Here is a 56,941-nt window from a genome sequence, read left to right as displayed (position 1 = left end):
ACTGCTATTGTAGTAGGAATTAGCACTACTGCTGTGGCTCTGACCTTTGTCATGCTTATATACCGTGAATACGGAACCATAGAGGAAGATCAAATACTGGAGTTGAACAAGCATAATGATTAAACATTTGCCCGCTCTGTTGATAGTGATACCTCTGCTAGCTGCGATTATTACACCTATCATTGGTCGCATACACTGGGTATTAAGTTGGTATACGGTAACAATAACAACGTTCATAAGTTTTGTTATCTCTCTTTCCCTGTTACAAACTGTTTTGCTGCAGGGGGATATCAGCTATTGGATGGGTGGCTGGCAACCACCCTGGGGTATTGAGTACGCAATTGACAATTTAAATGTTTTTGTGATGATTATTGTTTCCTTTATGGCTTTTGCCGGGGCTATATACTCTAAAAACAGTATTAACGACGAAATTGACGAAGCTAGAAAACCCTTTTTCTATAGTGTTTATCTGTTGTTTGTAACTGGTCTTATGGGTATGGTTGTTACTGGAGATATCTTTAACATCTATGTCTTTTTGGAAATAACGGCACTTGCCGGTTATGCCCTGATAGCTATAGGCAAAAAGCGCCAAGCCCTGCTAGGTGCGTACAATTACCTAGTAATGGGCACTATCGGTGCTACATTTTTCCTGCTAGGCATCGGCTACCTGTATTTAATGACAGGTACACTGAATATTGCTGACATGGCAGCTAGGCTGCCTGAATTTTACCAGACCAAAGCGATTTTCACCGCCTTCACGTTTCTCGTGATAGGGCTTTGTATCAAGTTGGCTTTGTTTCCGATGCACTTTTGGATGCCTAATGTGTATACCCATGCTCCTTCTGCAGTTAGTGCTGTTATGGCGGCAACTGGCGCCAAGGTAGCAGCCTATGCCATAATTCGCGTCATGTTTACGGTATTTGAACCAGAGTTTTATACTCTCGCGCCCTTTAACATTCAGCCTATTCTACTGATCCTTGCGGTGGCGGCTATCCTGGCTGGGTCTATTATGGCTTTAGCGCAAACCGATATCAAGAAGATGTTAGCCTATTCGAGTGTTGGGCAAGTTGGTTATATCGTGCTGGGCATTTCATTAATGAGTGTCAACGGTATGATTGGATCCTTGATACATTTGTTAAACCATGCCATGATGAAGGGGGCTTTATTCTTTGTCGTGGGAGCCGTGGTATATAGAACAGGCCTCACCAGCATAGAAAACTTCCGGGGTTTGGGTAAGAAAATGCCCTTAAGCATGGCTGCCTTTACTATTGCTGCACTTTCCATGACTGGCGTTCCTCTGACGGTTGGTTTTGTTAGCAAATGGTACCTTGCTGTTGCTTCAATCGAGATTGGGATGTGGTGGCTTGTTCCAGTAATTCTATTAAGCTCTCTTTTAACTGCGATTTATTTTTGGAGAATTATAGATGCCGTATGGTTTAAGCCTGCCCTGGGAGAAGAAAGTCATGGGCACGAACATGATGATCACCAGAAGCCCAAGTCTAACGATGCGCCCGCATCTATGCTGATTCCTACACTTACAGTTGCTATGCTGTGCCTAGTTTTCGGTGTCTTTGCCTATGCACCAGTATCTTTGGCAGAAAAAGCGGCCGTGATTCTTTTGAAATAAGAGGTGATGAACTTGGAAATAATTGAATCAGCAAGGCCGGTATATGCAATTCTGGTTTCACTGCTGGCAGTAGTATTTATAGGTATTTCTGGCAAATACCCAAACCTAAGAGAAATGTGGACAATGTTAGCCGCTGTACTAAAATTCGGCCTGGTGGTTTCAATGCTGCCGACAATTCTTGCAGGTAAGGTTATTGAGTATCATGTGACAACAGTTCTGCCAGGACTTGACATTGCTTTCAGAGTGGATTCACTTGGCATGACCCTTGCTTTAACAGCGTCATTTTTGTGGATTATAACATCTGTTTATGCAATAGGCTATATGCGCTCATTGGATGAACATGCCCAGACCAGGTTTTTTATGTGTTTTGCTCTAGCTCTGTCTGCAGTTATGGGCGCCGCTTTTTCAGCAAACGTATTTACCCTGTTTGTCTTCTACGAGATTATTACTGTAACGACCTTTGGCCTGGTTGCCCATGAAGAAACATCTGAAGCCATTAAAGGAGCAAGGAGATACCTTACCTACTTAATGGGTACCTCGATTTTCTTCTTCCTTCCAGCCATGTTTTTAACCTACAATTACGCAGGAACTCTAGATTTTGCCAGTCAGGGAATTTTGGCGGGCAAAGCCTCTTATACAATAATCAGTATAATTTTTGTTCTCTATATTGCGGGCATAGCAAAGGCAGGTATGATGCCCTTTCATGCCTGGTTACCATCTGCTATGGTTGCACCCACTCCTGTGAGTGCCCTACTGCACGCTGTTGCAGTAGTAAAGGTCGGTGTTTTCACGGTTGTTAGGATTTTGCTTTTTGTGTTTGGTATCGACTTGCTAAGTGAAATTGGGCTCGGAACCTATTTAGCTTATTTTGCCTCTTTCACTATCATTACGGCCTCTATTCTGGCCTTGAAACAGGATAATTTAAAACTTCGGTTAGCCTATTCCACAGTGAGTCAGCTTTCCTATATTGTTCTGGCGGTTGCTCTATTGACACCAAGTGGCATTACTAGCAGTATTATTCACATTACTATTCATGCCTTTGGTAAGATTACACTCTTCTTTGTAGCTGGTGCGATTTTTGTGGCTACAGGAAAGAAATATATCAGCCAGATGGACGGGATCGGTAGGAGGATGCCCTTCACCATGGCTGCCTTTACCGTAGGAGCTTTTTCGATGATTGCTATACCGCCCTTTGGAGGGTTTGTCAGTAAGTGGTACTTGATTTTGGGAACTGTGGAAGCTCACATGTTGCCAATTATGGTGGTACTTGTGGCAAGTACACTATTAAATGCTGCTTACTTTTTGCCGATTATTTACTCGGCGTTTTTTAAAGAGCTGCCGACTGATGAAGTGGAGGGTTTACGGGAAGCTCCTCCAATGGTTGTTGTTCCCCTGGTTATCACGGCCCTTGGGACACTAACTCTCTTTTTCTGGCCTTCGCTGCTGCTTGATCTTGCCAGAATGGTAGTGTCTCTCGTAATGTAAATAACAGAACGATACGTACCCAAAATGGGAAGACAGGGGGGTAACTGGAACGAATATGAATAAGATCATAGAGTACTTTGAAAGACCTAATGTAGGTACAGCAGTTCGTTATTTGTTTTATGCAAGCTTGGTATTGCTCCTGATTTTAGAATTCTTGGTTGAAAAGCATCCTTATTTCCCTTGGGCTGGCTTTCCCGCCTTTAACGCAGTCTACGGATTTTTATCTTGTGCTATAATCATTGCCGTCTCCAAGCTTTTAGGTAAGTTTTGGCTGCAAAAAGGAGAGGACTATTATGACTAGCTTTCTACCGCCTGCCTTTATTTTTATTGCAGGGGCGGCCCTTATTCCTTTTCTTAGAGGAAGACTCAAGCAGGTTTATATGATTCTGCTTCCAGCGCTAGCCTTTTTGAATCTGCTTAATATGCCAGAAGGTAGTAGTTGGGTACTCAATTTATGGGATTATCAACTGATATTTGCTCGTGTTGATAAATTGAGTATGGTTTTTGCTTATATCTTTGTAATCATGGCTTTTGCTGGAGCCATATATGCAGCTCATGAAGAAGACAATTTGCAGTTGACAGCCGCCTTTTTGTATGCCGGTAGTTCACTGGGAGTTGTGTTTGCTGGTGATTTGCTATCCCTATTTATCTTCTGGGAGATTATGGCCTTAGCTTCAACTTGCTTAGTTTTTGCTAGAAGGACCCAGGCCTCCATCAAAGCAGCTTTTAGGTACATCATGGTGCACCTTTTCGGCGGGTTAATGCTCATGATTGGTATTTTGATGCATGTTGCCGAAACTGGATCCCTAGAGTTTAATCTGATTGGGTTGAGCGGGTTAGCCTCAGGGTTTATCCTGCTGGGCTTTGCTGTGAACGCCGCAATATTTCCTCTCTCGGCTTGGCTTCCAGATGCTTATCCCGAGAGTACCGTAGTGGGGACTGTATTTTTAAGCGCCTTTACTACTAAAACCGCTGTTTACACTCTAGCTAGGGGCTTTGCTGGTACCGAGATATTGATGTGGCTCGGAATTACGATGATTATTTACGGTATTGTCTTTGCTATCCTCGAAAACGATATGCGACGGGTATTGTCCTACAGTGTTATTAACCAGGTGGGCTTTATGGTAGTTGGTATAGGGATTGGTACTGAATTGGCCATTAACGGGGCTGCATCTCACGCCTTTGCCCATATCTTATATAAAGCCTTGCTGATGATGTCCGCCGGTGCCGTGTTGTATTTAACCGGCCGCACTAAAACTAGCGAACTGGGCGGGTTATATAAGACTATGCCTTGGACCCTGGTCTTTTGCTTAGTCGGCGCTGCATCTATTTCAGGCTTCCCGCTAACGGGAGGTTTTACGACAAAATCTATGATTGCCTCAGCAGCAGGATATGAACAAATTACCATTATATGGATGTTGCTTACAGTGGCTTCAGCAGGTGTGTTCTTGCACGCGGGTATTAAGTTCCCCTACTTTGTGTTCTTTGCTAAAGATTCAGGCCTTAGGCCTAATGAAAAGAAACTTCCGCGAAACATGCTGGTAGCTATGGGCTTCCTCGCTTTCATGTGTATCCTGGTTGGAGTATATCCCCAAATGTTATACCGTCTACTACCTTACCCGGTAAGTTATGTACCCTATACTGGTGATCACGTTGTTGGCCAGCTCCAACTCCTGATGTTCTCGGCTTTGGCCTTCTTTATGCTTCTGAAATACCTCAAGAGAACCGAAACCCTTACCATGGATACTGACTGGATATACAGAAGAGGGGCGCATATTCTTGTTTCGTTTCTTTCTGTTCCGGTGGCATGGACCTATAACAAACTTGGGTATGTTTTACTGGAGAAGATCCCAAATGTTGCAATTTGGTTTAGCAAAAACCCTTTGGGGGCAATGAAAATAGGGGCATCGAATGTAGTTGTATCTATGGCTGGCGATAAGGAAGCCAAAAAAGCCTTGCAAAAAGTGAAATCTGCCTATCCCGGCACTCTCAAGGAGTGGTCCATTAGTACAGCTGTAAGTATTGCCCTTGTTATATTTGTTGTGTGTATGATACTCTTCTTTTCGTAATATACTCAACTACGCGACCATTCCTTACATGATACCAAAAGCTAATAAGAGCACAGGTCATTTATAATGCCTGTGCTTTTTTGTATTAACAAATAAGAACCAACTGGAAAATATATTAAATAAGAAATTTGGATAAAAGGTCAATGCAAATCAGATACTATGTATTGAAATGAGTATAACTTCTCATTTACGCAATAAAAGGGAGGATTGATTATAATTGTTTAAACATATTAAAGATATGGAATATACGGTGCATGTCGATCAACCGGATCCCCGATTTGCCGTTCTCTTACTTGAACAATTTGGTGGTGGTAATGGTGAGCTTAAAGCAGCACTACAATATTTTTCACAGAGTTTAGGATGTAATGATCCAAAGATTAGGGATTTGTTGCAGGATATCGCTGCCGAAGAATTAAGCCATTTAGAAATGGTCGGTGAATGTCTGGGTATGCTGATTGGGCCCGTCGATAGCATTCCCAAAGATTTCGATGCTAATCATATGGCCTTGCTCGGAGGTGGACCACTTCTGATTAACTCCGGTGGGGTACCTTGGACAGCCGCGTACATTAATTCAACAGGAGATCTATACACGGATCTTACATCGAATGCGGGGGCAGAACTTCGGGCGAAGCTTATTTATGAGCGACTTCTCCAACAAACGGATGATGCTGGAGTTAAAGACATGATTCGTTTCCTACTGAGTCGTGAGGAATCACATAACTTCTCCTTTATGCAAGCGATTAGTACAATCCAAGGCAGTGGAGTAAAGAAAGATTTCCGTGATTCGGATTTCTCCAAGAAATACATGAATATGTCAACAGGTACGGGGGATAGCAGAGGTCCTTGGAACCAAGGAAATGAAATTTCTTACGAAGAAAATCCTAACGAAAAATATGGTGGCCCAGCTCAGTATGGCAAAGATCCTCAACCAGCAGGAGGTAGAGAAGTTCAACCAGGGTATAATGATCATACAAGAAACAATCCACAATATTCTCAGCCTAAACCTACTCAACCAACCCCTGGTTCGGCTCCTAACCAACACTAAGTAATAGCAAAAAGTTTATATATAGAGATAGAGGATAATGTGTTAATAAAACCACATCAGCCTCTATCTTTTTGCAGGGGTTTAACAAGATATTTGATTAGCATTGGCATAAAGGTCAAGAAGGAATCTAATCGTTATGGCTGTGCAGATGCTTGGTGTGTCTATGGGTATGATTATGGTCATAACGGGTGTGATTATCTTCAAGTGGAGTATGGTCGTGATCATGGTTGTGGTTATGGTCGTGATCGTGATCATGGTTATGAGGAAGCCCGAGGACGTGGGCCATTGTATGTTTACTCTCGGGAAGTGAGTCTAACCAGCCATTATTAGCATCCACCTTGCTGTCGAGGAAATGCATATAGGGCTTGATGTCAAGTAGGGGAGTCCCATTATAGGCATCAATTCCTGAAATAATAAGTTCATTGCCTTGTATTGCTTTAATCTGAACAATACTTAGACCAATGGGATTGGGTCTTTTTGGAGAACGGCTGGCAAAGAGTCCGATTTCAGTTTCAGGAGCCCAGGGAGATCTTGTAAGAAGCTCTATCGGCTGTGTAACGTCATTTAAATGATAGAGTACATAAATATAGCTGAAGGTGTCTAGTGTTTCTAGGGCACTAGCATACTCGGGATTTAATGTGATCCAGAAATCACCAGGTGCATTAGGTATCGGCTGATGAGGAGTATTTAAGTCAAAATAGGGCGTGTGGATTGTTCCGATTGATTGAAACGTAATGGACATATAATAGCCCCTTTCGTACAGTTACTAATCAATTTTTTCCAATACAATACGGTGGTTCAGAAGAGTCATGTCTTTGATCTTAGCTTGAATAAATTTTTGCATTCCAAAAATATCAATGAGCTTTAGGCCGTTTTCATAAGGCTCAATGATATCAACTGACTCCATGAACATTTCTTCAGTTTCTCCATCTCGTAGATAGGCATTTGCTTCACACATATAATTGCTCCTTCTTTTTTTGTACTAGACAATTTGTCGTTACATACTTTCTAAAGGTCCCGTCGGGTCGTGGCTACAGGGACACCTGGCCATTCATGGCAGGCGGTCCCTTCTGGCGTTCCTTCCGTGGCTCAGGGACACTTGGCCCTGTAGCCACGGAAGGCGCCGGAGGATTGGTGCTAGCTGAATCTTTTTGAAGACTAAAAAAGACCATAGAGATACCCTTAATTATTGGGTAGACCTCCATGGTCTTTTTTGTGCACTATTATTATAGGAAAATCTAATTAATAACTTATTCGACAGTCAAAAATAATTTCCTGCTAATTCAAAAAAACATTCGCAATATTATGTCTAGTAGGATGGATTTTTACACATCTTCACCATCAGTGGATGGCTCTTTAAAGTTTTTACAATCATGGCAATAACCATAGATCTCAAGTTTATGTCCCGTAATATCAAAGTCTATTTTTCGTTTAAGCATTTGCTGTAATTCGCCAATGGGACAATCTTCGATGGATATCAACTTGTGGCAGCCTACGCATAAAAGATGGTGTTTATGCTCGTGGTGGTTCAATTCATAAAGAGCTTTACCATCATCTACTCGATTCGATTTAATGACTAAGTTCTTAGAGGTAAAGGTATCAAGAGTCCTATATACAGTAGACATATCTATTGAAGCGGTCTTATCTTTTAAGGATATAAATAATTGTTCTGCCGTTTTTGGTGAGTCAGACTCTTCGAGGATTTCGAGGATAGCGGTCCTGTGCTTGGTGTTTTTTATACCTTCTCTTTTAAGCAGTTCTCTATAGTTTGAATATTGTTCCAAAAAGATCATTCCTTAATCCTTAATATCCTATTACTATGTTCATTTTAAACCATTTTAATATTTTAGCAAATATTTAGCCCATATATTTGTCGAGCATTCCCTAATATAGATTTCTTAAGTAGGATATTTCCAATGTTTGAGCGATTAAGAAGTTAAATAATGGTTTACAATTAGTAATAATAGAGTATAATTTACATAAGATGCAAATGCAAGGCAGTTGCAATTAGAAAAAAGGGGATAGTTCTATGCGTTCAAATTTAATAAAAATCCTTTGTCTTATGATATTTAGTTTGTTGATGTTAACTGGGTGCGGAGCAAACAATGAGTCTAAGGCTACTGTTAGTCAAACCGCAGATTCCAAGACTGAACGGGCCGTAAAGATAGCCACTTCATTTTACCCGATGTATATTTTCACCTTAAATATTGCAAAAGATATCCCTAACGTTAATGTTGTAAGTTTGACAAAGCCAACGACGGGATGCCTGCATGACTATGCGCCTACGCCTGATGATATGAAAAACTTGGAGGGCGCACAAATCCTGGTCATTAATGGAGCAGGAATGGAATCGTTTATGGATAAAGTTACTAGTCAAATGCCTGATCTAAAAATCATCGAGTCCAGCAAAGGAATAACGTTAATTCCTGGAGAAGGGGATGAAGGAGATAACCCCCATGTTTGGTTAAGTATAACGGACGCCATTACTCAAGTACAGACAATTGGAGATCAGCTCGCTGCCCTCGATCCAGATAACTCCAAAAAATATCGAGAAAATACCCAAACCTATATTAAAAAACTCGAGGTCTTAAGGACGAAAATGCATCAAACTTTAGATGACATACAACAGCGTAACGTTGTTACTTTCCATGAGGCCTTCCCTTATTTTGCAAAGGAATTTAACTTGAACATTGCAGGAGTTATTGAACGTGAACCGGGTTCTGCACCCAATGCTAAAGAATTAGGTGAAACTATTGAGAAGATTAAGAACCTGAAAATCACTGCGCTCTTTGCTGAACCTCAATATCCTGTTAAAGCAGCAGATACTATTGCCAACGAGACGGGGGCAATAGTGTATACCCTTGATCCAATCGTAACGGGGCCGATGGAGGCTGACGCGTATATTAATCTCATGGAAAGCAATCTCCTAACTTTACAAGAGGCATTAAAATGAAAAAACATCATAAATGCGCTAATACTAAATGTAAAACCTGCGAATGCGGTTTATGTTGTACAAAAATCAATAACTTCGGGGTTAAACGTAGTGGTATAGATATATTAAGGAATGTCAATCTCCACATCCACTGTGGAGATTTGACCGCGATTATCGGACCTAATGGAGCGGGGAAAAGTACGCTTCTTAAGGCTATTTTGGGAGAAGTTTCCCATACGGGTGAACTCCAATTTCTTGATGCCCAGAAAAATGGGACAAGAAGACCCTCCATTGGATATGTTCCCCAAAAGCTCGATTTGGATTCCAGCTCCCCTACGACTGTCCTGGATTTATTTGCTGCAGCACATACTAATATTCCAATTTGGTTTACATACCCTAAAAAGATGCGCGAACGTGTCCGTGAAAGCTTAGCAAGGACTCGAGGGGAGCATCTAATCAATAAACGGCTAGGAGAATTATCTGGTGGCGAGTTACAGAGAGTATTATTAGCACTTGCCCTAGATCCAATTCCACATCTGTTGTTACTGGATGAACCCGTATCGGGTATTGATCAGAAAGGTTTGGAATTATTCTATGAAACAGTTTCGACTCTTCGAGATAATTATGATTTGTCAATTATTCTGGTTTCACATGATCTCAGTTTGGTTGCGGAGTATGCAGATCGCATAGCTTTTGTTAATAATAAAACGATTGAATGTTGTGGGACTCCGCAAGAAGTCTTTACCAATACCCAAGTGATTCAAGCATTCGGTTTAGATTGGTCTAATCGTTTTCAGAGGGATGAAAAGGATAGGGTGGATAATGCACTTATGGTATAGCTTAGTGGATAGTTTGCTTCCTTTCGGATGGTTACAGCACGGCTTTATGAAGAATGCCCTGTTGGGCGTTTTACTGGTAACCCCAATTTTCGGTTTGCTGGGCACCATGATCGTAAATAACAAAATGGCCTTCTTTTCGGACTCATTAGGTCATTCCGCTCTAACAGGGATCGCAATTGGGGTTATATTGGGTATCAAAAATCCTGTTTGGTCGATACTATTCTTCGCGGTGTTGATTACCATCGCCATTTTGGTGGTGAAAGAGGCCAATACAGCCTCGACAGATACGATCATTGGGGTATTTTCTTCGACGGCAGTTGCGCTAGGCCTTGTCATACTCTCACGAAATGGTGGTTTCAACAAATATTCAGGGTATCTTATTGGAGATTTGTTAAGTATCAGTCCAACGGATTTGTTGACACTGGGAATTGTCTTTGTAATGGTTATCCTTTTATGGGTTATTATTTTTAATAAGCTTCTTCTATCAAGTATGAATCCATCATTAGCTCGAAGTAGAGGGATTAGGGTTAGGGGATACGAGTATCTATTTACAATAATGATGGCAGTTATCGTAACAATTTCTATACAATGGGTAGGGATATTGATTATCAGTTCGCTGCTGATTATACCTGCAGCTGCTTCGCGTAATATTGCTAAAAATATGAGGCAATATCACGTTTACTCTGTTATGATAGCCCTTATCTCGGGACTATCGGGCTTAATCATATCATATTTTTGGGGAACAGCTACCGGGGCAACGATTGTGCTAGTCACATCTGCATTTTTTGCACTTACGTTTATCATGAAATTAAGACTCTGATAAGATAAGACTTTGATACGTTAACGATAGGTGTCTTATTAAAGCAACCATTGGGAATTTTTTAGATTGACAATATGTGAGATGCCAACAAGCTGAGTATTGACATAAAGATCATGTGGTTTGGTATATTTTACATAAAAAGTTAGAATGGTAAAACTTATTCTGTTTTATAAGAAAGGTGAAAATAGTGTCAAACGATTCAATTGTGTTAACTTCTGCTTTAGAGGATTACCTAGAAGTAATCCTGGAGTTAGGTGAAACCGAAAAAGAAATTAGGGTAACTGATGTTGCAGAAAAGTTGAATATTGCTAAATCGACTGTTACTATAACACTTAATAAATTGAAGAATTTAGGGTTGGTTACTCAGGAGAGCTATGGGCCTATTATATTGACTCGTATGGGTGAGGTATATGCTGTAGACGTAAAAAAACGTCACCGAGTACTGAGGAAATTCTTAGTAGAAATACTTGGGGTTGATTATCAGACGGCCGAGAAAGACGCATGTTTAATGGAACATGTCATAAGTCCAGTTACCATTAAAAAGATGGAAGAATCTATTGTTAAGAATCATGAGGAAATTGCCAAAAAGTGACTCGAAAAATTGCTCAACTTCGATGTTAAATCTTATTGACATTCATTATCAATTAAGCTAAAATTAGAGTAAGTCAAGGAAGTGGTATTGATGTTTGAAACAGGGGGTAATTTGCAAAGAATAACTGATAATGATTATTATAATCGGACAGGTTTCTTATTTGGACATAAGCTAATTCCAGTTTTATTGAGCATCAGAAACAATTCGTAATATAACATAAGGAGGTCAAACATGATGGCATTATCAAAAGCGATGTTAAATACGACTTATACTGTGAATTGTGTTAATACGGATTATGAAGATATTCGTGAATTTCTATTTACCCTTGGTTGTTATCCTGGGGAAAAAATAACTATCATATCAAAATTGGCCTCTAACTATATAATTAACATCAAAGATGCAAGGTACAGTATAGACGAAGATTTAGCAGATGCAATTATGGTATAAACTATCTAATCAAGTTAGGACTCCTACTTCAAAAACTGGGAGTGGGAGTTCATAAAAACCATGTCTACTGGAACTACTACAAGAGAAACATTAATCAAAAAGTTAGATCGAGCTAACTTTTTACAAGGAGGAACATATGAAAATTGCTTTAGCTGGAAACCCCAATAGTGGAAAAACAACATTGTTTAATGCTATTACGGGTAAAATCGAGCATGTTGGAAATTGGTCTGGGGTTACCGTGGAGAAAAAGGAAGGGGATGTTAAGCAGAGCCTTAACCCAAAGAATGAAGACTTGGTTGTGGTGGACTTACCCGGCGCATACTCCATGTCGCCATACACGAGTGAAGAGTCGATAACCAGAGACTTTGTGCAAAACGAAAACCCTGATGTCATCATTAATATAGTCGACTCAACAAATTTAAGCAGAAGTTTGTTCTTTACTACACAATTACTGGAGCTGGGTATACCCGTTATTATTGCCCTAAATAAGAGTGATTTGATAGATAAAAAGGGAAACACTATTGATGTTCCGGCATTGAGTGATGCACTTAAGTGCCCTGTTATTCTGACTTCAGCGACTAAATCATCAGATAACGGTATGCCTAAGCTTATAGATGCTGTAATAACCCTTGGCAAGTCAAACAAAAAACAAATTCCTCCGAATATTAATGGTGTAAAAAAAGCCTCGACCAAGGAAGAATTTGAAAAAGCGGATAAAAAACGATATGCCTTTGTAAATAATGTAGTTACGGAAGTCGAGAGAAGAAAGGTAAGTTCGGAAAAGCAAACCCTACAAGACCAGGTTGATAGGGTAATTGCTCACAAATGGCTGGGGATTCCGATTTTTGCAGCAATAATTTGGCTGGTGTTTTCGATCTCTCAGTCATGGGTTGGACCACTGCTGGCAGATACTTTTGTTGGATGGATCGACATGTTGTACGAAGGTATAGCCTCTCTGCTCGGCGAAGACGTAAACCCCGTAGTTGCTGCTTTGCTTCTTGATGGTATCATTGGCGGTGTTGGTGCTGTGGTTGGATTTTTACCACTGATTATGGTGTTGTTTTTCTGCTTAGCACTATTGGAGGATAGTGGATACATGGCAAGGGTAGCGATCGTTTTAGATAGATTCTTTAAAAAAGTTGGATTATCCGGTAGATCGATCATACCTATGATTATTGGTACCGGTTGTGGTATCCCTGGAGTTATGGCGACAAGAACCATCAAAAACGAACGACAGAGGCGCACCACAGCGATGTTAACCCCATTTATGCCTTGCGGCGCTAAACTCCCAATCATAGCACTTTTTGCCGGTGTATTTTTTGGGGATAACAGCTGGGTTGGAACCTCAATGTACTTCCTGGGAATTATTGTTATAATTATAAGCGCGTTAATCATCAGAAAAATTACTGGGGATTATTCTAAGTCCTACTTCATTATGGAACTTCCAGAATATAGATTACCAAGTCTGAAGAGAGCAGCAATATCTGTGTTAATGAGAGCAAAAGCCTTCATTATCAAAGCAGGGACAATTATTCTAGTCTGCAACGCTGTAGTTCAAATCTTACAATCATTTAACTGGCAATTACAAGTTGTTGCGGAGAATGCGCCGGAGACAAGTATATTAGCCAGCATTGCTTCACCCTTAGCGGTATTATTTATCCCACTTGGCTTTGGGCTGTGGCAGTTTGCAGCAGCAGCAGTAACAGGATTTATTGCAAAGGAAAACGTAGTCGGAACCTTAGCTGTTTGCTTTAGTATAACGAATTTTATCGATGTTGAAGAATTAGCACTTGTTGGGGGAAGTACAGAAGTAAGCACGATCTTTGGAATTAGTGCAGTAGCCGGACTTGCTTATCTGGTATTCAACCTCTTTACCCCACCTTGCTTTGCGGCCATAGGTGCCATGAACTCTGAAATGGAATCCCGCAAGTGGCTTTTGGGTGCTGTAGGTTTTCAACTAGGTATGGGTTATACATTGGCTTTCTTTGTATACCAGATAGGTACTTTAATAACGACTGGAACAGTAGGCTCTGGATTTATTGGAGGACTAATCGCGGTAGCTCTTATAGCAGCTTATGTTGGTTACCTAATGAGAAAAGGCAGTAAAGGTAATGAAATATCTGCCGGAATGAGGTCGGTGAAGGTATGAGCATGGTAGATTTTATAGTCATTGGTGTAGTAGCTGGACTCGTTGCACTTGCTATATATAAAATAGTCAGGGATAAAAAAAGGGGTGTAAAGTGTTCCGGATGCGGCGGATGCAGTGGATGCCCCGATAAGAACCTGCAATAATAGCAAAAAACCTTCTCCAATACGAGGTATTTGGAGAAGGTTTTTTATAGTAACTGAACAAGATCATCATCAAAGACTTAAGAGTGTTGATCCCATCTCTTCGTTTTCACAAATAAATGTATTGACTAACTAGAACAAAATGTGTTATATATGTTTTATAGATATCTTTGTAGAATATTTAAAAAATTAAACTTGTAGGGCAAGGCTATGAAAGCGTTTGCAAAAACCATGGAGGTTTGAACCCAGTAGGGTCAACTTTGTGGTTTTTTGTTTTTTTGTGTAATAGAAAGGAAGGGGGAATAATGCATTAGATAAACCTTTAATAGAATTTATAAAAATCAACCGTTTGAATAAAAGTGAAAAATAAGATACGATATGGACTCAAAAAAGTTTGGAGGAATCCTTATGCATATGGCAGATGCTTTGATTTCACCTGTTGTAGGTGGAGCCATGTGGGTTGCTACTGCGGGTGTTGCGGCCTATTCGATTAAGAAAATTCAAACTGAGATGGATGAGAAGAAGGTTCCATTAATGGGAGTGATGGGAGCATTTATCTTTGCGTCCCAGATGATCAATTTTACGATACCAGGGACTGGCTCCAGCGGTCATATTGGAGGAGGCTTGATTCTTGCTATTTTACTTGGACCCTATGCAGGTTTCCTCACTATGGCATCAGTTCTCACGATCCAAGCTCTTTTTTTCGCAGATGGAGGTTTGCTTGCTTTAGGGAGTAATATCTTTAATATGGGCTTTTTCACCTGTTTCGTTGCCTATCCGTTAATTTATAAAGCCTTTATGGGAAAGGGGTATTCTAAGAAGAGGATTGTCTTTGCCTCGGTACTTACGGCGATGATCGGTCTTCAGATGGGGGCTTTCGGGGTTGTTTTACAGACGCTCTTTTCTGGTAAGACTGAGTTGCCTTTTGGGACATTTGTATTATTAATGCAACCCATTCATTTGGCGATTGGTGCTGTAGAAGGGCTTGTCACAGCCGCTGTAGTAACATATATTTGGAACTCACGGCCGGAAATTATTGAAAGGGCAGCCTCTGGAGAAGCTATTGGAAATGTCTCCATAAAGAAGGTTGTTGCAGGAATGGTTGTGATAGCAATGGTCACTGGGGCGGGGTTATCCTGGTTTGCCTCTTCCAACCCAGACGGCTTGGAATGGGCCATGATTAAGACCGCAGGAACAGCCGAATTGGAGGCAACAGGTACTCTACATCAGCAGTTGTCTGATCTGCAGACTAAAACATCCTTCTTACCCGATTATTCCTTTAAGGCATCTGAAAGTGAAATGGAACAAGTCGTTGGAGAAGGCGAAGAAGTATGGCCTGCTGTAAGTGGAGGGACGAGTACTGCTGGGTTAGTTGGCGGTGGAATGACGCTTGCTTTGGCTGTGCTTATGGGATTAGGTGTTTCTATGTTAAAGAAACGTAAAAATAGGTTTAGTGCATAACAATTCGTTGTTAGAATTTCTCTTCTTGAAATGTCTTGGAAACTACTAATAGTTTTAGTAATAATACAAAAATTTGATGGGATTGTTGTTATGTCAAACATCATGGATTCATTATATAACATGCGGCTTCTTGATGATCTGGCTCGACAGGATACTGTGATCCATAAACTACATCCACTTGTAAAATTATTAGCCACAGTTAGTTATTTAACTGTGGTTGTCTCCTTTGGTCGATATGATATTGGTGGAATACTGCCCTTAGTAATATATCCGGTGATGGTCTTTACCTTGGCAGAACTTCCTGTGAAACCAATAGTTTTAAGGATCTTACTTGTCTCACCCTTCATTATTGGAATAGGTATCTTGAATCCTTTTTTTGACAAGCAGATTTTTGTGCTGGGTGATCGGGAAATCTCAAGAGGTTGGGTTACCTTTTTATCGATATTGTTAAAAAGCGGATTAACTGTCACCGCAGCCTTACTGCTTATTGCGACCACTGGAATGGACCGGTTAGGATCCGCTTTAAGGATGCTTAAAATACCTCGTATCTTTGTGCTCCAATTGCTCTTAACCTACCGTTATATCTCTGTATTGATGGAGGAGGTAGCTCGGACGTTAAGGGCTTATTCTCTTAGAGCACCTAAACAAAAAGGTGTCCACCGAAGCGCATGGGGGTCACTGGCAGGACAACTATTACTCCGGACCTTTGATAGAGCCCAGCGAATATATGAAGCAATGTGTTTAAGAGGTTTTGCAGGGGAGTATAATACAGGGAGCTTTGGGAAACTCAGAATTGGGGATTGGGTTTATCTAGCAGTATGGTTTTTGTTCTTTATTACCGTAAGATTTTATAATATTCCAATGTTAATTGGGTCATTGATAACGGGAGTGATAAGATGAGTCACCATAAACTAGAGGTTAAGGATCTGCATTATAATTACCCGGATGGACACGAAGCGGTTAAAGGAATGTCCTTTTGCATCCATCATGGAGAGTCAGTAGGGATAATTGGAGCGAACGGAGCAGGAAAATCTACTTTACTAATGCTGCTAATGGGGGTTCTGTTTCCAAGCGAAGGAGAAGTCTCTGTAGGAGATGTTCATGTTACTAAAAAGACACTTCCAATGATCCGTCAAAGGTTAGGTATGGTTTTCCAAGATCCGGATGATCAGCTTTTCATGAATACTGTGTATGATGATGTAGCCTTTGGACCTCGTAATTATAAACTTGATGAAAACGAAGTCGAAAAGCGTGTCCTCCAGGCTTTAGAGTTGGTTGGAATCCTTCATCTGAAAGATCGGGCCCCTTTTAAGTTATCAGGTGGAGAAAAGCGAGCTGCCGCTATTGCCTCGGTACTTTCGATGCAGCCAGACATATTGGTGATGGATGAACCCACTGCCGCCCTTGATCCAAAATCCAGACGCAGAGTTATGGATCTCTTAGGGAGCTTTAAGCATACTAAAATTGTCACCAGTCATGATATAGACATGATTTACGGGATGTGTGATCGGACGATCGTTATCAAAAAAGGGGAAATTGCAGCGGATGGGGCTACATCTGAAATTCTAGTGAATGCAGAATTGATGGAAGCCTGTGGTCTTGAAGTACCATTGGCCTTGCAGAACTGTCCTGTCTGTGGCACCCAAAAATAAGGATATTTATTGAAGAATAGGTAAAATAAACAGGCTTGTTTAGTTGCTTAAGATTACATGTTTTTTATCCCAAAGGGGAATTTTAATATAAGAGTTTTACAATACAGTGGAGGTGCTTTGTAAATGCCAATGATTAACTTTGATGGGCCTGTCCTAACAATTGATCAAAAGAGAAGTCTTATCCATGGAATGAGTCAAGCTGCTTCCCAGGCTTTAGGAATTCCTATGGCTGCGTTCACGGTTACGTTAGATGAACATGAATATAGTAACATGGGCATTGGCGGGGAAGTACTAACAGAAACAGCTTACTGGGAGAAGTATAAAGAAAGAGATTAAACATAGTTTAAAGTTGATATCTTGCTTTTCGTTATTTTTTAAAGAGCGACCTTTCGGGGTCGCTTTTTATATTACAAATCCTATTGAATTGTGATAATATTATTATTAATAAGGAAAAATTAAAAACAGAGAGGGTGATCCAATGCCTACGAAAAGAGATGTGCAACGGGTATTAGAGAAACGGGATTGGATGCAACTGGGTGTTTGGGCAAAGGAAAAACAACATAGAAACGTCTATCGACAATTTATGACAAGAATATACGTTAAGGATGGGCTTGAATTCTGGCGTGCAGTAGAGGCCTTAGGGTTTATCGCTCGAAAAATTGAGCTTGAAGATGAGAATTTCGCCGTAAATCTCGTGCGCCGCTATTTTTGGATGCTTAACGATGAATCCGGGGGAACCGCTTGGAATGCTTCAGAGGCTATAGGGAGTCTATTAACTCATTGTCCCAAAACCTGTGGGCATTTCAATTGGATGCTTTCCGGGCTGTTGGTCGATGAAAGCTTAAGTGATGGTGCTTTGTGGGGACTAGCACAACTAGCCCAGAACGCTCCCCAATTAGTAGATCCTCTTGAAGAGAGGATCAGGCCTTTCCTAGAATCTGAGCAGCCATTTGCACGTGGTTTAGCGGCGCTAATCTATGCATTGATGCGGACTCCTGACAATGGGTTCCCTCTCTATAAAGAAGATGGTCCTAAGTGGAGCGTACCTGTCGACCTTGATCAGCGTTTAAAAAGTGATTCAAGTATAATCGAAATCTATCAATCTGGTGAACTTATCAAGTATTCTATTCAGGAACTATGGACAGCCCAACCCCTTACTTTTTGGACTGAGCTTGTTATGATCAAAGACTTAGAGGTTATGGTAACGGTAGCATCGACCACAGTGGGATTATGTTGGTTAGGACTTGGACAGTCGGTTGAGGAAGAGCAGTCCTTTCGAACCTGGACGTCCCGCCAATTTCCCGAACGTTTCTTAATGCGCAAGCGAGGACCAAATATTGAGTCTATTCAACAGCTACAGGAATATTTTACGGGGAAACGCCAGGACTTTACCATTCCTCTCCATCAACTTGGTACACCTTTTCAGCTTAAAGTATGGGAAGAGCTTTTGCGAATTCCCTACGGAGAGACACGCAGCTATAGTGATATTGCCGAAAAGGTGGGTAATCCTAAGGGGCAGAGAGCAGTGGGGATGGCTAATAATCGAAATCCCATCGGGGTTGTAGTGCCTTGCCATCGAGTGATTGGTAAGAGCGGAAGTTTGACAGGGTATGCCGGAGGGGTAGAGATTAAGCAAAGACTATTAGAGTTAGAAGCCTTACAAAAAAACTAGGGGAAAAGCGGTATTCAAATTGGAGGATAAAAAAATGTTGTATATCTGTGCTTAGGCATAGGGCAGGTATATGGATATTTAGGGCATATTCGTATAATCATATTGAGAAAGAATGAGAAAAAGACAAGGAGAAGGCAGGGATAGAGATGGAAACCAACACCCTATTTACAGGAGTTGAGCACATAGGAATTAAAGCCTTGGAAATGGAAAGGGCAATTCAGTTTTACATAGAGGTCCTTGGTTTTAAATTTTTACACCGAATTAAACCGGGAGAGGTAGAATTAGCCTTTCTGGAATTAGGGGGTACGATTATAGAACTGGTGGAAGTCGTCGATGGTCGCCAGTTCGAAGACGGGGTTGTCAATCACCTGGCGATCAGAGTACCGGATATTATTAAAGCCATTGAACACTTAAGAGACCATCAGGTAGAATTGACGACTTCTGAGCCCATGTCATTGGGGGAAGGTCGGTATAATTTCTTCTTCAGGGGTCCGAGCGGGGAAAAACTCGAGCTTTATCAGGCGTGACCTAGAAGTTCCGTATAGTAGTGCTGATCAAAGATAGCTGGCCCACCTCCGGTATGCCAGAAGACGATGGACTCAGGGAATTCTCGGTTTTTGTATTGCATTAAGTGTTTAACTGCGGCAACCCCTTTGGAAGTATAGACAGGATCAAATAGGATACCGTCTGTTCTAAAGCACTCTATGATGACCTTAGAAGACTCGGGAGTAGCGGAGCCATAACCCGACCCAATAAAATCAGTCGTAATTTCGAAGGGCGGGAGAGAACGAGGAATGTGTAAGAGTTCTAAAACCTCTGTAGCTAGTTGCTCAACTTGCCTATGCAGTTGATCCGAACTTTGGACCACATTTACTCCTAATAAGCGAAGGGGTTGAGGGAGAAGGGCGTTTGCGGCGACTAATCCGGCTAGAGTTCCTGCACTCCCAACTGAACAGACAAGTAAATTAGGAGTCCATCCTTGCTCTTCTGCCTGGGTAAGAAGTTCAAAGAAAGCTAGAAAATATCCAAGGGATCCTAGAGTATTGGACCCACCTAGAGGGATGGTATAGGGATAGTATCCTTTAGACCTTTTTTCAGAGGATATGCGTTTTACAGCCTGCTCAAGAGGTTCTTCACCACAGGCTATGATTTCTGCCCCGGCTAAGCGGTCTAAAATCAGGTTGCCACCCCATTCTGTGGGGGGAGTTCCTGGAATAACAAGCACGGATGGAAGCTTTAACATTGCAGAAACAACGGCTGTGAGTCGAGCGTGGTTCGACTGAGGCGCTCCCGAAGTGATTATGAGGTCCGCTTTCTGATTAAGTGCTTCAGCCATCAAAAATTCCAGTTTGCGTAGTTTGTTTCCCCCTAGGCCATAAAGGGTCAGGTCGTCTCGTTTCCAATATAGTGCATCTTCTCCCCATGAGAGGCGACTTTTTTGCAGGGGCGTAGGTCCACTCATTAAGGGGACGCGAGGGGGGAAGGGCAAGCTTTTCAGTAATGAACTATACATTATGACACCTCCTTAGATGGTCATTCTATCAGTTGTTGGAAAACTCCTTCTTCGAACTGGTCGGGAAGTGACTCAACCTTGCAATACCCACTCTATATGGTAATATTATCTCTGTAACTACAAAGAATGGATGCAAATTATGCAAAAGAAACGATATCATACATTTAATGAACACCTGCGTTACCGATTTGGAGAGAAAGTCTTTAAGGTCTCCTTAGATGCTGGATTTACTTGCCCGAATCGTGATGGAAGGTTGGGCTGGAGCGGGTGCGTCTATTGCAGCGAGCGGGGATCGGGGGACTTTGCCGGGGATCAGAGGTTATCCCTGCATGATCAATTTAATCAAGTAGCCGAACGGATGAAGAAAAAATGGCCTAGTGCTAAATATCTAGCTTATTTTCAAGCTTATACCAATACCTATGCCTCGGTACATAGGTTACGTGAGGTTTATGAAAAGGCATTGACTGAGGAGAACGTGATTGGGTTATCCATATCAACAAGGCCGGACTGCTTGCCTGAGGATGTGCTGGATTACCTAGAAGAACTAAATCAGCGGACCTATTTATGGGTAGAGCTAGGCTTGCAAAGTAAACATGATCGAACCATGGATTGGATCAAAAGAGGGCATAATTATTCTCAGTTCCTCGAGGGACTTGATCAATTACGGTCCAGAGGAATACGGGTTTGTGCTCATATAATTCTGGGGTTACCAGGCGAATCAAAAGCAGAGATGTTGGAAACAGCACAGGCAGTGGCCAGTCTACCGATTCAGGGAATTAAACTTCATTTGTTGCATGTGCTACGAGGAACCCCCTTAGCAAAAATGTATGAGCAGAAGCCTTTTGAACTCATGACGAAGGAAGACTATGTCTCCTTAGTCGTTGATATTCTGGAAATCCTACCACCAGAGATGGTGATTCATCGGTTGACAGGAGATGGTCCTCCAGAGGATCTTATTGGGCCCCTTTGGAGCAGAAAAAAGTGGGAGGTCCTTAATGCCATTGATGCAGAGTTAGAACGACGGGACACATGGCAAGGAAAATGGGCAAAAAAATAGCGATCCTAAGGATCGCTAAATAGAGAAGGAGAAGAAGTCATGGCCTAAGGATAGGCCGTGGAGACATTGTTTGAGACATGGGTATACTATAATAGTCGTTTTTAGTGTTAGGTTGGGTCGGCAGAGGTTTGAAGCCCGGTGCTAAATTCAAGTAACGCTTGATATCTGAATTTGTTTGAATAATCCGTTGTGCAATTTGGTCATTATTAAGACGTTCCTTCATATCGCACTCTCCTCCTAGATAACGTTTGAATCATCCTGATTTACGGTGTTTCGTACTGGACAAGCTTTCCTTCCCAAGTACGCAAAACTGCTTTGTTTTCATTAAGGTCCATAAGGTATTGGGGTAATATGGGTGTCTTGCCTCCGCCCTTAGGGGCATTAATAATATAGGTTGGCACAGCAAGTCCAGAAGTATACCCTCGCAATTGATCCATTACGGCAAGTCCATCTTGAATGCGAGGAACAAAATGACGTGTACCCTTAACATTTTTAGCATGAAATATATAGTAAGGACGAACCCTGATTTTAAGGAGCTCCTGATTAAGCTTCTTCATAACCTCTGGTTGATGATTTATTCCTTTGAGTAAAACTGCTTGATTCCCTAAAACCACTCCGGCTGAAATTAGTCTGTCAGCCGCTTTTTTGGCGTCTTCAGTGACTTCTTTGGGGTGATTGAATTGTGTATTAATATAGAGCGGCGGATATTTTGCAAGTATTGAGCATAATTCATCCGTAATGCGCATTGGCAGAGTTACGGGGGCCCTTGTCCCAAGCCGTTTGATTTCAACGTGAGGAATAGCGTGGAGTTCTCCAAGCAGCCAATCTAGGGTTAGATCACTTAGCAGTAAGGCATCTCCTCCGGTTACTAAGACGTCTCGAATCTCAGGGTTTGCTCGAATATAATCGAGTGCAGCCTTAAGCTGAGTTCGTGGTGTATGGGTATCGGTTTCTCCGATATTACGCCTGCGCTGGCAGTGTCGGCAGTACATAGCACACATATTAGTGACGTTGATAATTAAGCGGTCAGGGTATCGCCTTGTAATGCCAGGAGCAGGAGACGTGATACCTTCTCCCATAGGGTCTTCTTCTCCAAAGTCTTCGTCAAGTTCAGCTATAGTAGGCAATCCTTGCAGTCGTATTGGATCCAAGGAATCCGTATCACTCATCAAACTTAAATAATAAGGGGATACGGCCCAACGAAATGTTTTACCAACACGTTCAATTTCTTCACATTGATCTGAGGTTAAGCCAGGAAGCAGAGCAATCAAGGCATCGGGGTCTGTAATTCTATTGGCCATTTGCCAGTGCCAATTTTCCCAGTCTTCAAGTGTTGCACCAAAGTAGCTTAGTATATTTGCACGACGGGATTCGTAGACTTTCGAAAGGGATAGCCCGGTTGGAATGGTTCTGGAATTATTTATATAAGGTGTAACCATTTGTTTAAGCTCAACTGCTCGCTTTAGTGCGAATTGTCGAAAGGTATTCGAACGTTCTTGAAGTTCGACAGCCATATATATCCCTCCTTAATTGTTTCCAAAGTAAATTTGCTCCATTATGCTTGCTTTTTTGTAGTTAGTAGGAGTGGTCAAGTAGTTTTTGAAAACAAAAAAGAACCAATCTAAAGTGTCGGTTCCCAAAGAAAAACGTAAAACATCACGCTTCCGTGTTTCAACGCTTACGAGGTTAGCTGTCGGGTTAGAGCTGAAACTGCTCTTCGCCATCTGGCGATTCACCCCTAAAAGTGGTTCCCCCGTTTTCCTTTTGGAAATTCAGCTAGCATAAGGATTTTATTTTTACTAACAACCTTATACTAACATAAGAGTTGTTACCTGTCAAGAGCATGATGTCACTTAGATTTGGCTATGTTATAATAGTATGGAATTCTCGATATAGATAAGGGGTTGGATTGGTTGGAAAAGGCTCGGTATCAGGAAATTGCTCTTGATATAGCTCACGCCATCATGATGGGAGAATATCATGAGGGGGTTAAAATTCATGGTCGTTCGACGTTAGCGGGGCGGTATAACGTATCTCCAGAAACTATTCGCCGGGCTATTGCAGTTTTGCAAAATGTCGGTGTGGTTATGGTAAGCCAAGGCATAGGTATAACTGTAACGTCAAAAGCCATGGCAGAAAAGTTTGTTAAGTCCTTTGATCAAAAAGGAGAAATTCAAGTCTTTGTTGAAGATCTTAAAAAGCTTATGGATCAAAGGCGCGAAACGGATCTAAAGATTGAAAGTCATCTTAACAAGTTTCTAGGTTACACTGATAGGTTAATGTCTCGTTGGTTGGATGTCGGCGAAATTGAAATAGGGAAGACCTCTCCCGCTATTGGCAAAACGTTGCGGGAATTAAAGGTTCGAGAGCGTACTGGGGCAACGATTGTTGCAGTGGTAAGAGATGGGTTAGAACAGTTTTCACCGGACGCTAGTCTTGTCCTTCGTGGGGAAGATGTCTTACTAGTAGCAGGCTCTGCAGAGGGGCAACAGAAATTAAGGTCTATTCTTTTGGTGGGGTAAGCAAAATGCATCCAGGGATTGATATTATTGAGATACAACGAGTGGAACAGGCCTTTAGACGCCAACCTAGACTATCTGAGCGTCTTTTCACTGCGCGAGAGCTAGAGGCTTTGGCCGGAAAAAGTATTCAAAGTTATGCAGCCCGTTTCGCCGGTAAAGAAGCGATTCTGAAAACATTGGGGGCAGGTTTACGTGGGGTATCCTGGCACGATATAGAAATTTTGAGTGATCTTAGTGGAGAGCCGTTAGTTTATCTCAGCTCGATTGCTATGGATCGGGTTCGTGCTAGGGGTGGATCCCTAGTCCGAGTAAGTTTATCCCACAATCGAACCCAGGCCATGGCGTTTGCAATTCTGTCTTAAACTATTGAACTGAGGTGGAGAAAGTGCGTGTGGTCAATGCAGAACAGATGCGGCAAATTGAAGAAAAAGCCATTCATCATTATGGTATTCCAAGTTTGCTCCTTATGGAAAATGCAGCCTGGGCAGTCGTCGAAGAAATACGGCGTTGTCTCCCTAAAATAGGAAAAGAAGGATTAAGTGGTAGGAAGGCAGTTGTTCTAGTCGGGAAGGGAAATAACGGCGGAGATGGGTTGGCTGTTGCTCGGCATTTAGTACTTCAGGGTATGGATGTGACGGTCTTAGTATTTGCTCCACTAGAGGAACTAAAAGGGGATGCTGCTTTAAACTTAAGGCTTTTTCACGGTACCATTGGTAAACTGTTTGTCATCGAAGGGGAAAAGCAACGTCGTTTAACACGTTTAGCTTTAGCGCAGGCCGATATCGTTGTAGATGCACTTTTTGGAATCGGAATGCGTGGAGCTTTGCCTAGTTTAGTTGAAGACTATGTGGACGAAGTCAACCGTACTCCTGGCTGGGTGATATCCATTGATATTCCTAGTGGAGTTGAGGCTAATACCGGAAAAGTTTATCGAACTGCGGTTTGTGCCCAAACGACAGTTACCTTTGGGCTTCCTAAGTGGGGTCTTTTTCTCGGTGAGGGTCCAGAGTATTGTGGAAGAGTCGTCGTTGATCCTATCTCTATTCCGGAATCCTACTTAATGGAAGAAGGAATCTCAACCTTTGTGTTGATGGATGATGATATTCGAGGCCTGATTCCAATTCGCCAACTTAAAGGGCATAAAGGAACTCATGGAAAAGGTATTCTTGTTGCAGGATCTAAAGGTATGAGTGGAGCAACCGTACTGGCTGGTCGGGGAGCTTTGCGAAGTGGTATTGGACTTTTACAAATTGTTACTCCTCAGGGGATTGCAAACGAAGTGGATTCAAGTGTCACAGAGGCAACGGTTTGGTCTGCGCCTGGAGAGGATTGGCTAAATGAAGAAGCTTGGCCGGTAATTCTAAAGCAATCCGAGAAGGCTCAAGCCATTGCTATAGGTCCGGGCTTATCCCAGAATTCACAATTTATTCAAGTGCTAGAAGAAATATTGAGGAATCTTAGCTGCCCAGTGGTCTTAGATGCAGATGCTCTGAATTTAATAGGGTTAAAACCAGGTGTGTTAAGTTTAAGAAATGGTCGTGGACCATTGATTCTTACTCCCCATCCGGGTGAAATGGCTCGACTCTGCCAATGCAGCATCGAGGATATTGAAGGCAATCGGTTGGACATTGCCGTAGCAAAAGCAGTTGAGTGGGAAGCGGTCATTGTTCTAAAGGGTTCCGTAACTATTATTGCTTCTCCAGACGGTCGTGCCTTTTTCAACCCAACAGGAAATCCTGGACTTGGCACTGGGGGGACGGGGGATGTTCTCACTGGGAGTATTCTTGCCTGGTTGGCCCAAGGAGTGCCCCCCCTTGAAGCAGCGTGTTTAGGGGTATATTTACACGGAAAAGCTGCGGATGAATTAGCAGTAGAGTTTGGTTGGTCTGGTTTTACAGCCTCAGAAGTAGCGGATCATTTGCCAAAGGTTCGTCGTTTTTTGGAGGTTAAGGGCTTAGAGGGAAAGAGGGGATAGGGCTATGGGGAGGAGATCGGTTTGGGCTGAAGTAAATTTGCAAACACTTAGAGAAAATTATTCTAAGCTCCAGACGCATACCCAAAGTGAAATAATGCCTATCGTTAAGGCTGATGCCTATGGACATGGAGCGATTCCAGTGGTTAAAACGCTCATTGCCTGTGGCGCACAGCGTTTTGGTGTTGCCCTCTTACAAGAAGCCCTAGACATTAAAGAAGCTTTTCCAGAAGTAACGGTCATGGTCCTTGGGGCTAATGAAGAGGAAGATTCGGATCGTTTCGTTAAAGAAGGGATAATACCAACGGTTTTTAGATTATCTCAGGCAAAAGCGCTTTCCGAGGCGGCAGTGAGACAAAAACTAACGGCTAGGTTGCATATAAAAGTAGATACGGGTATGGGACGAATTGGATTTAAAGAAGCAGACATTCCGGTTATTTTGGAAATAGCAAAATTACCTAATATATTTATAGAAGGTATTTTTACACACTTCGCTACCTCTGATCAGAGAGATCTATCCTTTGCCCGAGGGCAGTTAAAATGTTTTCAAGGTATTTATGATGAGCTCCAAAGGGCTGGGTTGATTATACCGATTCGGCATGCTGCTAACAGTGCGGCGATTATCCAATTTCCGGAATCCCATTTTGAGCTTGTTCGTTTGGGTATTAGTCTCTACGGACTAACTCCATCATCCCAGATTGGCGGAAATGTTGGTTTGAAACCTGTCATGTCCTGGAAAGCGAAAGTGTCACATGTAAAAACCATTGGTACAGGGGAAACTGTGAGTTATGGGCGTACATTTCAAGCGGCCTACCCAACACAAGTTGCGACTGTCCCAGTTGGGTATGCTGATGGGTTACGCAGAGTTCTTTCTAATCATGGGGAAATGTTGATCCATGGGAGACGTTCGACGATCATTGGCCGGATCTGTATGGACCAGACGATGCTGGAAGTGACTAAGATTCCTGGAGTAAACGTGGGGGACATTGTGACTATTTTGGGGAAGGATGGAGATGAACTGTTAACAGCTAGTGAAATGGCTGACTGGATGGGAACCATTAGCTATGAAGTGGTTTGTGGAATTTCCAAGAGAGTTCCTCGTGTTTATATTGATTCAAACGAAGCATAAAACCCTATATTGTCACATAAATTGTGACAAGGAGGGTGAGCCATGGCCATGTTTGATTTAACCACTTGGATAAGTTATGGTTTCTTTATACTGTGCCTAGTGCTCGGATGGGGTGCTGCCGGAGCCCTTGATTATGAGGGTATCCTACATCGTTCCACGTCCCGTTGGGGGCGTTTACTACTTCGTATAGGTGTAACGCTTGTCTTAGCGGAGGGGTTTAGACTTTTCTTAAGTTTTGTGGTTGGGCCAATACTGGATTTAGTTGTTAACAAAAGCATTAATGGGTTCAAGGCGTTTTAAACAATCCAGAAATTAGAAACTGCATATTAACAAAGACCCCCTTCAGAATCTGGAGGGGGTCTTTCGAAATAAAAAATCCTATTTTAGCTTCATGGTACAATGGTATTATTAGACCCCTATGCCAGTGTGCTTCGTTTATCGTGGTACGGCAGCTCGTGAAGAATTGCTAGGAAAGCAACTTAAGCGCTATGTCCTGAGCGATAGCGAAGGATCTAGATCCTTCGCTATCGCTCAGGATGACATTTTGTAAAGATAGGTTTGTTTTATACGATTTTTGGTTGATAATACATATAAGAATGCTACAATGGATAAGACAAGGATTTGAAGGAGTAAACATGAAGCGAACATGGCGTTTTTGGCTGGCCTTATGGGCGGGTAAGATAATAACTATGGGGTTGTTAGTGACAGGGAAAAAGGGGACAACCTTACCGGGAAAGATCGCGAATTGGATTGATCCCTTGATCATGCACCACTTGAGTGTGGCCTATAATGAAGGAATTATTATGGTTACTGGGACCAATGGGAAAACAACAACCGCAAATTTACTAGCAAATATTTTACGTCAATCTGAAAAAAACTTTGCTTTTAATCAGGCCGGGGCGAATTTGGTAACTGGAATTACAGGAGCCTTGATTCAGAATACAGGCTGGAAGGGCTTATCACGAGCGAGGTTAGCTTTGCTAGAAGTGGATGAAGCGACAGTTCCTAAGTTTTGTGAACAGGTAGCTCCCAGTTTAGCAATTGTTACTAACTTTTTTCGTGATCAACTCGATCGTTATGGAGAATTAGATACAACCGTTCGTATGGTTAAAGGGTCTCTGCCTAAAGAAACTGTTCTGGTATTAAACGGGGATGACCCTTTAGTTGCACAATTTGGGACAAACCATATTAGTACAATTTATTATGGAGTGGAGCGGACTCCGGATAGCCGATGTGAGAGTCAGGAAACACGGGAAGCGAGATTTTGTCCTGAATGCGGTACAGTTCTAGATTACTCACTGTTTCATTACGGGCAATTAGGAATATTCAAGTGCTCCGGGTGCGGATTTCATCGTCCGGAGCCTAAAATACTGGCAAATGATGTTCATACGAATGAAGAGTTGCTCCTGTTTCAGGTGGATGGGGTTCTCTTTACCATAGCTTTGCAAGGATACTATAATCTATACAATGCCTTGGCTGCTCTTACAGCGGCTCGAGAGCTAGGGTTGAATGATCGAGTTATCGAAAAAGGACTACGTATGTTTATACCCCAAGCAGGGCGGATGGAACGTTTCCGTTTGCCGCAAGGGGAAATCACCTTAACCCTCGTTAAAAACCCGACAGGGTTTGATCAAGTTATTCAGACAATGATTGGTGTTGATAAGCCCCTAGGAATTATTATCGGAATCAATGATCTAGCTGCTGATGGTCGGGACATTTCCTGGCTCTGGGATGTGAATTTTGAACGATTAGGCATACATGAGGCACGTATACAGAAAGTGGTGTGTACAGGTCTGCGAGCAGAAGATATAGCCCTAAGGCTCAAATATGCGGGAGTATCTATACAGAAACTTGTTATAGAACACAGTTTGGTGGGAGCTCTTGATCGTTTGAAGTCTGATAAGGTTGAAGGGGAGACTTGGTTTGTATTACCGACGTATACTTTGCTCTTCCCACTGCGAGAGATCCTAGAAAATCAAAAGAGTGCAGGGTCAACAAATATGGGGACGAAGGATCGTGGGGAGGAGGCGAGGGCATGAAACTGACTATTTGCCATCTATATCCAGATTTACTTGACCTTTATGGAGATAGAGGTAACATTATAGCCCTAGCGGCTCGTTGTCGATGGCGGGGAATTGAACCCGTTATTCAGCAAGCCTCCCTGGATGAAGACTTGAACTTTATGGGAATGGATATTTTATTTATTGGCGGAGGTTCTGACCGTGAACAAGGTTTACTGGTTCAAGATCTTATGCGTCGGGAAAAAGAACTTAGAAGGGCTATTGAGAATGGGCTCGTAGTACTATGTATTTGTGGTGGTTACCAAATGTTGGGGAAATACTATCAAATGTCGAATGGCGAAAGAATAGATGGATTAGGTATTTTAGATGTATGGACCATTGCAGGAGAAAGGCGTTTGATTGGAAATGTGGTTGTGGATCTAAGTGAGAAAATACTAGGCGATAAGCCCTGCAAATTCAAGACATTGGTTGGGTTTGAGAATCACTCAGGCAAAACTCATTTGGGCGAAAAAGCTAGCCCTCTGGGTAACGTCCTATTTGGTCATGGAAACAACGGTGAGGATAGCGGAGAAGGGGTACGTTACCTGAACGTTTTCGGTACGTATTTGCACGGACCGCTTCTTCCCAAGAATCCCCACTTTGCTGATTTGCTCTTAGAATTAGCTGCCAAAAGGCGTGGATTAGACAATAGTCTAAGGGAACTTGATGATCACTTGGAGGAACTAGCGCATACGGCCATGGTCCAAAGACTGTTGAAGCAAGCCTAAAATCAGTGCTATAATTGAATCGGAACAAAAAATCAGTATATCATCAGTGATATACTGATATACTATCATTAATGAACGATGCTTTCATTAAATTTTGGAGTATAATGACCTCTTGCCATAATTTACATGGCCAATTAACTTGGTTTTCATGGGGTTTAGGTTTATTTACCTATCGAATTCGTTGACACTTTTTTGGATTACTGTCTATAATAGAGTATAGCTTTAGCTAAATGACTTGGGGGTGCTAATGTGGCAGAAAGTAAGCGAATTATGATAAGTTTACCAGAAAGTTTGCTTGCGGAGGTAGATGGGATCGTTACAGTTGAAAAGCGTAATCGTAGCGAATTTATTCGAGAAGCATTGAATAGCATCCTTCACGAACGCCGTAAGAAAGGAATCCATGAGCAGATGCGTAAAGGGTACCTAGAGATGGCGCAACTGAATTTATCGATAGCCAGAGAATTATTTTCAACAGAACAAGAGGTATTAGAGTATTATGAAGAAACGATGGTGGCGTATCAGAGATGATGATAAAACGCGGGGAAATCTACTACGCAGAGCTTAACCCCGTCGTCGGCTCAGAACAAGGGGGGACTCGTCCTGTCCTCGTCATTCAAAACGACATAGGGAATCAATTTAGTCCGACGACAATTATTGCCGCGATCACTTCACAGATTGCGAAAGCAAAATTACCGACTCACGTGGAAGTAAGGGCAAAACGCAGCGGGTTGGAACGGGATTCGGTCATACTAACTGAGCAGATTCGGACGATTGATAAAAGTCGACTTAAAGAAAAAGTGGCTGTTTTAGATGAAGAAGTAATGTTAAGGGTGGACCAAGCGATTGAAATAAGTTTAGGGCTTGCGGATATTTAACGATATAGATGCAAAAGAGAGGCAGCGTAACGGGGAAAGGAAAACCGACGCTGTTTTTTGCGTACTGGTCAGAAAGTACATATATTAAAAACAAGAGGGGCGACAATAAGTCGTCCCTCTCTTGTTACGGGTTCATCTGCACCACATGCTCGTTTACAATAAATATCGTTCACAAACATGAGTTCCATATGCAAATGCTTTCTCCGATTTTATGTCGCGCCATTGCGCGATCTCAATGTCAGCTCGTTTTATAGTTTAGAACAAGTTTAAGTTTTTGTCAACCTTAATCCAGTGTATACATTATACTTTAACATTAATAGAGGAATTTTTTTATAAGAGACGAATAAGAGTTAACATAACTGACAAACTTTAGGAAATTTTTGAGGAAGAAAATAGAAGTAGTGGAAGGAGAAGCCGCTTGATTCAACTTGAAGGGGTAAACAAACATTTTGGTCATTTGCATGTTTTGAAAGATATTAATCTAACGGTAAAGTCGGGAGAAAAATTGGTGGTCATTGGCCCCAGTGGATCAGGCAAAAGTACATTAATTCGCTGTATGAACCTTTTAGAAAAGCCCAGTTCTGGAAAAGTAACGGTGGACGGGGTAGAGATTACTGCTCATAAAGCACTAGTAGCTAAAGTTCGTCAATCCGTAGCAATGGTTTTTCAACAATTTAATCTCTATCCTCACAAAACAGTCCTGGAGAATTTGACACTTGCTCCTACGCTAATTAAAGGAGTGACTCAGGCTGAAGCAGCAGAGGAAGGGATGGCTTTCCTAGAACGTGTAGGGCTAAAGGAAAAAGCTAAAGTCTATCCGTCGCAACTTTCTGGTGGACAGCAACAACGGGTAGCCATTGCCCGTGCCCTAGCAATGCGCCCAAAAATTATGCTCTTCGATGAGCCAACATCCGCACTAGATCCGGAAATGATCCAGGAAGTGCTTGATGTTATGGTTGATTTAGCTCATGAGGGAATTACTATGGTTGTTGTCACCCATGAGATGGGTTTTGCCAAAACGGTTGCAGATCGTGTCATTTTCATGGATGATGGACAAATCGTGGAAGAGAATTCTCCCAAACTCTTTTTTGAGAATCCTACTCATGAACGAACCAAGTCATTCTTAAGCCGAATTTTACGCTAATCTTTAAATTCGGCCTGCTTATACCTTATTTCAGGTGTTCAATATGGAAGCGCGGGTAATCTGCGACTAAACGATTCGAAGAGGGGGATAAATTATGAAGAAGATTGGTATGATTTTGACGAGCCTATTGTTAGTTGCCGGCCTGGTAACTGGATGTGGGTCCACACCCGCTACCCCAGAGAAAAGCAACAGCGGAGTGCCTGCAGATATTCAGGCCATTAAAGACCGTGGTATTCTAAAAGTAGGAGTTAAAGTGGATGTTCCTAAGTTTTGGTATAAGGATCCTAAGACAGAAGTAGTCGACGGATTCGAAATCGATTTGGCCAAAGTTATCTCTAAAGAGATTTTGGGAGAAGAAAAAATCGAAACTACGGCGGTCACAGCAAAAACCCGCGGACCTTTGTTAGATAGTGGGGATGTAGATCTTGTTATCGCAACCTTTACGGTTACAGAAGAACGCAAAAAGAGTTACAACTTCTCAGATTCATATTTTACTGATGGTGTGAAATTAATGGTTAAAAAGGATTCTGGTATTAAAAGTCTCAAAGATTTGGATGGTAAAAAAATTGGTGTAGCTCAAAGCGCGACCAGTAAAAAAGCCATCCAAGAGGCGGCAGATAAAGTTGGAGCAAAAGTCAACTTCCTTGAGTATAGTACCTATCCGGAAATTAAGGCAGCCTTGGTATCTGGCCGAGTTGATTGTTTCTCAGTGGACGGATCTATTCTATTTGGATATTTAGACGATTCAACGATCATATTGGATGATAGCTTCAGTCCTCAGGATTACGGAGTTGCCTCTAAGAAGGGAAATGACGGATTGGCTAAATTAGTTAATGATACGGTTGCTGAGTTGAAAACATCCGGAGAACTCGATAAAATGATACAAAAGTGGGGGCTTAAATAGTGGTTGGTCCTTTTGCCTGGTTTAAATGGGAAGCGCTTTTCCGTGATTGGACGGTATTTGCTGAGGGGTTTAAAACTACAATCATGGTAGCTGTCCTTTCTCTTACATTAGCCCTTATACTTGGGATCGTGTTTGGGGTTTTAGGGACTTCTCAGTGGAAACTCGCCAAGTTATTGAGTCGCGTTTATGTAGAATTCATTCAAAATACACCTCTTGTAATTCAGGTATTTTTTCTATATCATGGACTGCCACATATGGGCATTATGCTGCCGGTCTTCACAGTGGGTGTCTTAGGTGTGGGTGTGTATCATGGAGCTTATATAGCTGAAGTCGTTAGAGCTGGAATCGAATCGATCCACAAGGGACAAATGGAAGCAGCTTTATCTCAAGGATTTAGTTTTTGGGGAGCTATGCGGCATGTAATCTTGCCGCAGGCCTCCCGAATTGTTTTACCTCCGCTCACTAATCAAGCAGTTAATCTGATTAAAAACACATCGGTTCTAGCCATGGTCGCCGGCGGTGATCTCATGTATCGTGCCGACTCATGGTCAAGTGAGAATATCTACTACGGACCAGCTTATGTTGCCGTTGGTTTACTTTATCTTCTCCTTTGTTTGCCTTTAGCGACTCTTACACGCCGCTTAGAAGGTAAAACGGGGGTGTCCGCATGATTCAAGAGGTCTTTAAACCTGAATTAATTCGTTTTTTAGGTCAAGGACTTATGACCACACTGTATATTGCAGTCATGGCTATTCTGCTTAGTTTTGTCTTTGGGACAATTCTTGGCATTGCTCGTTACTCTAAACAACCAATTCTGGGTAGAATCGCTGCAATCTATATAGAGTGTGTTAGGAACATACCAATGCTCCTTTTTATTTTAGTTTTCCGATTTATGACCACAATGAAACCGATTAATTCTGGAATTGTCGCAATTGCAGTCTTTACTTCGGCCATTATTGCTGAGATTGTCCGAGGGGGGTTAACCTCCATTGATGAGGGACAATGGGAAGCCGCTAAATCCCAGGGTTTTTCCTATCGTCAAACCTTGACGCATATCATTCTTCCACAAGCTATGCACAAGATGATTCCCCCATTAGTATCACAGTTTATAACGGTCATTAAGGACACATCCTTTGTATGGGTTGTGGGTGTGGAAGATCTGACGGGTAAAGGAATGATTATTTTAGGACAATACGGTTCCACGAGTCAGTTCTTTGCCGTCTTTGGAATGATTGCTTCAACCTATTTCGTTTTGAATTATTCGCTTTCAATCGTAGCTCGTAGACAACAACTTAAAATGGTGCATCAGAGTTATTGACGATTATACTTGAGTTTAAGTATAGCAATAAATGATTAGGCTAATGCCAGCAAAAATAATGTTTAAGGCGACCCGAATGGGTCGCCTTTTTGGTACTAATCAGGAAGTAGTAAGAAAAAGACATTGTGTTAATCAGTTACAGATAAGGAAGGAATCCTAATTTAAACGACGAATTGTATAGCTGACGATGTGGAATCTATATCTAATCCATAGAACTGGAGGTAACAATGAAGACTATTGGTTTAATCGGAGGGATGAGTTGGGAATCAACATCCGAATATTACAGAATTATCAATCAAGAAGTTAAGCAAAGGCTAGGAGGTTTGCACTCGGCAAAATGCGTCCTGTATAGTGTAGACTTCGGGGAAGTAGAGTCCTATCAAAGAAATGGCGAATGGCATAAGGCTGCCCAACGTTTATCCGATGCAGCGCGTAGTCTTGAAGCAGCAGGGGCAGAATTTATTGTTATTTGCACTAACACAATGCACAAAGTTGCGGATGAGATCCAGGCGGGAATAAGTATTCCGCTACTTCACATAGCTGATATCACTGCGAGAGAGGTTCTATCGCAGGGAGTTAAAACAATTGGATTGTTGGGAACAAGCTACACAATGGAACAGGATTTTTACAAATCACGCTTAGAGGCACAGGGCATAAAGGTTCTGATACCTAAGGAAACTGACCGAGTAATTGTAAATTCTGTAATTTACGAAGAACTATGCTTAGGGAAAATAAATGACGAATCGAGGTCCAATTATAAAAGAATTATTGAGGACTTAATAGAACACGGCGCGGAGGGAATCATCCTCGGTTGTACTGAGATTGGCCTGTTAGTTAAATCACAGGACTCAACGGTGCCGTTATATGATACAACCTTGGTTCATGCAATTGGTGCGGTAAACTTTGCCCTCGGTTGAAGCTAAGCAATATGACCACTTCTAGATGATAAAAAAGGAAGTGATTTCTTGAAACAGGATAATCTACACTTACTGGGGTTCTATACATCAATACTCACAACTGTGTTAACGGTTGTTACCTTCAGTATAGCAGTTTTCACTCCACCGTTATCTGGCCCGTTCTGCTTGGAAGCTTGTCTTCAATATCCATTTCTAGATATTGGCGATAGATTTCCAAGAGATTATTATTGGATGTATCCCGCAATTTTGTTAACAATGGTTTATCTAGTACTTATGGTTTGCATTCATCAGTATACCGCTGATGAAAAAAAGATATTTAGTCAAATCGGTTTATCCTTTGCAATAATGTCAGCGACAATATTAATTATGAATTACTTCATACAGATCTCAGTAATACAGCCTAGTATTATCAATGGAGAAACCGATGGCATTTCAATATTGACACAGTATAACCCACACGGACTGTTTATTGCTCTTGAAGATATCGGTTATTTAATTATGAGTTTAGGCTTTTTTTGTGTTTATCCTGTTTTTTCAAGGTCTACAAAGTTAGAACGATCGATTCGCTGGATGTTTATATTATGTTTTGTTCTAACATTAGTGTCGTTAGTAATAATTACTGGTCAATACGGGATCAACCGAGAGTATAGATTTGAAGTACTAGCTATCATGATTAACTGGATTGTACTAATAGTATCAGGAATATTATTGAGTATTGTGTTTAAACGAGCCAAGCAGAAATAGTTGGAGAAGAGACAGTGCCGAGGGAATGGACAATCTTAGATTATTGCCTTATAAAGAATCCTTGGAAGCCGGTAAAATTAGGCACTCTAGGGGTTCTTCTATAAGGCACGCAGATTCACCTTTAAACTACACAGCAGGAGCTCAAATAAGTAAAGACAAGCAAGTGGCTTAGGTTATTGACCGTAGCCACTTGCTTGCTTGTGTGTTCATGAGAAATTCACAACTTTTTCATGAGTTAATCGTATTAAAGAGTTAGACTAAGGACATAGGAAGTCCTGACGATTGAGAAAAAATAAGTGATTGGGAGGAATATAGTATGAAAAAATCAAGTAAGAAAATAATTACGATTTTAGGAACAGCAACATTAGCAGTAGTATTTATTGCTTTGCCGGCCTTAGCCGAAACAACCCAACAACAAGGGAAGGGATGGTTTGGTAAAATGCACGGATACATGCAAAAAACATTTTCAACGGAACAACACCAAGCTCTTATGAATTCGACGGAAATGCAAAGCCTTCATAATTCGCAGGTAATGCAGGAAGCAATGCAAACAGGAGATATTCAAAAGATGCAAGAATTCATGAACTCAGATCCAGCGGTTAAAGCTCAAATGGGGCAAGAAAACCTAGATAGAATGAACGAATACATGCGGGATTCTGGAGGGAGAATGATGACTAACGGTACTGGAATGACTGGTTCACAAGGCTTCATGATGAATGGAAGTAGAAATGCCATGGCTTCGAGTTACTAATTGAAAAGGAGAGAACATAGATGATGTTTGGGTTAATACTATTGGCTTTTATTGCATATTACATGTTTAATCCATCCAGTTCTAGAGGATCATGCTGCAAGGATTATCAATCTCAGACCAATATGCCGCTGGATATATTGAATGCACGTTATGCACGGGGTGAGATTGATAGAAAAGATTACCTTGAACGGAAACAAGAATTGTCAGGACAAACGCAACTAATATCCATTAAAAAGAAATAAATTACGGTTTCTTTATTGATGAAGGGGAATATAAATTTATTTTTAAAGAAATAAATTGAAGGAGGAATTAATATGATGAATGGCTGGGGTAATATGATGGGTGGTTGGGGATATGGTGGTTATGGAAGCGGCGGCTATGGGATGATGGGAATGGCAGGGATGGGAATGCATCTCATCTTTCTAATCGGGATTATTATTCTGGGCATCTATCTATTTCGTCGAAATACCTCATATACTCATAATGGGGGCGGAGGTAAGCATGCTGCAATAGATATCCTTCGTGAACGCTATGCTCGTGGAGAGATAGATTCGGCAGAGTATCAAAGTCGGAAGCTGGATTTAGAGAGTAATTGAATAAGAAACTATAAGAGCGGCAGGATAAACTCCTGCTGCTTTTATAAATACTAATGTTCTGAACCCCGCTGTAGTACTGGTTTTACGATGATTGGATTAGATTGCGGCTCACTATCTCAAAGTCAGCAAGCCAACGATGATATTTTCCATTCTCAAGTTTTAAATCATAAAATGGTATTTGTGAAATAACCTTAACAATTTTAACTATCATACCCTTTTTAATCTTTGGCGGATGACCCCGATCATTCAATACTCTTACTAAATCCCCTAATCTATAAGGTATACACGAAATGGAGCTTGAACTTACTGTCTGCAATTCAGTTCCGGCAAACCATCTATGAAGTTCTCCATCAGGTAATTGCACGGCATAAAGGTCACCCAAGCGAGGTGAAATAATGGTAACTTCCGTTCCCCTTTGAATTTCCGGTGGATGGAAGACTAAAGATACAACTTTGTTACCCGGATGAAATTCTGGATACCCCATGTAGCAGACCGACAATTTTCATCAACTCCTTCTCGACTTTATATATACTATAAAGTGAAAAGAATATGGTTACTGGAGAAAAAACAAAACAGAAGAATCATTCTGATCATGAGAATGCAACTTTATCGCTAAGCTGTTCGTATGAAGAAGTATAAACCCAAAACTATGAGTAAGCTACCACTTAGAAACGTAATATAGTTGCCCCATTTTTGTAAGCGGGGTAAACTTTTTAGAACGGCTGTAAAAGTACCCGCAATTATCAATGGTAGCCCGTGGCCAAGCCCATAGACAAAGAGTAATAAAGCACCATACCAAAGCATACCTTGACCTGCTACATACGTCATCAGAACAGCTAATACGGGAGTAGCACAGGGTGAAGCAACAAGACCGAATAATAAGCCCACTCCAAACGATCCGAAAAGTCCGCCCTTTTTCTCGGGCATAGCCTGTAAACCTGGAAGATTGATATTCAGTACCCCAATTAACTGTAATCCCATGACAATTGAGAGAAAACCTATAATATAGGTCCATAAAGGGCCGATCTGACCAAAAGCCTTACCTAAAAGTGAGGCTACTATTCCCAAAATAGCAAAGGTAATGGCTAAGCCTAGGACAAAGGACAATGACGTGATAAAACCCTTAGTTTTAGAGGGTTTTTCCAGACCGCCGATATAACCGAGCATGACGGGTAACATGGACAATATGCAAGGGCTTAAGCTAGTCATTAATCCACCTAAAAAAACCAAAAGTATGATGATTAACCCGCCATTGGCCAAAGCTTGGGGGAGAGTCTCTTTGAAGAACGATTCGCTCCAGCTATATTTGGGATTGCCAGAATTGAGGGCATTTTCTAAGGCAGTTTTATTCTGTGGTCCGGTATCACTGTAGGTAATTTGACCCTGTGGATCTATTACAAAAAAGGCAGGGATATAGTAAATGTCAAATTGACGAGCAAGAGCCTGTCCTTGCGGGTCATCAATATCAACGATAATAAAGTTGACCATATCACTATATTTTTTCTCGAGAGCCAGCACCACGGGCTCCATGCTCCTACAGCTGGGTCACCATTTAGCATAGAACTCTAAGAAGACTGGTTGGCCGGATTTCTGTGCTTCTTGGAAAGCAACCATTGGTTGTTTGGTTGCGTGAAATTCAGAGGGACTAGTGTATCTAGGGATTGCCAAAGCTATAAGGGATAATAATGTAACTATTAGTGCTATTAGCACTTTATTCTTTGTCTTCATAATTCACCCCGTTATAACTTATATTGCTAGCTTACATATCTGCTAGGGGGTTTATGCCTTAATATGTCGTCGTCCAGTTGGAAAGATCTAAATCGAGGAAAGTGCTTCTGAAGGATTTAACTGTATGGCTCGCTGAGCAGGAATAAGAATAGAGACAACTCCTATTATGACAGAAGCGCTAATTACCGTCAAAGCGACTAAAGGATTGAATTCAAGGCTCAATGATTTTTGGAAAGTGATTGGTGCAAGAATCGTAGGGAGTGAAATCCCTATAAGATATCCAAAGACCCCTCCACAAAGACTTATTATGGAAATCTCTCGAATCAATATAGAAAGGATATGCTGTTGGCGAAAACCAATAGCTCGAAGGATACCAATTTCCGTCGTACGATCGTTGATATTACCTGTTGTTGTAACACATACGATTAGAACACCGATGAGTCCAAGTAATATCGAAGTAATCAAGGAAAAGCTTGAAAAGCGATCAACACTCTCCTTAGCACCCTCTACTAGTTGAGAAATTTCGGAAACTTTAGCCTCAGGTAAGAGTTCGCTCAGGTAGGCTGCAGCTTGAGTGGGATGATCCGTATTGAGTTCGATTATGGACCATGAATCGATTCCGGTAATCCATCGAGCAGTCTTAAAATTAGTAAACACTCCACTATCCTCTGAGCCGCCTGTTTCTAGCATCACCCCAACAATAGGATAACTTTGACGATTTAGTTCCAGAGTATCCCCAATCACTAGGTTCTCTTTTTGGGCAAGGTCTGAACCAATAATCACTTCTTGCTCCCTTGGCAATTGACCGTTTATTCGCCACCAAGGCTTCATTTTCAGTTCACTGGGGAAATCCACTCCGAGGATCAAATAGCGATTGATCTTTCCTGAGGCAGTACCAACAATCTTGGGGGCAATTTCGTTTAGCCTAAGATCAAGGTTATTATTCAATTTGGTTAAAGTATCATAATCTAAATGATTAACTTCATAATCAACTCCGGGAACGGAAAGACCTCCGTAACTGAGCGTAAAATGGTCAGATTTGGGGGTAATCACAACATTAGCTCCATATTGGGACAAGCTTTTTTGTAAATCCTCTTGCATGCTTTTAGCTAGGGTATTCAGCATGATAGTAATACCAACCACTAATATAAAAGTAAACAACAAAAAGAACGTCTTTCCTTTTCGCCGACGCAGGTTTTGAAAAGCAATATCGGTTAGAGTCATAGTTACCTCCTTCCTTGGACTGGGGATAGGTTTCCTCGTCCCATTTCTTTTAGTCAATAGTTTTTTCCTCGATCGCAAGCCCTGAGGATGCCCCACAAGTGAAACAGTTAACCTGTCCCCTTGTTTCATAGATAACGTAAAGATTCAGTCGGGTCAAGACGTGACCCTTTCCAAGCAGGATAAAAACTTGCAGTTAGACCAATTATCAGAGAAGCACTTAGAGCATACATTAACAAGTCAGGTTGCCAAGGGATATGGACTTGGGCTTTCATAAGGTCTGATCCAAAGCTCACTGCCATGCCCATGCCCAGAATGTACCCCAATAAGCCCCCTAATAAACTAAGCCAACCTGCTTCCGCAAGGACGATTTGAATAATGTGACGTTTTCGGAAACCGATAGCCCGCAAGATTCCAATTTCCCGGGTCCGTTCCTCAACGGAGGACTTCATGGTCATAGTAATTACTAAACCACTAGCTAGGAAGAGAATCAAGGAGACGCTACGAGCAAATAGATTAAACTTAGAGACGGTATCATCTCGAGATTCCAAGGTAGACATTAAGGCCGTCACCTTAGTTCCAGGAAGTTTGGCACTTAACTGTTGGGTAATTTCTTCAATTGGACAGGTATAACATAAGGCTGCCGTTTCGATGAGGCTAATAGCATTAGGACGCTTAGTTAGTTTTTGCAGCACAGTTAAGTCCATAAATACTGCTTGGTCATTTTCCGATGAACCTGTGGATTGAATGATTCCCGCTACCTTAAAGTCCTGTCCTTTGATAGTTACAGTTTGATTAGGACTTAGACCCAGGGCAAGGGCAACGTCGCTTCCTAAGATGACTTCCCCAGCGCTTGGAAGTTGGTTTTTAGAAAGGCCATCAACTTTCCACCACTTTTTGAGCTTAAATTCCTGAGAAAAATCTACACCTAATAACAAGATCTCTCGCCCCTTAAGATTAGTGTTTGCTAGAAGTTTAGGGGCGATGGTAGCCAGAGTTTCTTTATTTTTAATTGTTTGCATAAGCGGAATAAGGGACATATCCAGTTCTTTAATCTGAGTTGGAGCTTCAACCGTTATACCACCAAAGGTTAATGATTGCCCACTATCAGGAAGGATAAGGATGTTCGAACCAAATTGATCAAGTTTGTTGGCTACATCTTCCTGCATGGCTTGGGTTGTTGAATAGAGGAAGATAATTGAAGCTACCCCTATAATAACGCTGAGCATTAATAAAGCGGAGCGCATTTTGCGGCGGCGAATATTTTGTAAGGCGATATTTGTTAGTCGCATTTAATTCTCTCCTTGAACTATTGAGGAATTTGAGATAGAACTCCATCCCGGATGTAAACTGCACGGGAAACCCACTCAAGGTTTTCTCGATTATGAGTTACCATAATGATGGTTAAACCATCTTGGTTAAGAGCCTGAAATAATTCGAGAAGTTCCTTAGCCGTTTTTGAGTCCAGACTTCCGGTGGGCTCATCCGCAAAGATTAATGAGGGTCGGTTAACGATGGCTCGAGCAATTGCTACTCGGTTTTGTTCCCCCCCGGATAATTGATTGGGCAGGCGAAGAGACTTCGAACCTAAACCAACCTTGTCTAGAACCGTCTGAGCCATATCCCGTTGCTCCCTTCCTGTACGAGAGGTTATAGCCAGAGGGAGCATGACATTTTCTAAGGCAGTAAGATAAGGAATCAATTGATATTGTTGGAAAACAAAGCCTACGTATTCATGACGAAAATCTGCTAATCGCTCTGAGGCTAGTGCATAAACATCAATACCATCAACGATTAGTTTACCGGTGGTAGGAGAGTTCAAACCTCCTAAAATGCTAAGTAAGGTACTCTTTCCAGAACCTGATGGGCCCATTAAAGCCAAAAATTCTCCTTCATTGATCTCTAAATTAATATTTGTTAAGGCTTGAACAACTCCGTCTCCACCTTCATAGGACTTACTGACTTCGACTACTTTTATCAAAGACATTTAGACATCCTCCAAAATTATTTTAATACAGTTTTCTACACTGGTTAGAGTGAACGCACCCGTAAGGACGAGTGCGTTTTTCAAGAATATCGTCATATAAAACTAAACTCTAGGTTCCCAGGCATCAAGTACGGATTGCGGAATCTCAAGGTTATCGCCGTTTAAAGTGTAGGTGAGCGCTTCGGGCGGGTAGGCTTGACAACCACCACTTAGGCCTTTGAGAGTCTGGAGATCCCAGGTCGTCCCGCAGGCGTTGCAGACTATTTGGTTACCAATAATGTGAAAGGTTTCGCCCCTACAAGGTTCACAAAAACTGACGGCTACCATGACTTTTCCATCTGGCTGAGCAAAGGCAGTTAGGGGAATTCGTTTACCATTTGCTTTATACTCTGTCCAGATAAACTTCTTTTCTTTAACTGTACTAAGAGTTGTCACAATAGCCTTTCCGTTTTCAACCTTGTTTTCGACGTTTGTTTGCTCTAATTTATCAGTAGGGCTATAACTTATGGTCTCTCCGATATCAGCAGCCGCAGTGACGGAGGCATTTGGGCTATTGCTGCCAGCAACCATGAAATAGGTACCAATCATGATAACAACGGTTAATAGGCCAACGATACTGTAAAGCAAGGTGTTATTCTTATGGGGTTGGGTAAATTTTTGGTTTTTCTCAATGTGGTCGTTCTTCATTCTTAACATCCTCCTAGGAATATTTAGTTATTTTAAGTCAATGTAGAAATCCTGTTTAGATAGAGGTTTGCGCTACCTGATTGTAATTGAACTATTTGTTGTAGATACTTACTTAAAGGCAATAAGTTATTATAGAATCTCTCACTCCTTTAATAAAGATGAAAATCTTGGATTACAAAACATAAAGACTGCAATAATCTGGGGCGACGCCTAACTTTTGCAAAAACCCTTTGAGGGGTTTAAACTAAGGAATGTTTGATGTGTACACTAATTTAGTAACTTGATGCCTATGGTGACAGCAACATTTGTCCTAGTAAGGATGTATGCAAAAATTGTGCCAAGTTCCTGAATCTAATCATTATGGTAAGAAGTTCACTAGCTAGCGTTAAACGTTGAGTCATGTTGGAAGATGTAGTTAGCTTTGACAAGGGAACAAGCAATAGTTAGTTTAGATTCTTCATATTTAGAGTTGGTCTAGGAGCTGAAAATAAGTTGTTAAGCATAGGGGTTAAAAAGTTGCGGGATTTCCCACACTATGGTGTAGGAAATCCCGCAGTCGAGGAGGGCTATAATTGCGAAAGATATTAATCGCAGATGATGAAGCGAATATGCGTTGGGTTTTAGAACGGGCCTTAAGCAAAGCGGGTTATGATGTGGAGACTGCAGAGGATGGGCAAATCGCTTTAGATCGTGCCTTCTCGGAGCGTCCGGATTTAGTTCTTGTTGATTTGAAAATGCCCAAGATAGATGGGCTAAGTGTCTTGAAGAGGTTGAAAGAGCATTATCCAGATTTAATGATTGTTATGATGACTGCACATGGAAATACCGCGACAGCGGTCGAGGCTATGAAGTCCGGTGCTCACGATTATTTGATGAAACCCTTTGATATTGATGAGCTCCTCATTACAGTCAGAAAGGCTTTTGAAGTAGAAAGCTTACGTGAGCAGGTGGATTATTTAAAGGAAGAGTTCCAGGGCGATGGATGGAATTTGGTAGGAAATAGTGAAGGGATGAAGGCCGTTAAACACCTAGTTGAACGGGTTGCTCCCACACCAGCTACGGTGCTCATTCAAGGGGAATCGGGTACTGGGAAGGAATTAGTAGCCCACGCTATACATACTTTAAGTCCGCGCGTGAATGGGCCGTTCATTCGAGTCAATTGTGCCGCATTGACGGAGACCTTGCTAGAAAGCGAATTGTTCGGGCATGAAAAAGGAGCGTTTACAGGAGCACATGCTAGAAAGTCAGGTCGTTTCGAGTTGGCTGATGGAGGTACTCTTTTTCTTGATGAGATTGGTGAACTATCCTTTAACGTTCAAGCTAAGTTGTTGAGAGTTCTTCAAGAGAGGACATTTGAGCGGGTCGGCGGGGAAAAAACGATCAAGGTTGATGTGCGGATTATTGCTGCTACAAACCGGGACTTGCTGAAAGAGGCACAAGAAGGGCGTTTCAGAGAGGATTTATACTATCGACTGAGCGTCTTTCCGATCTCGATACCTCCCTTACGGGAACGTGGGGAGGATATCCCTAATCTTGCTGATTATTTCTTGAAGAAACTTTCAAACTATGGACCTAAAAAGAGTCTAAGTCAGGAAGTTCTAACTCGGCTTATGGCATATGATTGGCCGGGAAACGTCCGTGAATTGGAAAATGTGGTTGAACGAATGGTTATTATTTCTCAAGGAGCGGTAATTGGTTTAGATGGATTGTCAATCTTAAACAATCCTTCAAAAGTGGAGAAGGGGGCCTTACCCTTTGTGCTGCCTCCAGAGGGTGTTTCCCTCGAGGAACTAGAGAAATCTTTTCTTCAGCAGGCCATGGAACAAACGGGAGGGAACCAAAGCCAGGCGGCAAAAAAATTAGGGCTCTCTAGGCATGCTTTTTTATATCGTTTAGAGAAATATGGAATTGATCCTCACTGGGGGATTTAGGGGAAATTTATGTAATTTAATCTATTCTAGGATAATAACTGTAAGGTGGTAGGTTTCTTTGCTAAATTCAATGCATGAATCCCCAGCTGCAAAGCGTGCACGTACTCTCTTTGACCTCGTTTCAATCGGACTTGTTGTGGTGGGTTTGACGATAATTCACTATACGAATTATCATTATAATGTGGATTACCATATCCTCCTTCAATTCGCCTATTATCTCCCAGTGATTTATGCCGCTATGCGTTTTGGCCCTGCAGGAGGCATCCTATCTAGCTTTGTAATTACGTTACTTTTCATACCGCTCATGACGCATTTTCAGGAGACGTTGACACCAGCTGCTAAGTATACACAGTGGGTAGAAGTTGGCTTAATTAACGTCATTGGCTGGTTAACTGGCTTCTTAACGGAAGAGGAGCGGAAAGCAAAACGAAAATACCAGCTAGCACTTACCGTCCAAAAAGAATTAGTGGAGAAGTTAAAGAGAGAAGGGCGGGAACGTGAACGATTAGAGGGTGAGATCCGGCAAACTGAACGGGTAACCGCATTGGGGCATATGAGTGCCGGCTTAGCTCATGAAATACGCAATCCCTTGGGGATTATGAAAGTTAGCATCCAAATGCTACGCCAGGAAAAATGCGACGATGAAGTGGTTTCAGAGTATTGTCGGGTACTTCTGGAAGAATGTGAACGCTTAAATCGCTTAGTGAACGAGTTTCTGTCTTTTGCTCGGCCAAAAGAACTAGTACGTCAACGGATTACCTTGGGGAAACTCGTAGATGAGGGAGTTAGGTTGATTCAACCAGCCTTGCGGCAAAACCATATTGAGTTAGAACAAGCACGATGCCACGTCGATTTGCAAGAAGTTGAAGTAGACCCAGACCAGATGAAGCAAGTTATACTCAATATTTTGCTTAATGCCATAGATGCCCAGGGGCAAGGCGGCGTGATTTATCTAGAGGGAGTTCAAAGAGATGGTTTTTTAGGCTTCGCTGTTAGTGACCAAGGGCCAGGTATTTTGTCAGAGGCTATGCCTTACATCTATGACCCATTTTTTACGACAAAGGAAAATGGAACAGGCTTGGGGCTCTCTGTTGTACATCGAATTCTTGATCAGCATGGGGGGAAGATAACAATTGGAAATCGTATCGAGGGAGGGGTTTGCGTGGAAATACTGTTGCCCTATCCTAGGGGGGATAAGGGGATAGTAAACCGATCCCCTGTCCCACATTGAAAAAAGCAACCTGAAGGTTTATAGTGAAAGTTAGCTATTTAATTAAAGTCGCTGAATGGGTAAAACGGGTATGCTGAGTGAAAGATCCAAATAATCGTAAAGGAGAAAGTAATTTGGAGCAAAATACTTACTCATTAGAGACTAATAACTGGATTAATAAGGGGTGGGAAATACGCGTAACTAATTTTCCACCCGAGATATACTTTGATTTTCCGACCAAGACTGAAAGCGTAAGTTTGACTGGAACGGCTTGTTCTCTCAATTGTGCACATTGTGGTGGACATTATCTAAAAGGAATGACAGACATAGAAGGGTTAGAGTTAACCTCCCAGTTAACCCACGAGCTTTCGTTTTCCAGTGCCTTAATTAGCGGCGGATGTACACAGGATGGTAAGGTGCCTTTTTGGAACCGCTTAGACCTTTTACATGAACTAAAACATAGGAAGGTACGAATGAATTTTCATGTAGGCCTAATTGATGAGAAGGAAATCCAGCTGCTAAAAGAGTTAGCAGATGTAGTTTCTTTTGATTTTGTAGGAGATGAAGATACTATCCGGGAGGTATACGGTCTAGAACACAAAGTAGAGGATTATATTCGAGTTTATCAGGATTTGCGCAAACATGTGAAGCTCATTCCCCATTTAACGCTTGGGTTAAGGGGCGGAATTTGGAGTGGAGAGGATAAGGCTTTGGATATTCTTGAGGATCTGGGCTTGGATGGGCTGGTGTTTAATGTGTTTATTCCAACGCCAGGAACTATTTACTCCCATCGAACCCCCCCAAATTTAGAAGAAGTCGTCCGTTTCATAGCTAAAGCAAGGGTGCGCTTTCCAAAAAATCCTCTAGCACTTGGCTGTATGCGTCCTAAAGGGAGTTATAGACAAAAGCTTGATGAGGCAGCGGTAGCGTCAGGAATTAATAGAATTGTAATTCCTACTCCTAAGGCCCGGCAGTTAGTAGAAGAAAAAAGATTAATCATCAAACGGGGAGAGGAATGTTGTGCTCTATGATTCGTTGTTCTGCAGGAACCGCTAAAGTATTAGGCTTAAATAACATAAAAGCGGATGAATTGCCAACCACTGCCTATCTAATGGTGGGAGAACATTGTAAGTTTAATTGCGCCTTTTGTGCTCAAGCCCGAGAGAGTAGGTCGAGGACTAACCTTCTCTCCAGGGTGGTTTGGCCAGAAATTCATGAACAGGAAGTTCTTAAGGGTTTGCAAATACCCGAAGCACAAAAGGTCATGCAGAGGGTCTGTTTTCAAGTTGTTCAAGATGGCAAGGCCCTAGAGGAAGCCAAAAGCTACGTTAGAAAAATTAAGAGCGATAACCCCGCTATGCCAATCTGTGTCTCTGCAGGTCCACGCAGCCTAGATGAGATTGAAGATTTACTAAAGCATGGTGTTGATCGCGTAAGTTTAGCACTTGATGCAGCTACCCCAGAGGTTTTTGCTCAGGCCAAAGATGGATCTTGGCAAAGTCGCTATGATTTACTCTTAGAAGCTGCAGGTAAATTTCCGGGGCATATTGGTACCCACCTTATCGTCGGGTTGGGGGAAACTGAAGAAGATATGGCTAGAATTATCCAAGACATGTATGATAAAGGAATCACAGTAGCTTTATTTGCATTTACTCCGGTAAAGGGGACTCGTATGGAGAATTCGGTTAAACCGGAATTAGAGCATTATCGTCGCATACAGGTTGCCCATTATCTAATCCGACGAAAATTCACTCGGGTAGATGAATTCGTATTTCTAAGGGGCAAGATTGTGAGTTTTTCCCTGCCTTTAGACCAACTTTGGGAGTATCTTTCCGATGGTGAGGCATTTCGGACTTCGGGTTGCTCAGGATGTAACCGTCCCTATTACAATGAATCTCCCAGGGAAGAATTCTATAACTACCCAAGATCCCTTACCCCGGAAGAAGTAAAAAGATGCTGGCAGGAACTCATTACTAACCTAGATAAGTAGCTGAGGTGAGAAAAATGAAAACTTGGAGATATTTGCCTTATACCGTTCTTACTGGCGCCGAAAACATGGCGATCGATGAGGCAATTATGGATATTATGAAAAAGAATAACCCTACAGAACCAGTTTTACGGTTTTATGGGTGGAAGCCGACTACTTTATCGTTGGGTTATGCTCAGAGTTACGCTAAAGAAGTGGATGCGGAGGCCTGCCGCCGAGCAAATATTGATGTAGTACGAAGGCCCACGGGTGGCAGGGCTGTATTACATCAGTATGAACTAACCTATAGTGTTATTGTCCCGGAATCTGAGGAACATGTTAAAGGAACAGTTATCGAATCCTATTTAAAAATAAGTCAAGGATTGTTAAAAGGGATTAATGCAGTTGGAGTACCAGCCGAATTAGTAGCCCATGCAAATTCCTCCCACACGGGAACAGCAGCCTGTTTTGACGCTCCTTCGTGGTACGAACTAGTGGTAGAGGGAAAGAAGCTTGTAGGAAGTGCCCAGATGCGCAGAGACGGAATGCTTTTGCAACATGGCTCAATTATCTTGCATTTTGATACGGAACTTCTATTTAGGCTCTTAAAGCTTCCAAACGAAGAAGTCCGTCAGCGTCTGATTAAGAGCTTTAAGGCCAAAGCTTGCGCCCTAGATGAAGTATGGATGCGGCCAGTGACGATTGATGAGTTAGAAAGAGAACTATGTTTAGGATTTGAAGAGATTATGGGTATAAAACTTGTACCTTCGGTTTTGACTGAGGAAGAGAAACTAAAGTCGGAACAGTTGGTCGAAAAATACAACTCACAGGAGTGGACAATGAAACGCTAAAGTGATGTACATTATTGACTGCACTGCTCAAGGGACAATAACCATTAGTGGTCCCGCTAATATTTCCGGTAAAGTGGTCAGTTAAAAAAAGACAAAGAGCAACAGCATTGGCTGTTGCTCTTTGTATAGTATTCTTCTTCTCTAGTATCTGCGTGCTCCAAGATAACGGGAGGAGTAAAAGCTATCATTTAGGCTAGATGTTTTAACACCGCTGCCAGGGTTACTGGCGTGAACAAAATTTCCACCACCGATATAAATCCCGACATGAGAAGCGCCTTTAGCATAGGTGGAAAAGAAGACTAAATCGCCTGATTGAAGGTTGTTTTTGCTTACTGCAGTACCCGAGGCGAATTGTGCATAAGATGTACGAGGAAGGGATATCCCTGAGCCCGAGTAGACATATTTAGTGAAACCCGAACAATCAAAACCATTTTTTGTTGTTCCACCAAACACATAGGACGTACCTTGCAAGCTAAGTGCCCTATTTATTAATGATGAAGAGCCGCCGCTGCTTCCACGCGAGACACCATAAGCTACAGTTACAGGCTGACTACTGGGCCCTTTAGCAACGACCTGATTGACAGGTGCTTTCACGATTTTTTCATCTAATACTTGTTTGGTAACATCAATACCATTCTTTTGTACATAGGAATAAGTAACTAATTTTGAGCCATTACTTCCTTGTTCAATGACTTTTGTTTGTCCAACTCTTAAACTCTTATCAGTTTTTGTGACGACATCATAGGGGATTGTTTCTGAACCTGAATATGTTCCCTCACTTACGACTGTAAGATAAGGAGTAGTTGAAACAAGTTTGATAATTTGGCCAGGCTGCAATTTGGTATCTTCGTTCGCTCCTGGATTTCCAGCCAATACTTCATCCGTTAACATGTCGTTTTTACGGGCTATAAGCCACCAAGAATCATTGGCCTGGACAGTATATTCCTTGGTTGCTATTTTACCGTTCATTAACATTTTGTAAGTGTCATCAAACTTTTTCATTTCTTCTGGTTTAACTTCTGTCACTTCGATACTAACCTCTTCGGCAAAATTAACGGAAGTCACCTTATTTTCATCACTTGGTTTTACATAATACTCTTCATAATCTTTAAGAACTTTCTCGGCATCTTCTTTGCTAGGTAAGAATGCTATAACTGACCCATTCACCTCTAACTTATAACCCTCAAGATAAAACTTTAATTTTTCTTGTAATGTATCTTCACTTAAAGTTGATTCATTATAGACGTCTGATTTAACCCTAACACGTTCATAGTCAATTTGGTCATGGGTCCTAGCAGTCAGTCCAAACGGCTCACCTTGTTGTTTCAGGATTGTTTCAACAAGAGTTTTCCCAGAATTGACATTTTGAACTAAACCAATTTGTTGACCGTTAATCATAACTGCAGCCGCAGAAGTGGTTGTCGACAGATAATAGGTAAGCCCACCAGTAAGCATAATTGTAATCGATAAGGTGCCGATTACCCGGGGTGATTTCCAGGAAATTTTTTGCTTATTGTGAAAGAAGTTATTAATATCCTTAACTCGGATTAACACGGTGTCTTTTAACCGCGACAGTACTGGAGACAAATGCATATTTTCTAACCTTTCTTAGCTTACGAGGTTAGTTGACGGATTCGGGCAACAAGGTGTAAGCCCTATGCGTATGGTACGCGATTCACCCCAAAAAAATATCCCCCGTTCTAGGTGGCCTAGATTCAGCTTTTATTATTATCAACGTTAGATATTCGACATAATATGCAAATGTCCTCTAAAATAAATGAATGAAATATATGGAATTTGGGGATTTGAACAGATACAATCTTATGAAGTAGGGATCATTCAATTGGAAGGATTTTTAAGAAAGATGTTGAAGTGTGGTACTACGAAGGACGAATATGCAGAGTGAGAAATAGCATGTAAGGGGAAGAGTGTCTTATGGAACCATCGCTCATAATTATCGGCGGTGGCGTCGCGGGTCTTACAGCTGGGTGCTATGCTAGAATGAATGGTAAAATTACCGTTCATAATAAATTCTATGACCCCCATGCTGCACCCAAAGGGAAGAGCGCTATAACAGTTTTTTAGATTCCGATTACCGTTGGTGGAAAGAAGTCGCTTCCAGTCCTGACCGCTATAGAATGGAAAAGGAACGTTGTGGCAAGAAGGTAATCGACATCATCTCTCGTTACCATGTTGGCTTTAGGGATAGAGTAGAAGTTATTGATGTTACCACGCCTTTGACGCGTGAGAGATATACTGGGAATTGGATGGGTGCTATGCAGGGACGTAAACCCAATGCCAATATAATAAAGGCGCTCCTACAAATATATGGCTGGTCAATGGGTAGAGGTTTGGGGGGGAATAACCACAGCAGCTCAATCAGGTAGAAAAGCATCAAGCAATGTGAAACATGATGGTAAGCAATTTATCGCCACGAAAGCAAGTTATAGAATATGTAGTGGAGATAGAAAGGGGAATTTGGGTGAGAAAATTGCCAAAGATTGATAAAGACGTAAAGATACTACTTGATATGATTTATGCACCGATGTATACCAAAATATTGTTAGCAGCTATTGAGCTAGACTTGTTTTCAGAACTGGAAGAAAACAAAACTTATAATGATGTCGCGGTACGACTTGGATTGCACCCAAAGAATACCTCATACTTATTGGATTCACTAACAGCCATGGGATTGCTGAAAAAAAGTGATGAATTCTATGATAATACTGCACTGTCAAAAAAATATCTGGTAAGAAGCCAGGAAATGTTTATTGGAGAGCACCTTAAAGTCACCTGCATGACTACCGGTTTTGAGGATATTGAAATCGTAAAACTTGTAAAGGAAGGTCCAAATAGCAAATGTGGGAACAGGGAGGAAAACGATGTATCTGAGTTGTTCGGTGACTACACCGAATTGGTGAAAGGTGCTCAAAAAGGAGGCAGAGCAACTGAAATTGCAGCTCTTGCTTCATCCCTGCCTGAATTTGAAGGTTTTAGAAAGATGCTCGATCTTGGAGGGGGACCTGGATTACTCGGGATGGCAGTAGTTAAGGCGCATCCAGTGATGAAGGGAGTCATATTTGATACTCCGGAAGTTGGAAAGACCGCTGAGGAATCGATTAAGGAATATAACCTGGGAGACCGAGTTAAAATGATGACAGGGGACTATACTGTGGATTCTATAGGTGGAGAGTATGATTTTATCATGGCAATTGGTACGTTGAATTTTGCCAAACATGATCTAGATACAGTAATAAAGAAAATATATGATGCTCTAAATCCAAAAGGTGTGTTTATGTGCATTTCGGAAGGATTGACCTCTGAAAAAACTAGCCCAAGGGAGATGGTGGTCAGCTGGCTACCGTACTTCCTGAAAGGCCGGGATTTCAGTCTGGAACAGGGAGAAGTAAGTAACTCTGCTTTAAGAATAGGTTTTCGAAGCATATATAAACAGACCCTAGATTTGCTGACAGGTAAAATGGATGTAGATATCGCAAGAAAATAGCAAGAATAAACTGAAAAAAGAAATAAGTATATGTGAGATGAATAAAATGAACAATCTACAAGCTGACTGCGTAAACTGTTTCGGTTTATGCTGTGTTGCGCTCTACTTTTCCGCTTCGGAAGGCTTCCCAATCGACAAAGACGCTGGACAGCCTTGCCAAAATCTACAACAAGATTATCGCTGTTGTGTACATAAAAACCTCAAGGAACAGGGCCTTAAAGGTTGCCTTTCATTTGACTGTTTTGGTGCGGGGCAAAAGGTTTCTCGAGTTAGTTTCGGAGGAAATGACTGGAGGAAGGTCCCGGAATCTGCAGGACCAATGTTCAAGGTATTTCTAATCATGCGACAACTTCATGAGTTACTATGGTATCTTACAGAAGCGCAGACGTTGCAACCAGCACGTTCTATCCATAATGTGCTCAGCTCCATGCTCGAGGAAACGGAACAGCTTACTTACCTTAGCCCGGACTCTCTCATAGATCTAAACGTGGCTGAACATAGGTCAAAAGTAAATACGCTGCTTCTAAAGACCAGTGAACTTGTTCGTGCCGAAGCTTATCGGGGGCAGAAGTCTCACTTGGGGAGTAGGAAGGCCTTCGGGCGAGGAACTGACCTAGTTGGAGCTGACTTGAGAAAATTGAACTTAAGAGGAGCTAACTTGAGAGGGGCCCTTCTGATTGCTGCTGACCTTAGAGGAAATGACCTAAGTGGGACAGATTTTATCGGAGCTGATTTCCGAGATGCAGATTTGCGAGGAGCCGACCTTAGCAAGAGTATCTTTCTCACCCAAGCTCAACTTAACGTGGCGAAGGGGGATACTAGCACAAAGTTTCCCTCGACACTAAATCGACCAGCGCACTGGGCTTTACTATAAGTCGTTCTGGGATTTAACGAAAGATTGAGTTTAACGGACAGCCGTGGCAACACAATTTTATTTTAGCTCTCATCGGAAACGGTAAAACATTATTTGATCCTCAGGAGGAATATTTAGGAACCATGTTGAAGTGTTTTCTATCCCTTTTTTAAAGGCAGGTAGAAAATAATGGAGATTTGTAATAAAGAAAAGGCGGATATTGTCATTATTGGTGCAGGCATTATTGGCTTAAGTATTGCTTATCACATTCTAAGGGTTGATCCTAAGCGATCGATAACTGTATTAGAAAAGGATAAGATCCTAGGCATGGGTTCCACGGGCAAATGCACTGGAGGTATCCGCTACCAATTTAGCAGTCCGTTGCTCAGACGCTTGAGCCTTCTCAGCAGGGACTTTTTCCTCAAGTTTGAGTCAACATTTGATACTCCAATTTGGTATTCGGAAAAGGGCAATTTAATGTTAGCAGCTAATGAAGTATTGTGGAATCAACTACAAATCACATCCGCACAAGCTAAGGTTGATGGCATTCCAATGAAGTTGTTGAACCAGGAAGAACTGTTAAACTATTACCCGTATCTTCACAAGGATAATTTCTTGGGGGGAACAGTGTGCCCATGGGATGCTTATGCGGACCCTTATGCTGTTTTAGCAGGTCTTTATGCGTCAATACGCCGTCATAAGGTTGACGTTCTTCTTGGCTGGGAAGCAACCAAAATCATCATTGAAGAAGATAAGGTTAAAGGCGTTGAAACCCCTCAGGGGACAATCTGGAGCCCAATCATTGTGAATGCTGCCGGCCCACATGCAGCTCAATTAGCGGCAATGGCAGATATCATTCTTCCAGTACAACCCTTCCGTCGTCAAATTTACGTCTGCAGCAACCCCAAGGATCTACAAAAAAATGCTCCTACAATTATTGATTTAGCCTCTGGTTTTTATTTGCATCAGGAAGCCAGCGGTAAGACGGTATTGCTGGGAGGAACAGATCAAGATACTTGGCCTGGTTTTGAAGAAGTAGTTGATAAATCTGTGGTCGAAGAGTTTTTTCTAGCGGCGATGGAGATCATTCCTTCCGCCATGGATATAAAATGGTTGCGTACGTATACTGGAATTTGCGAACAAACACCGGATTTGCATCCGGTGATGGGAGAGGCACCGGGGTTAAAGGGATTGTTTTTGGCTAATGGATTCAGCGGAAATGGCTTCATGCATGCTCCAGCTGTAGGGAGAATCTTATCCGATTTAATTTTAAAAGGCGGAACTAAGTTGATCGATGTGAGTTTATTAACTCCTGATCGATTTGCGAAAGGTACGCAAATGGAATGAAGTACAACTACTGATAAATTGCATCACGCTTATCTTATGAAACAAACCATTGTAAGGAGAAGGATAGTTGAGAAATAGTTTTATTAATGCTGTTGAAATTTCAAAGGGAATATGTCAATCAAAGTTGGCGAATGGAGATACAGCTGTTGATTGCACTATGGGAAATGGCAATGATACAGCATTTTTATGCAGCTTGGTTGGAGAGAAAGGGAAAGTTTATGCTTTTGATATTCAAGAAGAAGCAGTTATTAGTACTCGCAAAAGGCTTAAGGAATTAAATATTCTTGAAAGATCAGAATTAATCCTTGATGGCCATGAGACTATTGATAAATACATAAAAGAAACGGTCAAATTAGTGATCTTTAATCTCGGCTATCTACCCAAGGGAAATCATAGCATTACAACAAAAAAAGAAACTACCCTTGTAGCCCTTCAAAAATGTTTATGTTTACTAGAGCCCAATGGTATTATCTTGATCATCATCTATCCAGGTCATGAGAACGGTAAACTTGAAAAAGAAGCCTTAGAAAGTTACACAGCTTCTTTAAGTCAAAAGGATTATAATGTTGTTAAGATAAGCTTTCAGAACCAGATTAATTTTCCCCCTGAACTGATTTGTATCGAAAAAGTCTGTCCTAAATGATTTAAAGCCTATAATGACAAGTTACAGATAAACAACCAAGGATTGAATTAGATTAATCTTTGGTTGTTTAATATTATCTTTAGGGGAGAAAGATGCTTCTATTACCGGATAACTCGGTAGTGATTTTCTTCGAGTAGCTTCTTGAGTGCTTGTACCTGAGCTTCATCGATAGTCTCTAACTCGAGTTCTACCTTTGCGTAACTGAGTGGAATATCTAAGGTTTCCCGACGATGTGCTACAGCGAGGACATTGGCTCCTCTACTAGCAATCAAATGCAATAGTTGAGCTAAAGCCCCAGGTCGATCACGCAGAACCGTAGTAAGAAAACACTTGCGACCATTTTTGACAAGTCCTTTGTCGATGGTGCGGGCTAGGATGTTAACGTCAACGTTTCCACCGCTCAATACTGCAACCATTTTACGATTTTTGTAATAAGATAGAGTATGGAGGATCGCAGCAGCTGCAGCAGCCCCCGCACCTTCTGCGACGACTTTAGCGCTTTCTAGGAATAATAGCATAGTACTGGCTATTTCATCTTCGTCGACGGTCACAATTTCATCAACATATCGTTTTACAAGCTCAAATGTCAGGTCGCCAGGTGTTTTTACCGCTATTCCATCGGCAATGCTCGGGATTCCATTGATCGTCATTACTTGTTTATGGGCAATCGATTCCTGCATTGAGGGATTGTTTTTACTCTGGACACCTATTATCTTCACAGCGGGATGTAAAGACTTTAATGCCAAGGCGACACCTGAGATCAATCCGCCTCCCCCAATTGGGAGGACTATAACTTCCACATCAGGAAGATCTTCAAGGATCTCTAAGGCAATGGTTCCCTGACCTGCAATGACGAGTGGATCATCGAAGGGATGAATAAACGTCGCCTGGGTTTCAGATTGAATGCGACGGGCCTCATTGTAAGCCTCGTCATAGACTTCCCCGTAAAGAATGACGTCTGCGCCATACCTCCGGGTAGCCGTCACCTTAGAAAGGGGAGCGTGCTTAGGCATGACGATGGTTGATTTGATGCCATAAATTGCTGCAGCCACAGCGACACCTTGAGCATGGTTACCGGCAGATGATGCAATTACACCAGATTGTTTTTGTTTTTCAGATAAATGGGCAATTTTATTGTACGCTCCTCTAAGTTTAAAAGAGCCCGTACGTTGAAGGTTCTCCATCTTTACGTAAACCTGATTACCACTCAGATCGCTCAAGCTAGGGTTGTGGACCAAGGCCGTTTTATAGGATATTCCCTGGAGTGTAGCTTTCGCCTTAATAATGTCATCAATAGAAATATCCATCAATTTGACTTCCTTCCTAAATAAAATACTTCTTTTGACTATTATTTATCCGCTAAAATGTAGTTTGTTCATCTTAGATACGATCTATGAGAAAAAACATGGTTCCCGATAATTAAGATTACACGGATGTTACTAGTGATACATGCAGGATAACTCCGGATAACTACCTTGGATATGGATTAAAATAACAATTGACATCGGAATGTAAAAGAGGTATGCTAACTGAGCGTCAAAAACGGGGTAGCTTAGTCAAAGGAATCATTGAGCTATTGACGACGAGGTTTGGAAATGTTAATATATGAGTCCGGCCTAAACAGCCAGTGAATCACGAAAACGAAAAATGCAAGGAGTTACTACTTCGAGCTAGTTGAAAAAAGTATTGACAACGCAAGTTAAAAATGCTAAGATGTGATTCTGGCCCAAACGGGGCAAGAAAATGATGGTCTTTGAAAACTAAACAACAAGGACAGCCAATGAGAGAGACTCGAAAGAGTTTCAAAATAAATCATGAGTCAATCATCTTCTTCTAGAAGAAGTGAAATAAC

64 protein-coding genes and 2 riboswitches (1 of these 66 cut by a window edge) are annotated in these 56,941 nt (G+C 41.7%); of the genes, 50 read left to right on the top strand and 14 right to left on the bottom strand.

Annotated features, from left to right (window positions below; genetic code table 11):
- The 6 genes from HGJ98_RS18600 to HGJ98_RS18575 form a co-directional block, all read left to right on the top strand.
- Positions 1–123, top strand: the end of a protein-coding gene (locus HGJ98_RS18600) for a cation:proton antiporter subunit C (protein WP_291353202.1). It extends 243 nt beyond the left edge of the window; 123 of the gene's 366 nt are visible here — the last part of the coding sequence; the start codon falls outside the window, past its left edge; its stop codon occupies positions 121–123.
- The gene (locus HGJ98_RS18595; RefSeq protein WP_291353201.1) at positions 116–1,627 is read left to right on the top strand and encodes a monovalent cation/H+ antiporter subunit D family protein; all 1,512 of its coding nucleotides are present in this window, start codon (positions 116–118) and stop codon (positions 1,625–1,627) included. Before HGJ98_RS18600 ends, HGJ98_RS18595 begins: the two co-directional genes overlap by 8 nt.
- Positions 1,628–1,633: 6 nt before the next feature.
- Positions 1,634–3,112, top strand: coding sequence for a monovalent cation/H+ antiporter subunit D family protein (locus tag HGJ98_RS18590; protein WP_291353200.1), 1,479 nt, complete (start codon positions 1,634–1,636; stop codon positions 3,110–3,112).
- A gap of 55 nt (positions 3,113–3,167) precedes the next feature.
- Entirely contained in the window at positions 3,168–3,413 is a 246-nt protein-coding gene (locus HGJ98_RS18585; protein WP_291353199.1) for a hypothetical protein, read from the top strand.
- Positions 3,406–5,181: a Na(+)/H(+) antiporter subunit D gene (locus HGJ98_RS18580; RefSeq protein WP_291353198.1), complete on the top strand. Its 1,776-nt coding sequence runs from the start codon at positions 3,406–3,408 to the stop codon at positions 5,179–5,181. Before HGJ98_RS18585 ends, HGJ98_RS18580 begins: the two co-directional genes overlap by 8 nt.
- A gap of 217 nt (positions 5,182–5,398) precedes the next feature.
- Positions 5,399–6,226: a manganese catalase family protein gene (locus HGJ98_RS18575; RefSeq protein ID WP_291353197.1), complete on the top strand. Its 828-nt coding sequence runs from the start codon at positions 5,399–5,401 to the stop codon at positions 6,224–6,226.
- A 127-nt stretch (positions 6,227–6,353) separates the two neighbouring features.
- On the opposite strand, the gene tsaA is transcribed toward HGJ98_RS18575, so the two are convergent.
- From tsaA to HGJ98_RS18560, 3 genes are all read right to left on the bottom strand, one after another.
- Positions 6,354–6,968, bottom strand: a complete 615-nt coding sequence (gene tsaA / locus HGJ98_RS18570; RefSeq protein ID WP_291353196.1) for a tRNA (N6-threonylcarbamoyladenosine(37)-N6)-methyltransferase TrmO — start codon at positions 6,966–6,968, stop codon at positions 6,354–6,356.
- 24 nt (positions 6,969–6,992) lie between these two features.
- Complete coding sequence (locus HGJ98_RS18565; protein ID WP_291353195.1) at positions 6,993–7,184, bottom strand: CooT family nickel-binding protein; 192 nt, start codon at positions 7,182–7,184, stop codon at positions 6,993–6,995.
- 367 nt (positions 7,185–7,551) lie between these two features.
- Positions 7,552–8,019, bottom strand: a complete 468-nt coding sequence (locus tag HGJ98_RS18560; RefSeq protein ID WP_291353194.1) for a Fur family transcriptional regulator — start codon at positions 8,017–8,019, stop codon at positions 7,552–7,554.
- A gap of 236 nt (positions 8,020–8,255) precedes the next feature.
- Between HGJ98_RS18560 and HGJ98_RS18555 the strand changes: the two genes are divergently transcribed.
- The 13 genes from HGJ98_RS18555 (at position 8,256) to HGJ98_RS18495 (ending at position 19,457) form a co-directional block, all read left to right on the top strand.
- Positions 8,256–9,179, top strand: a complete 924-nt coding sequence (locus HGJ98_RS18555) for a zinc ABC transporter substrate-binding protein (RefSeq protein WP_291353193.1) — start codon at positions 8,256–8,258, stop codon at positions 9,177–9,179.
- Positions 9,176–9,997, top strand: a complete 822-nt coding sequence (locus tag HGJ98_RS18550; protein WP_291353192.1) for a metal ABC transporter ATP-binding protein — start codon at positions 9,176–9,178, stop codon at positions 9,995–9,997. The genes HGJ98_RS18555 and HGJ98_RS18550 overlap by 4 nt, the downstream gene beginning before the upstream one ends.
- Positions 9,981–10,817: a metal ABC transporter permease gene (locus tag HGJ98_RS18545; protein ID WP_291353191.1), complete on the top strand. Its 837-nt coding sequence runs from the start codon at positions 9,981–9,983 to the stop codon at positions 10,815–10,817. Before HGJ98_RS18550 ends, HGJ98_RS18545 begins: the two co-directional genes overlap by 17 nt.
- 187 nt (positions 10,818–11,004) lie before the next feature.
- The gene (locus HGJ98_RS18540; RefSeq protein ID WP_291353190.1) at positions 11,005–11,409 is read left to right on the top strand and encodes a metal-dependent transcriptional regulator; all 405 of its coding nucleotides are present in this window, start codon (positions 11,005–11,007) and stop codon (positions 11,407–11,409) included.
- Positions 11,410–11,643: 234 nt separating this feature from the next.
- Entirely contained in the window at positions 11,644–11,856 is a 213-nt protein-coding gene (locus HGJ98_RS18535) for a ferrous iron transport protein A (protein WP_367142748.1), read from the top strand.
- Between the two features lie 136 nt (positions 11,857–11,992).
- The gene (gene feoB / locus HGJ98_RS18530) at positions 11,993–14,005 is read left to right on the top strand and encodes a ferrous iron transport protein B (RefSeq protein WP_291353188.1); all 2,013 of its coding nucleotides are present in this window, start codon (positions 11,993–11,995) and stop codon (positions 14,003–14,005) included.
- On the top strand, positions 14,002–14,148 hold the full coding sequence (locus HGJ98_RS18525) for a FeoB-associated Cys-rich membrane protein (protein ID WP_367142747.1): 147 nt from the start codon (positions 14,002–14,004) through the stop codon (positions 14,146–14,148). Before feoB ends, HGJ98_RS18525 begins: the two co-directional genes overlap by 4 nt.
- A gap of 405 nt (positions 14,149–14,553) precedes the next feature.
- Positions 14,554–15,606, top strand: coding sequence for an energy-coupling factor ABC transporter permease (locus HGJ98_RS18520; protein WP_291353187.1), 1,053 nt, complete (start codon positions 14,554–14,556; stop codon positions 15,604–15,606).
- Between the two features lie 90 nt (positions 15,607–15,696).
- Positions 15,697–16,506, top strand: a complete 810-nt coding sequence (cbiQ, locus tag HGJ98_RS18515; protein ID WP_291353186.1) for a cobalt ECF transporter T component CbiQ — start codon at positions 15,697–15,699, stop codon at positions 16,504–16,506.
- The gene (locus HGJ98_RS18510; RefSeq protein ID WP_291353185.1) at positions 16,503–17,258 is read left to right on the top strand and encodes an energy-coupling factor ABC transporter ATP-binding protein; all 756 of its coding nucleotides are present in this window, start codon (positions 16,503–16,505) and stop codon (positions 17,256–17,258) included. Before cbiQ ends, HGJ98_RS18510 begins: the two co-directional genes overlap by 4 nt.
- A 123-nt stretch (positions 17,259–17,381) precedes the next feature.
- Positions 17,382–17,594, top strand: a complete 213-nt coding sequence (locus HGJ98_RS18505; protein WP_291353184.1) for a tautomerase family protein — start codon at positions 17,382–17,384, stop codon at positions 17,592–17,594.
- A gap of 142 nt (positions 17,595–17,736) precedes the next feature.
- Entirely contained in the window at positions 17,737–18,930 is a 1,194-nt protein-coding gene (locus tag HGJ98_RS18500) for a DVU0298 family protein (RefSeq protein ID WP_291353183.1), read from the top strand.
- A 146-nt stretch (positions 18,931–19,076) separates the two neighbouring features.
- Positions 19,077–19,457 carry a VOC family protein gene (locus HGJ98_RS18495; RefSeq protein WP_291353182.1) on the top strand — a complete coding sequence of 127 codons (381 nt, stop codon included), beginning with the start codon at positions 19,077–19,079 and terminating at the stop codon, positions 19,455–19,457.
- Here HGJ98_RS18495 and HGJ98_RS18490 read toward each other — a convergent pair.
- Positions 19,448–20,443: a D-cysteine desulfhydrase family protein gene (locus HGJ98_RS18490; protein ID WP_291353181.1), complete on the bottom strand. Its 996-nt coding sequence runs from the start codon at positions 20,441–20,443 to the stop codon at positions 19,448–19,450. The two genes, HGJ98_RS18495 and HGJ98_RS18490, sit on opposite strands and share 10 nt — an antisense overlap.
- A gap of 139 nt (positions 20,444–20,582) precedes the next feature.
- Between HGJ98_RS18490 and HGJ98_RS18485 the strand changes: the two genes are divergently transcribed.
- Positions 20,583–21,500, top strand: coding sequence for a TIGR01212 family radical SAM protein (locus HGJ98_RS18485; RefSeq protein ID WP_291353180.1), 918 nt, complete (start codon positions 20,583–20,585; stop codon positions 21,498–21,500).
- 37 nt (positions 21,501–21,537) lie between these two features.
- On the opposite strand, the gene HGJ98_RS18480 is transcribed toward HGJ98_RS18485, so the two are convergent.
- Positions 21,538–21,723: a hypothetical protein gene (locus tag HGJ98_RS18480; RefSeq protein WP_291353179.1), complete on the bottom strand. Its 186-nt coding sequence runs from the start codon at positions 21,721–21,723 to the stop codon at positions 21,538–21,540.
- 40 nt (positions 21,724–21,763) lie between these two features.
- Positions 21,764–23,014, bottom strand: coding sequence for a glutamate 2,3-aminomutase (gene eam / locus HGJ98_RS18475; RefSeq protein WP_291353178.1), 1,251 nt, complete (start codon positions 23,012–23,014; stop codon positions 21,764–21,766).
- 146 nt (positions 23,015–23,160) lie between these two features.
- A riboswitch (cyclic di-AMP (ydaO/yuaA leader) is annotated at positions 23,161–23,288 on the bottom strand.
- 125 nt (positions 23,289–23,413) lie between these two features.
- Between eam and HGJ98_RS18470 the strand changes: the two genes are divergently transcribed.
- The 18 genes from HGJ98_RS18470 to HGJ98_RS18385 all read left to right on the top strand — a co-directional run bounded on the left by HGJ98_RS18470 (position 23,414) and on the right by HGJ98_RS18385 (position 37,160).
- Positions 23,414–24,022: a TrkA C-terminal domain-containing protein gene (locus HGJ98_RS18470; protein ID WP_291353177.1), complete on the top strand. Its 609-nt coding sequence runs from the start codon at positions 23,414–23,416 to the stop codon at positions 24,020–24,022.
- Positions 24,023–24,027: 5 nt separating this feature from the next.
- On the top strand, positions 24,028–24,384 hold the full coding sequence (gene acpS, locus HGJ98_RS18465) for a holo-ACP synthase (protein ID WP_291353176.1): 357 nt from the start codon (positions 24,028–24,030) through the stop codon (positions 24,382–24,384).
- 23 nt (positions 24,385–24,407) lie between these two features.
- Positions 24,408–25,997, top strand: a complete 1,590-nt coding sequence (locus HGJ98_RS18460) for an NAD(P)H-hydrate dehydratase (protein ID WP_291353175.1) — start codon at positions 24,408–24,410, stop codon at positions 25,995–25,997.
- A gap of 4 nt (positions 25,998–26,001) precedes the next feature.
- Positions 26,002–27,123 carry an alanine racemase gene (gene alr, locus HGJ98_RS18455; protein WP_291353174.1) on the top strand — a complete coding sequence of 374 codons (1,122 nt, stop codon included), beginning with the start codon at positions 26,002–26,004 and terminating at the stop codon, positions 27,121–27,123.
- 42 nt (positions 27,124–27,165) lie between these two features.
- Positions 27,166–27,423, top strand: coding sequence for a hypothetical protein (locus tag HGJ98_RS18450; protein WP_291353173.1), 258 nt, complete (start codon positions 27,166–27,168; stop codon positions 27,421–27,423).
- Between the two features lie 335 nt (positions 27,424–27,758).
- Positions 27,759–29,162: a Mur ligase family protein gene (locus HGJ98_RS18445; protein ID WP_291353172.1), complete on the top strand. Its 1,404-nt coding sequence runs from the start codon at positions 27,759–27,761 to the stop codon at positions 29,160–29,162.
- Positions 29,159–29,911 (top strand): glutamine amidotransferase, encoded by a 753-nt coding sequence (locus HGJ98_RS18440; RefSeq protein ID WP_291353171.1) that lies wholly within the window; start codon positions 29,159–29,161, stop codon positions 29,909–29,911. Before HGJ98_RS18445 ends, HGJ98_RS18440 begins: the two co-directional genes overlap by 4 nt.
- A 249-nt stretch (positions 29,912–30,160) precedes the next feature.
- Positions 30,161–30,439 (top strand): CopG family ribbon-helix-helix protein, encoded by a 279-nt coding sequence (locus HGJ98_RS18435; RefSeq protein ID WP_007778956.1) that lies wholly within the window; start codon positions 30,161–30,163, stop codon positions 30,437–30,439.
- Complete coding sequence (locus HGJ98_RS18430) at positions 30,436–30,786, top strand: type II toxin-antitoxin system PemK/MazF family toxin (protein ID WP_007778968.1); 351 nt, start codon at positions 30,436–30,438, stop codon at positions 30,784–30,786. The genes HGJ98_RS18435 and HGJ98_RS18430 overlap by 4 nt, the downstream gene beginning before the upstream one ends.
- Before the next feature lie 418 nt (positions 30,787–31,204).
- A complete protein-coding gene (locus HGJ98_RS18425; RefSeq protein WP_291353170.1) occupies positions 31,205–31,930 on the top strand; it encodes an amino acid ABC transporter ATP-binding protein in 726 nt (241 codons plus the stop codon).
- A 94-nt stretch (positions 31,931–32,024) separates the two neighbouring features.
- Positions 32,025–32,834 carry a transporter substrate-binding domain-containing protein gene (locus HGJ98_RS18420; RefSeq protein ID WP_291353169.1) on the top strand — a complete coding sequence of 270 codons (810 nt, stop codon included), beginning with the start codon at positions 32,025–32,027 and terminating at the stop codon, positions 32,832–32,834.
- Positions 32,834–33,505, top strand: coding sequence for an amino acid ABC transporter permease (locus HGJ98_RS18415; RefSeq protein WP_291353168.1), 672 nt, complete (start codon positions 32,834–32,836; stop codon positions 33,503–33,505). The genes HGJ98_RS18420 and HGJ98_RS18415 overlap by 1 nt, the downstream gene beginning before the upstream one ends.
- Entirely contained in the window at positions 33,502–34,152 is a 651-nt protein-coding gene (locus tag HGJ98_RS18410; protein WP_291353167.1) for an amino acid ABC transporter permease, read from the top strand. Before HGJ98_RS18415 ends, HGJ98_RS18410 begins: the two co-directional genes overlap by 4 nt.
- A 227-nt stretch (positions 34,153–34,379) precedes the next feature.
- Positions 34,380–35,069, top strand: a complete 690-nt coding sequence (locus HGJ98_RS18405) for an aspartate/glutamate racemase family protein (RefSeq protein ID WP_291353166.1) — start codon at positions 34,380–34,382, stop codon at positions 35,067–35,069.
- Between the two features lie 48 nt (positions 35,070–35,117).
- Positions 35,118–35,813, top strand: coding sequence for a hypothetical protein (locus HGJ98_RS18400; protein WP_291353165.1), 696 nt, complete (start codon positions 35,118–35,120; stop codon positions 35,811–35,813).
- Between the two features lie 316 nt (positions 35,814–36,129).
- Positions 36,130–36,564: a hypothetical protein gene (locus tag HGJ98_RS18395; RefSeq protein ID WP_291353164.1), complete on the top strand. Its 435-nt coding sequence runs from the start codon at positions 36,130–36,132 to the stop codon at positions 36,562–36,564.
- A 20-nt stretch (positions 36,565–36,584) separates the two neighbouring features.
- The gene (locus HGJ98_RS18390; RefSeq protein WP_291353163.1) at positions 36,585–36,806 is read left to right on the top strand and encodes an SHOCT domain-containing protein; all 222 of its coding nucleotides are present in this window, start codon (positions 36,585–36,587) and stop codon (positions 36,804–36,806) included.
- Between the two features lie 72 nt (positions 36,807–36,878).
- Positions 36,879–37,160, top strand: coding sequence for an SHOCT domain-containing protein (locus HGJ98_RS18385; RefSeq protein WP_291353162.1), 282 nt, complete (start codon positions 36,879–36,881; stop codon positions 37,158–37,160).
- Positions 37,161–37,242: 82 nt separating this feature from the next.
- Here the strand turns inward: HGJ98_RS18385 and HGJ98_RS18380 are convergent, their stop codons facing one another.
- The 6 genes from HGJ98_RS18380 to HGJ98_RS18350 form a co-directional block, all read right to left on the bottom strand.
- The gene (locus HGJ98_RS18380; protein ID WP_291353161.1) at positions 37,243–37,659 is read right to left on the bottom strand and encodes a hypothetical protein; all 417 of its coding nucleotides are present in this window, start codon (positions 37,657–37,659) and stop codon (positions 37,243–37,245) included.
- Positions 37,660–37,772: 113 nt separating this feature from the next.
- Positions 37,773–38,888 (bottom strand): cytochrome c biogenesis protein CcdA, encoded by a 1,116-nt coding sequence (locus tag HGJ98_RS18375; RefSeq protein ID WP_367142746.1) that lies wholly within the window; start codon positions 38,886–38,888, stop codon positions 37,773–37,775.
- A gap of 87 nt (positions 38,889–38,975) precedes the next feature.
- Positions 38,976–40,112: an FtsX-like permease family protein gene (locus HGJ98_RS18365; RefSeq protein WP_291353158.1), complete on the bottom strand. Its 1,137-nt coding sequence runs from the start codon at positions 40,110–40,112 to the stop codon at positions 38,976–38,978.
- 125 nt (positions 40,113–40,237) lie between these two features.
- The gene (locus HGJ98_RS18360; protein WP_291353157.1) at positions 40,238–41,401 is read right to left on the bottom strand and encodes an FtsX-like permease family protein; all 1,164 of its coding nucleotides are present in this window, start codon (positions 41,399–41,401) and stop codon (positions 40,238–40,240) included.
- Between the two features lie 17 nt (positions 41,402–41,418).
- The gene (locus HGJ98_RS18355) at positions 41,419–42,096 is read right to left on the bottom strand and encodes an ABC transporter ATP-binding protein (protein WP_291353156.1); all 678 of its coding nucleotides are present in this window, start codon (positions 42,094–42,096) and stop codon (positions 41,419–41,421) included.
- Between the two features lie 102 nt (positions 42,097–42,198).
- Positions 42,199–42,783, bottom strand: a complete 585-nt coding sequence (locus tag HGJ98_RS18350; RefSeq protein WP_291353155.1) for a DUF2318 domain-containing protein — start codon at positions 42,781–42,783, stop codon at positions 42,199–42,201.
- A 572-nt stretch (positions 42,784–43,355) separates the two neighbouring features.
- Here HGJ98_RS18350 and HGJ98_RS18345 point away from each other — a divergent pair.
- The 5 genes from HGJ98_RS18345 (at position 43,356) to HGJ98_RS18325 (ending at position 48,741) form a co-directional block, all read left to right on the top strand.
- Entirely contained in the window at positions 43,356–44,714 is a 1,359-nt protein-coding gene (locus HGJ98_RS18345; protein ID WP_291353154.1) for a sigma-54 dependent transcriptional regulator, read from the top strand.
- A 58-nt stretch (positions 44,715–44,772) separates the two neighbouring features.
- A complete protein-coding gene (locus HGJ98_RS18340) occupies positions 44,773–45,945 on the top strand; it encodes an ATP-binding protein (RefSeq protein ID WP_291353153.1) in 1,173 nt (390 codons plus the stop codon).
- A 113-nt stretch (positions 45,946–46,058) separates the two neighbouring features.
- Positions 46,059–46,955, top strand: coding sequence for a radical SAM protein (locus HGJ98_RS18335; protein ID WP_291353152.1), 897 nt, complete (start codon positions 46,059–46,061; stop codon positions 46,953–46,955).
- Entirely contained in the window at positions 46,952–47,914 is a 963-nt protein-coding gene (locus HGJ98_RS18330; protein ID WP_291353151.1) for a radical SAM protein, read from the top strand. Before HGJ98_RS18335 ends, HGJ98_RS18330 begins: the two co-directional genes overlap by 4 nt.
- A gap of 14 nt (positions 47,915–47,928) precedes the next feature.
- A complete protein-coding gene (locus HGJ98_RS18325; RefSeq protein WP_291353280.1) occupies positions 47,929–48,741 on the top strand; it encodes a biotin/lipoate A/B protein ligase family protein in 813 nt (270 codons plus the stop codon).
- Between the two features lie 141 nt (positions 48,742–48,882).
- Here HGJ98_RS18325 and HGJ98_RS18320 read toward each other — a convergent pair whose 3' ends face one another.
- A complete protein-coding gene (locus tag HGJ98_RS18320) occupies positions 48,883–50,334 on the bottom strand; it encodes an NlpC/P60 family protein (RefSeq protein ID WP_291353150.1) in 1,452 nt (483 codons plus the stop codon).
- Between the two features lies 1 nt (position 50,335).
- Positions 50,336–50,472: riboswitch (cyclic di-AMP (ydaO/yuaA leader) on the bottom strand.
- A 46-nt stretch (positions 50,473–50,518) separates the two neighbouring features.
- On the opposite strand from HGJ98_RS18320, the gene HGJ98_RS18315 reads away from it, so the two are divergent.
- The 7 genes from HGJ98_RS18315 (at position 50,519) to HGJ98_RS18285 (ending at position 55,089) form a co-directional block, all read left to right on the top strand.
- Positions 50,519–50,647, top strand: coding sequence for a hypothetical protein (locus tag HGJ98_RS18315; RefSeq protein WP_291353149.1), 129 nt, complete (start codon positions 50,519–50,521; stop codon positions 50,645–50,647).
- Between the two features lie 29 nt (positions 50,648–50,676).
- Positions 50,677–50,826 carry a hypothetical protein gene (locus HGJ98_RS18310; RefSeq protein WP_291353148.1) on the top strand — a complete coding sequence of 50 codons (150 nt, stop codon included), beginning with the start codon at positions 50,677–50,679 and terminating at the stop codon, positions 50,824–50,826.
- 53 nt (positions 50,827–50,879) lie between these two features.
- A complete protein-coding gene (locus HGJ98_RS18305; RefSeq protein WP_291353147.1) occupies positions 50,880–51,128 on the top strand; it encodes a hypothetical protein in 249 nt (82 codons plus the stop codon).
- A gap of 26 nt (positions 51,129–51,154) precedes the next feature.
- On the top strand, positions 51,155–52,246 hold the full coding sequence (locus HGJ98_RS18300; protein WP_291353146.1) for a methyltransferase: 1,092 nt from the start codon (positions 51,155–51,157) through the stop codon (positions 52,244–52,246).
- Positions 52,247–52,292: 46 nt separating this feature from the next.
- On the top strand, positions 52,293–53,120 hold the full coding sequence (locus HGJ98_RS18295) for a pentapeptide repeat-containing protein (protein ID WP_291353145.1): 828 nt from the start codon (positions 52,293–52,295) through the stop codon (positions 53,118–53,120).
- A 168-nt stretch (positions 53,121–53,288) separates the two neighbouring features.
- Positions 53,289–54,446, top strand: coding sequence for an FAD-binding oxidoreductase (locus tag HGJ98_RS18290; RefSeq protein ID WP_291353144.1), 1,158 nt, complete (start codon positions 53,289–53,291; stop codon positions 54,444–54,446).
- A gap of 67 nt (positions 54,447–54,513) precedes the next feature.
- On the top strand, positions 54,514–55,089 hold the full coding sequence (locus HGJ98_RS18285; RefSeq protein WP_291353143.1) for a class I SAM-dependent methyltransferase: 576 nt from the start codon (positions 54,514–54,516) through the stop codon (positions 55,087–55,089).
- 101 nt (positions 55,090–55,190) lie between these two features.
- Here HGJ98_RS18285 and ilvA read toward each other — a convergent pair whose 3' ends face one another.
- Entirely contained in the window at positions 55,191–56,396 is a 1,206-nt protein-coding gene (gene ilvA, locus HGJ98_RS18280) for a threonine ammonia-lyase (protein WP_291353142.1), read from the bottom strand.
- Positions 56,397–56,941: the final 545 nt, after the last annotated feature.

It is taken from the genome of Desulfosporosinus sp. (assembly GCF_014237355.1).
Classification (GTDB): Bacteria; Bacillota; Desulfitobacteriia; order Desulfitobacteriales; family Desulfitobacteriaceae; genus Desulfosporosinus.
This window is presented reverse-complemented; position numbering and strand designations above follow the sequence as displayed.

Excerpts from the sequence above, each read along its gene's own strand:
- HGJ98_RS18320 (WP_291353150.1), bottom strand. The coding sequence starts at position 50,334 with ATGCATTTGTCTCCAGTACTGTCGCGGTTAAAAGACACCGTGTTAATC.
- HGJ98_RS18510 (WP_291353185.1), top strand. The coding sequence starts at position 16,503 with ATGAGTCACCATAAACTAGAGGTTAAGGATCTGCATTATAATTACCCG.
- HGJ98_RS18580 (WP_291353198.1), top strand. The coding sequence starts at position 3,406 with ATGACTAGCTTTCTACCGCCTGCCTTTATTTTTATTGCAGGGGCGGCC.
- HGJ98_RS18520 (WP_291353187.1), top strand. The coding sequence starts at position 14,554 with ATGCATATGGCAGATGCTTTGATTTCACCTGTTGTAGGTGGAGCCATG.
- HGJ98_RS18505 (WP_291353184.1), top strand. The coding sequence starts at position 17,382 with ATGCCAATGATTAACTTTGATGGGCCTGTCCTAACAATTGATCAAAAG.
- HGJ98_RS18295 (WP_291353145.1), top strand. The coding sequence starts at position 52,293 with ATGAACAATCTACAAGCTGACTGCGTAAACTGTTTCGGTTTATGCTGT.
- HGJ98_RS18390 (WP_291353163.1), top strand. The coding sequence starts at position 36,585 with ATGATGTTTGGGTTAATACTATTGGCTTTTATTGCATATTACATGTTT.
- HGJ98_RS18395 (WP_291353164.1), top strand. The coding sequence starts at position 36,130 with ATGAAAAAATCAAGTAAGAAAATAATTACGATTTTAGGAACAGCAACA.
- HGJ98_RS18535 (WP_367142748.1), top strand. The coding sequence starts at position 11,644 with ATGGCATTATCAAAAGCGATGTTAAATACGACTTATACTGTGAATTGT.
- HGJ98_RS18585 (WP_291353199.1), top strand. The coding sequence starts at position 3,168 with ATGAATAAGATCATAGAGTACTTTGAAAGACCTAATGTAGGTACAGCA.
- cbiQ (WP_291353186.1), top strand. The coding sequence starts at position 15,697 with ATGTCAAACATCATGGATTCATTATATAACATGCGGCTTCTTGATGAT.
- HGJ98_RS18385 (WP_291353162.1), top strand. The coding sequence starts at position 36,879 with ATGATGAATGGCTGGGGTAATATGATGGGTGGTTGGGGATATGGTGGT.
- HGJ98_RS18490 (WP_291353181.1), bottom strand. The coding sequence starts at position 20,443 with ATGTATAGTTCATTACTGAAAAGCTTGCCCTTCCCCCCTCGCGTCCCC.
- alr (WP_291353174.1), top strand. The coding sequence starts at position 26,002 with ATGGGGAGGAGATCGGTTTGGGCTGAAGTAAATTTGCAAACACTTAGA.
- HGJ98_RS18325 (WP_291353280.1), top strand. The coding sequence starts at position 47,929 with ATGAAAACTTGGAGATATTTGCCTTATACCGTTCTTACTGGCGCCGAA.
- tsaA (WP_291353196.1), bottom strand. The coding sequence starts at position 6,968 with ATGTCCATTACGTTTCAATCAATCGGAACAATCCACACGCCCTATTTT.
- HGJ98_RS18495 (WP_291353182.1), top strand. The coding sequence starts at position 19,077 with ATGGAAACCAACACCCTATTTACAGGAGTTGAGCACATAGGAATTAAA.
- HGJ98_RS18440 (WP_291353171.1), top strand. The coding sequence starts at position 29,159 with ATGAAACTGACTATTTGCCATCTATATCCAGATTTACTTGACCTTTAT.
- HGJ98_RS18330 (WP_291353151.1), top strand. The coding sequence starts at position 46,952 with ATGATTCGTTGTTCTGCAGGAACCGCTAAAGTATTAGGCTTAAATAAC.
- acpS (WP_291353176.1), top strand. The coding sequence starts at position 24,028 with ATGCATCCAGGGATTGATATTATTGAGATACAACGAGTGGAACAGGCC.
- HGJ98_RS18355 (WP_291353156.1), bottom strand. The coding sequence starts at position 42,096 with ATGTCTTTGATAAAAGTAGTCGAAGTCAGTAAGTCCTATGAAGGTGGA.
- HGJ98_RS18365 (WP_291353158.1), bottom strand. The coding sequence starts at position 40,112 with ATGACTCTAACCGATATTGCTTTTCAAAACCTGCGTCGGCGAAAAGGA.
- HGJ98_RS18480 (WP_291353179.1), bottom strand. The coding sequence starts at position 21,723 with ATGAAGGAACGTCTTAATAATGACCAAATTGCACAACGGATTATTCAA.
- HGJ98_RS18300 (WP_291353146.1), top strand. The coding sequence starts at position 51,155 with ATGGTAAGCAATTTATCGCCACGAAAGCAAGTTATAGAATATGTAGTG.
- HGJ98_RS18350 (WP_291353155.1), bottom strand. The coding sequence starts at position 42,783 with ATGAAGAACGACCACATTGAGAAAAACCAAAAATTTACCCAACCCCAT.
- HGJ98_RS18410 (WP_291353167.1), top strand. The coding sequence starts at position 33,502 with ATGATTCAAGAGGTCTTTAAACCTGAATTAATTCGTTTTTTAGGTCAA.
- HGJ98_RS18405 (WP_291353166.1), top strand. The coding sequence starts at position 34,380 with ATGAAGACTATTGGTTTAATCGGAGGGATGAGTTGGGAATCAACATCC.
- HGJ98_RS18590 (WP_291353200.1), top strand. The coding sequence starts at position 1,634 with ATGAACTTGGAAATAATTGAATCAGCAAGGCCGGTATATGCAATTCTG.
- HGJ98_RS18315 (WP_291353149.1), top strand. The coding sequence starts at position 50,519 with ATGAATGAAATATATGGAATTTGGGGATTTGAACAGATACAATCTTAT.
- feoB (WP_291353188.1), top strand. The coding sequence starts at position 11,993 with ATGAAAATTGCTTTAGCTGGAAACCCCAATAGTGGAAAAACAACATTG.
- HGJ98_RS18430 (WP_007778968.1), top strand. The coding sequence starts at position 30,436 with ATGATGATAAAACGCGGGGAAATCTACTACGCAGAGCTTAACCCCGTC.
- HGJ98_RS18550 (WP_291353192.1), top strand. The coding sequence starts at position 9,176 with ATGAAAAAACATCATAAATGCGCTAATACTAAATGTAAAACCTGCGAA.
- HGJ98_RS18450 (WP_291353173.1), top strand. The coding sequence starts at position 27,166 with ATGGCCATGTTTGATTTAACCACTTGGATAAGTTATGGTTTCTTTATA.
- HGJ98_RS18485 (WP_291353180.1), top strand. The coding sequence starts at position 20,583 with ATGCAAAAGAAACGATATCATACATTTAATGAACACCTGCGTTACCGA.
- HGJ98_RS18445 (WP_291353172.1), top strand. The coding sequence starts at position 27,759 with ATGAAGCGAACATGGCGTTTTTGGCTGGCCTTATGGGCGGGTAAGATA.
- HGJ98_RS18565 (WP_291353195.1), bottom strand. The coding sequence starts at position 7,184 with ATGTGTGAAGCAAATGCCTATCTACGAGATGGAGAAACTGAAGAAATG.
- HGJ98_RS18360 (WP_291353157.1), bottom strand. The coding sequence starts at position 41,401 with ATGCGACTAACAAATATCGCCTTACAAAATATTCGCCGCCGCAAAATG.
- HGJ98_RS18290 (WP_291353144.1), top strand. The coding sequence starts at position 53,289 with ATGGAGATTTGTAATAAAGAAAAGGCGGATATTGTCATTATTGGTGCA.
- HGJ98_RS18305 (WP_291353147.1), top strand. The coding sequence starts at position 50,880 with ATGGAAAAGGAACGTTGTGGCAAGAAGGTAATCGACATCATCTCTCGT.
- HGJ98_RS18500 (WP_291353183.1), top strand. The coding sequence starts at position 17,737 with ATGCCTACGAAAAGAGATGTGCAACGGGTATTAGAGAAACGGGATTGG.
- eam (WP_291353178.1), bottom strand. The coding sequence starts at position 23,014 with ATGGCTGTCGAACTTCAAGAACGTTCGAATACCTTTCGACAATTCGCA.
- HGJ98_RS18310 (WP_291353148.1), top strand. The coding sequence starts at position 50,677 with ATGGAACCATCGCTCATAATTATCGGCGGTGGCGTCGCGGGTCTTACA.
- HGJ98_RS18560 (WP_291353194.1), bottom strand. The coding sequence starts at position 8,019 with ATGATCTTTTTGGAACAATATTCAAACTATAGAGAACTGCTTAAAAGA.
- HGJ98_RS18545 (WP_291353191.1), top strand. The coding sequence starts at position 9,981 with ATGCACTTATGGTATAGCTTAGTGGATAGTTTGCTTCCTTTCGGATGG.
- HGJ98_RS18555 (WP_291353193.1), top strand. The coding sequence starts at position 8,256 with ATGCGTTCAAATTTAATAAAAATCCTTTGTCTTATGATATTTAGTTTG.
- HGJ98_RS18595 (WP_291353201.1), top strand. The coding sequence starts at position 116 with ATGATTAAACATTTGCCCGCTCTGTTGATAGTGATACCTCTGCTAGCT.
- HGJ98_RS18525 (WP_367142747.1), top strand. The coding sequence starts at position 14,002 with ATGAGCATGGTAGATTTTATAGTCATTGGTGTAGTAGCTGGACTCGTT.
- HGJ98_RS18420 (WP_291353169.1), top strand. The coding sequence starts at position 32,025 with ATGAAGAAGATTGGTATGATTTTGACGAGCCTATTGTTAGTTGCCGGC.
- ilvA (WP_291353142.1), bottom strand. The coding sequence starts at position 56,396 with ATGGATATTTCTATTGATGACATTATTAAGGCGAAAGCTACACTCCAG.